Consider the following 53,215-nt stretch of genomic DNA (forward strand, 5'->3'; position numbering starts at 1 on the left):
GGCCAGCGAGTCGCGGTTGACCGTTACCACCAGCCAGTCCGTTCCAAAGCCGTGGGGAGTGTAGAGCAGCAATCCCAGCACCAATCCGACCCCGGTCATGGCCAGGAACCAGGGCCGGCGGTGGCTGTCCGGCGGCTCCAGCACCCAGACCGAAAAGGGGATCCAGAAGGGCCACATGAACCAGGTGAAGAAGATGAAGCTCATTGCGCCCCAGACCATCGTGGCATGGTCGCCTCCGTTGACGCCGACCCAGACGAACCCTTCGCTGAACTGCTGGATGCCGGCGAACAGCGGCATCAGGCCGATGGGGAGGTAGCGCCAGTTGCTGCGTGCGGCCTTGACGATGATTGCGGTTCCGCCCGCCGTCAGAAGCGCACTGGCAGCAAAGCTGACCGTTGCCGAGAGACACATTGCGCTGTCCTTTCCCCTAAGCCGAGATCACGGTTCCAGCCGCCCCGTTCAGTATGGCGGCAGCATTTTCCATCCGGCCGATGCCGGCCAGTCGCCCGCCCGAAGCGACAAAATTCGTCCCGGCCGTCACCTTCGGTCCCATCGACCCGGCAGGCAGCACAAGGTGCCCGGCCTCGACGGCGGACAGGCGCGCAATGCGGCGCGCGGCTGGGGTGCCGAACCCTTCCATCACCCCGTCCACATCCGTCAGCATGAGAAGCGCGTCGGCCTTGATCGAGGTTGCCAGCAGAGCGCTGGCGTAGTCCTTGTCGATCACCGCCTCGACGCCCGCCAGGCTGCCATCGGCGCGCCGCACCACCGGGATGCCGCCGCCGCCGGCACAGATCACCACCACGCCCTGCGCCAAAAGCAGGCGGATCACCCGCAGGTCGGGGATCTCGACCGGCTTCGGCGAGGGCACGACGCGGCGCCAGGACGGGCCATCCGGGGCGATCGTCCAGCCCCGCTGCGCGGCAAGCGTCCTTGCCTCGGCCTCGGCATAGACCGGACCCACCGGCTTTGTCGGGTGCCGGAAGGCGGGATCGGCAGGATCGACCACCACCTGCGTCAGCAGCGTCGCGACCGGGCGGTCGTGGCTCAGCGCATTCTCCAGCTCCTGCTCGATCAAATAGCCGATCATGCCTTCGGTGCCCGCCCCCAGCATGTCCAGCGGGTCGGGCGCCTCGGGTCGGAAGGCAGCACCCTGCAAGGCCAGCAATCCGACCTGCGGGCCGTTGCCGTGGGTGATGACCAGATCATGCCCCGCCCGCACCAGCCCGGCCAATGCCAGCGCCGCGCGCGCCGCATTGGCACGCTGCACCACGGCCGTCATCGGCTCGCCCCGCCGCAGCAGCGCGTTGCCGCCAAGGGCTGCGACCACCAGCACCCGGTCAGCCCCCCAGCGTGGCGACAAGCACCGCCTTGATCGTGTGCAGCCGGTTCTCGGCCTGGTCGAACACGATCGAGGCCGCGCTCTCGAACACCTCGTCGCTGACCTCCATCTCGGTCAGGCCGAACTTTTCCGCGATCTCGCGGCCCACCGCCGTTTCGGTGTTGTGGAAGGCGGGCAGGCAATGCATGAACCGCGCCCTGGGATTGCCGGTGCGCGCCATCATCGCAGCGTCAATCCGCCATGGCGTCAGAAGTTTTATCCGCTCGGCCCATTTCGCCTCGGCCTCGCCCATCGACACCCAGACATCGGTGTAAAGGAAATCCGCGCCCTTGACCGCTTCGTCGGGATCCTTGGTCACGGTGATCCGCGCGCTGGTCTCTTTCGCAATCGCAAGAGCCTCGTCGATCACCGGCTTTTTCGGCCAGCAGGCCTTAGGCCCGCCAAGCCGCACATCCATCCCCATCTTCGCCCCGCCGATCAGCAGGCTTTCGCCGACGTTGTTGCCCGCATCGCCAAGGAAGGCGAAAGCGATCTTGCGCAACGGCTTTTCGGCATGTTCCTGCATGGTCAGGAAATCGGCCAGCACCTGGGTCGGGTGAAACTGGTCGGTCAGCCCGTTGTAGACCGGCACACCGGCGTAGCGGGCCAGTTCCTCGACGATCTCCTGGCCGAAGCCGCGATACTCGATGGCGTCGTAGACCCTGCCCAGAACGCGCGCGGTGTCCTTCACGCTTTCCTTGTGGCCGATATGGCTGCCGGACGGCCCGAGGTAGGTGACATGCGCGCCCTGATCATGCGCGGCGACCTCGAAGCCGACGCGGGTGCGGGTGCTGTCCTTCTCGAAGATCAGGGCGATTTCGCGCCCCCGGAGCATCTGCTGTTCGGTCCCGGCATATTTCGCGGCCTTCAGGTCAGCCGAGAGTTTCAAAAGAAAGCCGATTTCCGCCGGGGTATAGTCCCGCAGCGTCAGGAAATGGCGGTTGCGCAGGTTGAAGCTCATGGTTCTTTCCTTTTCAGGTCACGCCGGGTCTCGGATCGTCGGGCAGGTCATGCAATGCCCGCCGCCGCGACCCCGGCCCAGTTCTGCTCCCGGCATTTCGCGCACGTCGATGCCTTCGGAGCGCAGCATGGCGTTGGTGTCGTCGTTGCGGTCGTAGCCGACAATCACGCCCGGCCGCAGCGCCACCACGTTGTTGCCGTCGTTCCATTGCTCGCGCGCACGCTCGGCCTGGTCACTGCCGCCGGTGGGCACGATCCTCAGTTTCTTGAAGCCGATGATTTCCGCGACAACCTCGAAGATCGGACGGCGGTCCTCGCTGACGCGGAACGGCTTGTCCGGCCCGCCTGGGCGCAGGTCGAAGCAGGTGATGCCGTCGGCGACTTCCTTGAAGGTCGTCACCACATCGCCGCCGCAGAAGGTAAACACGGTGTCGAGATGCATCGCCGAGCGGGTGCGCGGCAGTCGGCAGGCGACGACGCGCGACGCCACGCCCTGGTCGAACAGGGCTTGCGCGAACAGCCCGATGCCTTGCGCCGAGGACCGCTCGCCCATGCCGACCAGAACGGTATCCTTGCCCACCGGCATGATGTCGCCGCCTTCAAGGCTGGCCGAGCCGAAGTCGCGCGCCGGATCGCCGAAAAGTTCGCGCACCTTGCCGGCGAACTTCGGATGGTGGCGGTAGATCGCGGTGGTGAGCAGCGTCTCGGGTTTGCGCGCCGCCCAGAACATCGGGTTCAGCGATACCCCGCCGTGGACGAAGGCGCTGTTGTCGCGGGTGAAGATCATGTTCGGCAGCGGCGGCAGGATGAACCCGGACTTGCCGAGCCAGGCCCCGAACAGCCCTTCCGGCACGAAGGGCAGATCGCCCACCGTCAGCCCGCCGATCAGCCAGCGCGCCAGATCGGCACCGGGCAGCGTCTCCATCCACAGGCGCAGCGGCTCCACCATGCCCGCGCCTACAGTGGTCAGCGTGACGCGGTGGTCGAGCACGAAGGCCCGGCCCGCCGGGATGTCCAGCGCCTCGGCCAGAAGATCGTTGGCGTCCAGCACCTCGATCCCTTCCGCGCGCATCAGGTCGGTAAAGACGGCATGGTCCTTGATCGCCTGCTTGACCCAGAAAACGTCGTCGAACAGCAGCTCGTCGCAGTTTTCCGGCGTCAGGCGGCGATGCGCGAGGCCGGGGCGGCAGACGATCACCTGGCGCAGGCGGCCGGATTCGGAATGGACACCGATGGAGGGTTGGGACATGGGCTTTCTCCGTTCAGAGCAGGGTGGCGACGCCGAGGGCGGCCATGATGAAGATCGTCAGGATCAGCAGAAGCGGCCAGACGAAGGCCAGCCAGCGTTCGTAGGGCACCCGCGCGATGGCCAGCCCGCCGATCACCACGGCGAAGGTCGGGTTGATCAGGTTCACCAGCCCGTTGGCCGACTGGTAGGCGGTGACGGCCAGCGACCGGTCCACCCCGGCAAAGTCCGACAGCGGCGCAAGGATCGGCATCGACAGCACCGCAAGGCCCGACGAGGACGGGACGAAGAAGCTCATCCCGACCTGGATCCAGTAAAGAAGCGTGATGAAAGCCAGTTCCGACAGGCCCGCCACCGCGTTGGCGGCGGCGTTCAGGATGGTGTCGGCGATCAGCCCCTGTTCCATGACGACCACGATGCCGCGCGCCAGCCCGATCACTAGCGCTACGCCCAGAAGGTCGCGCGCGCCATCGATAAAGGCCCCGGTCAGCCGCTTCTCACCCAGCCGACCGACCAGCCCCGCGACGATGGCGGCGGCGATGAACAGCGAGCCCATCTGTGCCATCCACCAGCCCTGCGTGGACACACCCCAGATCAGCGCCGCAAAGGTCAGTGCGAAGACGATTAGGACAACCGACTGTGTGGCGGTCAACGTGGCGTCAACGCCATTCGCCGACCCGGCAAAGGCGGCCCGATGGTCTGCCGCAAGGTCCGCCACGCGCGACTGCGACGGGTCGCGGCGCACGCGGGCGGCATATCGCATGACATAGGTGATTGCGATTGCTAGGCCTCCCAACAGGATCACCAGCCGCAGCGGAAGCCCGTCGGTGAAGGCGACGCCCGCAGCATTCGAGGCGATGACCGTCGCGAAAGGGTTGATGGTCGAGCCGAGTGTGCCGATCCCCGCACCCAACAGAATGATCGCCGCTCCCGTCACCGCATCATAACCTGCCGCGATCATCACCGGCACCAGAAGCCCGTAGAAGGCCAACGTCTCTTCGGCCATGCCGTAGGTCGTGCCGCCGAGGGCAAAGAGGCTCATGAGGATCGGGATCATCCAAATCTCGCGCCCCTTCAGCTTGGCCATCGCACGGCGGATGCCGGTGTCGATGGCACCGGTGGCGTTGACGACCCCCAGAAAACCGCCGAGCAGAATCACGAACAGCGCCACGTCGATGGCATTCGCGGCATAGCTGTCGGGGTCATAAAACCCCGCAACCGGCGCCATCAGGACGTCTAGGATGCCCTGCGGGTTGGCTTCGACCGTCTTGTAGGTGCCTGCGACCGCGATCTCGCGGCCGACCGCCTCGTTCTCGACCCGGTCGAAACGACCGGCGGGTATGATCCAGGTCAGGCCCGCAACCAGCACAATCAACGCGAAGAGGATCGTGTAGGCGGTCGGGAAGCGGGGGGCAAAGCGAGCTGTTCCCGGATCGGTGTTGACGTCGCTCATGCGGTGTTCCTTTCTGACGGGTTGGGGTGCTGATCGATAACCACCACCCGAATGCGGGAAGTGGTGCCGATCAGGTCGTTGCGCTGTCGGTACGGCCCATGGGCAGATAGGCGGGCACCCGACGTGCCCAGGCGTCATATTCAGCGCCAAACCGCGCGCGGGCCTCGGCCTCCTCGCTGCGGGACAGGCGGAGGTACATCCAGATCAATACGGGATACATCGCCAGCGTCAGGATCGTAGGCCATTGCAACAGAAACCCGGTCAGGATTAGCACAAAGCCCACATACTGCGGATGCCGGATCCGCGCGTAAGGCCCGGTCGTCGCCAGCCGCCCGGCGCGCTGCGCTGCGTAAAGCACCGGCCATGCCACCGAGAGCAGCCAGAACCCCGCCCCGATCAACACGAAACTGAGCAAGTGAAATGGTCCGAAATGCGGATTGGCTTTCCAGCCGAACAGCATTTCGGGCAGATGCCCGGCATCATGCGAGAACCAATCGGTGCCCGGAAAGGAAGATTGCAGCCAGCCGGACAAAAGGTAGATGGTCAGGGGAAAGCCGTACATCTCAGCGAACAGCGCCACCAGGAAGGCGCTGAAGGCACTGAAACTGCGCCAGTCGCGCGGAGTCTGCGGCTTGGTAAAGCTTAGGGCGAAGATGATGAAAACCGCCGCGTTGACGAAAGCGAGCAACCAGAGACCATAAGCAGGCGCGGTTTCGGGTGTCATGACTGTTTTCCTCTCTCGTCCTCGACCCTGGTCGCCGCAGATGGCCCGGATGCAACGTTCTTGTCGGATCTGCCGTGGTTGCCGTGTCCTCCACCATGCCCATGGCCGCCGTGCATCAGCGAGTGCAGCCCGAGGCAGGCAAAGAGCGGCAAGATCACAAGAATGCTGCGGAACGGGATGTGAACCCGGTGCTCGTAGACGAGAAGAAGCGCGCTTATGAGGGCAAATCCGATCAGCGCCATTCCCCAGCGCGTCCTGAACCAGGCGCCAGAGGCTTGGTTTCCAAAAGAATGATGGTGCTCGTTCATGGTCGTCCTCCGATGACATGGGCCTCGGCCCCGCACTGAGAAATAGACGCTTGAGCGGTATCGCCATTACACCCAATCACCGCACTCATTGCAGCAGAACGCCGAAGAGCGCAGTGCGGTGCTGTCGGCAGTGGTGCCGACCCGGTCTCCATTGATCTAAGTCAACGTGTGTTTCGTCCAATTGCTACAGGTTGGCCGTATGGATGGAATTTGGCAGTCGGAAATGGGTTCATGGTCGCGCGCGCTCCGCGCCGTCCTGACGGCCTTTGTGATGGCGCTAACTGTCCTGTCTCTCCTGACCGCTTCCCTTGCCGCAGATGCCGTTCCCCGATCCGAACCGCCGATTGCCACCTCCACTCATTCAGCAGCGACACAACAGGATGACTGCAGTCTGCCGACTGAAAACTATCATTGCCAGCTCCCGACCGTGGTGGTCGCTGAGAACGTATTCGACGCGAAACACCCGATCTGGGTCATCAGCATCCAGTGGGTGTTCGAAGGACAATCGGACCGCACGCAGCACCGACCGAACGATCCGCTCCGACCGCCGAGCGCAGTTTCCGACTTCGCCTGACACCAGAACTTCCGTAGGCAATTGCCGTCCTCAGCCGTCGGCGCGTCTTTTCGGGGGTTCTCTTCCCCCGATTGACAGCGAACGGAAAACGCCATGCGCCACACTGACCTTTCCCGGAAGGGACCGCCGCCCTCAAGTGCGGTCGAACCTGATCCGCGCACAAGGCTCGCCACAGGGCAAAAGGCTTATCTGAGCTACTTGCGCCGAAGGATCGCTGACCCGAGTGCCGCGGAAGACGTGTTGCAGGATTTCAACCTGAAAGTCATCTGCGCCACGAACCGGACGAAACCCATCCGCGACACCGATGCTTGGCTGGCCCGCATCCTGCGCAACAGCTTGTTCGACCATTACCGTCGCCGTGACGCGCGTCGGAGGGCGGAAAGGGCCTATTGCGATCATGTCATACTTCTCTCGGCCCCGGTCGAGGACGCGGCAGAGGCTCCACCTTCCAGCGAAGACTTTGCCGCAGTGGAAACAGCACTAGAGAGCCTTCGCCCCGATTACGCCGAACTGATCCGTGCACTGTATCTTCGCGGCGTGCCGCGCGACGCGTTCGCACTGGAAATTGGTGTAGAGGTTGGCACACTGAATGTCCGCACCCTGCGGGCCAGACGGGCGCTGCGCGCCTGCCTGGACCATCAGGCCGAAGCGTCTGGGGAGTACAATCGCGCCTCGAACGGCACAGGAAACGCAATGGAGACCGTGAGATGAGCCGAAAAGCCGTCGAGGCTGTCCTTCTGGAAGACCAGCGCCGGTTTCTGGGCTTCCTGGTCAGCCGCTTGCGCAACGTCGATGACGCGATGGACGTGATGCAGGATTTCGCCGCCAGGGCGATCGCGCGGGCTGATGACCTGCGCGACATTGCCAGCCTGCGCGGCTGGCTCAGTCGGCTTCTGGCCACCACACTTGCCGATCACCAGCGAAAATCTTCGCGCCGACGGCAGCGGGAAATGTCCGCCGAAGTCGAGTCCGAGACGCTGGACATCTTGGCTGAACCCGATGCCGAAATCGACGCCGCGATCTGCGAATGCATCGCCGACATGATCCGCCACATGCCGCGGGGACAGGCCGAACTCATAAGGCGGATCGACCTTCAGGAAGAAGGGCGGACGGCGGTTGCCGTTTCGCTCGGCATTTCCTTGGGCACGCTCGCCGTGCGCCTGCATCGGGCCCGGGCCAGATTGCGGGACCTGCTGATGCAGATGTGCCTGACCTGCCCGGATCACGGGTTTCTTGATTGCGGCTGCGCCCGAGCCCGGAAGCGGGCCGTCGAAACTTCGCCGGCTCTCGCCAAGGTGTAATGTTTGCAGCCTTGATACGTCCATATCTTGGCAACGGCGACCACAGGTCGGCTTTGTCGGAACCTTGAGCAAATCGACAGGAGAAGACGATGAACACGCATGAAACCAACGTTCTGGCCGAGACCGAGGCAGGCGGCTGCTGTGGCGGCGGATCGCAGCAGGCGAAACACCACGAGCACGGGCACGGCCGTGCGCAACGCGACCAGGCAACCAGCGAAACTTCGCAAACGGTGGAAGCCTCGCCAACTGCCGCGGTTCAAAAGCCGGTCGGCAAGTCGGGCTGCTGTTGTTCCTGAATGAATTACCGTGCGGCGCGCCGGGTTGCCGGGACGCGCCGCACGAAACTGCTTGACCGGGAAAATTGACCATGACGACGACCGCATCACTCGATTTCAACGCCACGTTCGACCGCCTCGGACATCTCGGCATCGAAAAGCAACTTCGCGCCCAGCCGGGTGTCACCTCGGTGGCCGCCAATCCGGCAGGTCCGTCGGTGACCGTGACCTTCGACGAAGGCAAGACCAGCATCGAGACGTTGCGCAAGGTCGTCGAGGACTGCGGCTTTCACTGCGAGGGTGAGGCCCTGCCGCGGCACGTGTGTTCCGCCCACGACGGCCATGCCGCAGCCATGGCGGACCATTCAGGCCATGGCACGGGACATGGCAAGGGGGCTGACAGCCCCGCCCCGGCCACCCCCTCCGGCCACGATGCAATGGCCCACGAGATGGGTCATGGTTCAGGCGACATGCAGTCGATGGTGCGCGACATGCGCAACCGGTTCTGGGTCGCCCTGATCTTCACCATTCCGATCTTCGTCTGGTCGCCGATGGGCGGCATGTTCACGCCGCCGGCGCCGCCGTTCGGGTTGCGGCTTGACCAGTGGCTGTTCATTCTGGCGACAGCCGCCGTGATCTGGCCGGTCTGGCCTTTTGTCGTCGCAGCTGTGCGAGCGCTGCGCAACGGCGTGCTGAACATGGCGGTGCTGGTGATCCTGTCGGTTGGAACCGGCTACGCTTTCAGCGTCGGCTCGACCTTCTTTTTCCCCGGCGTGCAATTCTACGAGGCGGTCGCGGTCCTTCTGGTGTTCATCCTTCTTGGCCACTGGCTCGAGATGCGCGCCCGGGCCGGTGCTTCAGAGGCGATCCGCGCCCTGATGGACCTTGCGCCGCCGATGGCGACCGTCATCCGCGATGGGCGCGAGGTCGAGGTGCCCACCGCCGAGGTGCAGAAGGGCGAAACCGTGGTGATCCGTCCGGGGAACAAGATTCCTGTCGACGGCGAGGTTACCGAAGGCACGTCGCTGGTCGACGAATCCATGCTGACCGGTGAGTCCATGCCGGTGCAGAAGACCGTCGGTAGCACAGTGATCGGCGCCACGATCAACAAGTCGGGAACCTTCCGCTACACCGCCACCAAGGTCGGTGCCGACACGGCGCTCGCGCAGATCGTCAAGCTGGTCCAGGAGGCGCAGAACTCCAAGGCGCCGGCGCAGCTGCTGGCCGACCGGGCATCGCAATGGCTGGTGCTGGTCGCCATCGTCATCGGCGTCGCGACCTTTGCGGTCTGGTATGGCTGGATCGGGGCGGAGCTTCTGTTCGCGCTGACGCTGACGATCACCGTCTTCGTCATCGCTTGCCCTGACGCACTGGGGCTGGCAACCCCGATGGCCGTGATGGTGGGAACCGGGCTTGGCGCGATGAACGGCATCCTGTTCAAGAACGCGAGCGCGCTCGAGGATGCGACGAAACTCGATGTCATCGTCTTCGACAAGACCGGCACGCTCACCATGGGACAGCCGAAGGTGGTTGATGTCGTCGCCGCCGAGGGTGTCAGCCCCGACGAGGTGCTTGCCGCCGCCGCCGCCGTGGACAAGGGCTCGGATCACCCGCTGGCGGTCGCCATCGTCGAGCGCGCCGCCAACCTGACCCTGGGCAAGATGTCCGGGTTCGAGACGCTGGATGGCCGGGGGGCCAGCGCTACTGTCGCGGACAGTCGGGTTCTGGTCGGCAACCGCCGCCTGATGGATGAGGAAAAGGTGCCGCTCGGTGCCCTGTCCGAACGGGCGGAGGCGCTCAAGGGCGCGGGCCGGACCGTCGTGCACGTCGCCAGGGACGGTGCTGTCCTGGGGCTGATCGCGATCGCCGATGCGCTGCGTCCGACCGCGAAGGAAACCGTGACCCGGCTGCGCGAACGCGGCGTCCAGGTGGCGATGCTGACCGGCGACAACGCAGGGACCGCCGCGCGCATCGCCGGGGAACTCGGGATCGACATCGTGCTCGCCGACGTGCTGCCGGGTCAGAAGGCCGACAAGGTCAAGGAGCTTCAGGCCCAGGGCAAGAAGGTCGGCATGGTCGGCGACGGGGTGAACGACGCTCCGGCGCTGACCCAGGCCGACGTGGGCTTTGCCATCGGCGCGGGCACCGACGTGGCGATGGAAAGCGCCGACGTGGTGCTGATGAGAAGCGACCCGCATGATGTGCTGGGGGCGATAGTGCTGTCGAGGGCGACCCTGCGCAAGATGCACCAGAACCTGTTCTGGGCAGTGGCCTACAACGTGGTCGCCTTTCCGGTCGCGGCGGGGGTGTTCTTTCCCTACACGATCAGTCCCGAGGTCGCCGCCCTGGCGATGTCGGGAAGCTCTGCCCTGGTCGCCGTGAACGCCCTGCTTCTGAAACGGACGCGGCTAGAGGGCGTGACCCGCCGTTCTCCGGCCAAGGCTGCCGCGCCGCAGGCGCTGGAAGTGGCGTCATGAAACCCGACGGGACCGCCTTGTCGCGCCGGACGGCACTCGTCCTGCCGTTGGCGGCGGTCGCATCGGCGGCCTTCTCCGCGGTCGCGCGCGGGCAAGACGGTGTGAATGCCGACACGATGACCGTCGCCGGCGTCCTGGCCTATCTCGGCGTGATGCCTGCAGCCATCGTGCAAGGCCATCCAAAGTCCCACACCGAGGGCGCGATGCACGGCGGCGCGCCCGATGGGCAAGATCAGTATCATCTGGTGCTTGCCCTGTTCGACGCCGCGTCTGGCGCCCGGATCGAAACAGCGCAGGTTTCGGTTAATGTCATGGGTCTTGGTCATATCGGTGGAACCTTGCTTAACCTTGAACCGATGAAGATTGCAGATACGGTGACTTGGGGTGCTTTCGTAAAGCTTGCTGACCGCACTCCCTATCAGCTCTCTTTCAAAGTCGTTCTTCCAGGCCGGGCAAAGGCCGTTCCTTTTCCTTTCACCTACACGCATTCGTGAGGATAGCGCTTCGCGCCTGCAATCCTTTCGGCGCTCGCGCGTCTGTTGATTGCAACCTGACCATGATGGATCCACAGCAAATGCCGCAGCAGAGTTCATTCGAGAGTGAAGTTGAGATTGCGCCACGCGCGCAAAGGAGCCGGAGGGGATCGGTCGTCGGCGGCGCTTCGGCGCTGGTTGCCGCGATCCTGCGGCGGATCGTCCGGCGCGGATCGCTGGAATGGACCGAGGCGGGTGGCCGGACCTACCGCTTCGGCACCGGCGGCGCGCCCGATGTGGCGGTTCGGCTGCTTGACCGCGACCTGCCCTTGCGCCTGCTGACCCAGCCGAGCCTTGCGCTTGGCGAAGCCTGGATGGACGGCCGGCTGGTGCTGCAACGGGGGACGCTGCGCGAGCTTCTGGACCTGCTGACCTCGGGCGGGCCGGAGGCGCTCGACTCGCTGCCCGGAAATGGTCTGAGGGCGATGGCCGACCGGCTTCTGTCGCGGCGCCGGCACCGCAATCCGTGGGCGCGCGCGCGGTCCAACGTGGCGCATCACTATGACCTGTCCGACGATCTCTACGATCTCTTTCTCGACCGCGAGCGGCAGTATTCCTGCGCCTATTTCGAACGTGGTGACGAGACCCTGGACGAGGCACAGGCGGCAAAGATGCATCGCATCGCTGCCAAGCTGGTGCTGGACCGTCCCGGCCTCTCGGTTCTCGACATCGGTTCGGGCTGGGGCGGGCTGGCGCGGTCGGTGGCGCGCGATAGCACCGCGAATGTCACCGGCATCACCCTGTCGCGGGAACAGCTGGCCTACGCCACCGCGCGGACCGAAGCCGAGGGTCTGGCCGGACGTGTCCGCTTTCACCTGCGCGACTACCGCGACGAGCGTGACCGCTACGACCGGATCGTGTCGGTCGGTATGTTCGAACATGTGGGGCCATCGGACTACGACAACTACTTCTCGGCGATGGCCCACGCGCTGAAACCGGACGGCGTGGCGCTCCTGCACTCCATCGGCATCATGGGTCCTGAGGGCGGCAGCGATCCCTGGATCCGCAAGTACATCTTTCCCGGCGGCTATTGCCCCACGCTGTCGCAGGCCATCGCCGCGGCCGAGCGCGCGGGGCTCTGGGTGACGGATGTGGAAGTCCTGCGCCTCCATTGCGCGGAAACGCTGCGTCACTGGCACGAGCGGTTCGCCGCCCGCCGCGACGCAGCGCGCGCGCTTTATGACGAACGGTTCTGCCGGATGCGGGAGTTCTATCTCGCGGCCTGCGAGGCGGGATTCCGCAACGGTCGGACCATGGTGTTCCAGTTGCAGCTTGCCCACCGGCGCGATGCCGTGCCGCTGACACGGGCCTACATCGACGGCGCGAGCCCGGCTCAAGGCCGCGATACGAATTTTGCTTGAAACAAGAGGAATCGCATCATGACCACCACGCAGAAAATCCGCGTCGCGGTGAACGGCTACGGCGTCATCGGCAAGCGGGTGGCGGATGCCGTCGCCATGCAGCCCGACATGGTACTGGCCGGGGTGTGCGACGTTGCCGCCGACTGGCGCCCGCGCATGGCAGAGGCCAAGGGCTACGCGCTTTACGGTGCCGGCCCGGACCATGTCTCGGCCATGCGCGCGGCGGGGCTGGAGGTGGCCGGAACGCTGGAGGACATGCTGGCCCGCGCCGACATCGTGGTGGACTGCACGCCTAAGAAGGTGGCGGCGGCCAATGTCGAGGCCTATCGCCGGCGCGGCATCAGGTTTATCGTCCAGGGCGGCGAGAAACATGCCGTCACCGACCACTCCTTCGTGGCCGAGGCCAGCTTTGCCGGTGCCGTCGGGCGCGACAGCACCCGCGTGGTCTCGTGCAACACCACCTCCATCGTCCGCACGCTGACCGCGCTCAAGCGCGCGGGGCTGCTTGTACGGGCGCGCGGCACGCTGTTGCGGCGCGCGACCGACCCCTGGGAAAGCCATCTCGGCGGCATCATGAACACACTGGTGCCCGAGCGCGAGATCCCGAGCCACCAGGGCCCCGACGCGCAAAGCGTGGACCCAAGCCTGGACGTGGTGACAATGGCGGTCAAGGTGCCGCAGACGCTGGCCCATCTGCACTACTGGTCGGTCGAGATGACGCGCGCGGCCACCAGGGACGAGGTTCTTGCCGCCTTCGGCGCCTCGACGCGGATCGCGCTGATCCGCATGGACGACGGCCTCGACGCGCTGAACGCGGTCAAGGAGATGATGGCCGACCTTGGCCGCCCGCATGACAACCTCTACGAGGTCGCGCTGTGGCAGGACATGCTGTCCGTGCGGGGCAACGAGCTCTTCTATGCCTACATGGTCGACAACCAGGCCATCGTGATCCCGGAAACCATCGACGCCATCCGGGCAATGACCGGACTTGCTGCGGATGCCGCGGCGTCGATGGCGCTGACCGACACTGCCCTGGGGATCGGACACTTGGCCAAGCTCTGACCGCGCCGGACTCAGGCGATCCGGCTTCGGCCCGGACCTTGCGCGAAATGCGCCCGCGTGCCGACAGCAATCCGCGACGCGCACCAGCGCGCATAAAGTGGTGCCAATGCCCGACCGAGCAGGCGGCCCGGCAGTCGTTCCGGCAGCGTGTAGTCAATAAAGACGCGCAGTTCGGTCCCTGCCTCGACCTGCAGCGTCTCGAACCCCAGCCGATAGGTGTCGATCACGATCATCCGCTGCGGACCTGTCGTCTTCCAGATCTTGCGGACGGGCGGCACGCGTTCCGTGATCACTTCCGTCACCCGCAATGCCAGACCCAGCATCCTTCCTTCGACGCGGATGACAGAACCGACCCTGCGCCCAGCTTCGGCATCCAAATGATAGTGCATGCTGCCGCCCGCCATCATCAGCGATCCCCCGGACATGTGGGCGCCAATGCGCTCGGGGTCGTCGAGGTAGTCGAAAACCTCCCGCGGTGTTGCGCGAACCAGCACCGAGGTGGCAAAATGCATCACAGCCTCTCGCATCTCGTATCTGCTCTCGTTTCGTCTTGACGACGTTCAGTCGATCTGGCGGACAAAACCCGGATACCTGTTGAACGACAGTCTCTGTACTAGCGCCCCGTCGACAGTGCGGATCTCGGCGATGATGCTGCCATCCGCAGCCGTCTCGATCGTGCCGAGTGTCAGCCGTGGATTCTGCAGGCTGTCGAGTTGCGTCTGAAGCCAGCCGCGCACCACGTCGGGCGTCGTCTCCGGTGTCGCGGCAGGTGCAAGACCAAAGACCACTTCCGACCCCTGCCCGACCGCGCCGGTCATTCCGTCCTGGATGCCCGGCCCCGGGGTCGAACCGGCGACATGATGCTGGGCCATCATCTGCATCATCATCTGCATCATTTCAGCAGACATCATCATCCCCGGTCCCGCACCCTGCGAGTCCATCCCTGGACCCGCAGGGTCTGTTGGCTCGTCGGAGCCAGCCGCATTAGGGAGGGCGGGGTTCTCGGTGCCGGCCGTGTGATGTGGATCTTCCGCCTGAGGCGTGGTCTGACCGACCGCGCCGCCGGCCATCAGGACAACAGCAAGCATTGCTGCTGAGAAAGTTCGAACTGTCATCATCCTGTTCCTTTTCGGCTGAAGGCGGCCCGGTCGTGGCTTCGACCGACCGCCAGGCACCGACCGAGTCTGCCGCCACGGAGTTCCCGCAGAAGTCCCGATCATGCGAGAGCCAACCGACGCCTATCTTCATTGACGGATGTCGAGGCAAAAGATTACCGGGCAAATGCGTTTGCCCGGTCACGACAGATCTCGCAGAGCCCGGTTTGTAGAGTCCCGCGCAAGCTGTGTAATCCCCCGACCGCATGGACGTCTGTCATTTCGGTTCGTGCAGAAGTCAGCGGATATCGGTGGAACCACACAGAATGCCTTCGCGTTTTCAAGACCGATCCCGCTGGCACTGAACAGCCCGTCCGCGGGCGATAGGGGGTGGCTCAGGCTTCTTCGCTGCGCTCCGGTCCAAGGGCAATTTGGCAACCACAGAACAGGAGTACGAGAGATGAACATGAAGGAATGCATCGAAAACTGCAGCGACTGCCACAACATCTGCCTGGAAACGCTGGCCTACTGCCTCGGCAAGGGCGGTCAGCATGTCGCATCCGCACACATCCAGGCGCTTCTGGATTGCGCGGATACGTGCCGGATCAGCGCCGACTTCATGCTGCGAAACTCGGCGCTGCATGGCCGGGCTTGCGGTCTTTGTGCCGAAGCCTGCGAGCGGTGCGCCCAGTCCTGCGAAGCCTTCGGCAATGACGCGCAGATGAAGAAGTGCGCCGAGATCTGCCGGCGCTGCGCCAAGTCCTGCCGCGACATGGCTGCGTGACATGGCGGCCGGGCAGGCGCAGAGACGCCCGCCCGGTCAGTGTGCGTCATGACGTCCCCAAAAAAAACGCGGCAGAGCGGCTTTGCGGCCGCTCTGCCCCTTGCCGGATCAAGGCCGGATCAGTTCCCGGATCAGTTCGAGGCCGCCGGCGGCTCGACACCCATCGCCTTCAACAGTGCTGTCATTTCGGCAATCTCGGCTTCCTGCGCATCAATGACCTTCTGCGCCAAAGCGCGGGTGCCCTCGTCGTCGCCCTGCTCAAGTTCGACCTTGGCCATGTCGATCGCCGACTGGTGGTGCGGGATCATCATCAAGAGGAAATCGGCATCGGCGTCGCCCGTCAATTTCATTCCCTGCATCGACGACATCATCGTGTCCATCGCAGCCATGTAACCGCCCGTGGCGCCTTCCATGTTCATTGCAGAATGGTCCATCCCAGCCATGTTGTCGGACTGTGCAATGGCATAGCCGGAAGTTGTCATGACGAGAGCAGCCACTGCTGCCAGTGCGGATGTTTTCATGGTATTCTCCTGTTTTTTGGTGGTTTTTAGCGCTTGAAACGGGTAAACCCTTCAAACGGCATTTGGTTGCAGAATGGTCAGGCGGGCGCGTAGCCTACCTCGGTCAGCGCAGCGACCAACCGGTCGCGAGAAGCCGCTGATTTCACTTCGACCTTGTGCGACGCCGGGTCCGCGGTCACTTCGGCAGAGGGGTCCACCGACTGGATTGCCTTCGTGACGCTGCGCACGCAGCCGCCACAGGTCATGTTCTCGATATGGAACTGCATGAGTGTCTCCTTCGGACAATCGCCTCATGCAACTCGATATGGGCCTTCCCACCGTTGTAAGGTCAAGGGAACAAATCCGTGAACAGACAAATTGAAATCAGGGCTTGACCTTACCATCATGGGAAGCCCTATCTCAGTCAGCGGAGTACCTCGACACTGGAGTGCCGCTATGAACATACAAACCCTTCATCACGCCACGGCGGATCTCGGCAAGATCGTGATCGACGTCGAAGGCATGACCTGCGCATCCTGTGTCGGGCGCGTTGAGCGCGCACTTCAGGCGGTCCCCGGGGTCAAAACTGCAGCCGTCAACCTCGCGACGGAACGGGCAGAAGTCATCGGATCAGACGTGGACCGGTCGGCTCTGGTCAAGGCAATCGAGGACGCAGGCTATGATGTGCCAACGCGCCCCGTCGATCTCATCATCGAGGGGATGACCTGCGCCTCCTGTGTGGCACGGGTGGAGCGGGCCTTGAAGACGGTACCCGGTGTGACCGCAGCCAATGTCAATCTGGCCACGGAACGCGCCACGGTCACCGGAACGGCGGCCCTTGCCTCCCTGATCGGCGCAATCGCGGATGCGGGTTACGAGGCACGGGCAGCGACCGAAACCGCCATCATGTCAGAAGAGTCCGCCGCGAAGAAAACAGCCGAGGAAGCCGCATTGCGGCGCGATGTGCTTTTTGCTGCGGCTCTGACTCTGCCAGTGTTTGTCCTCGAGATGGGATCGCATCTGTTCATGTGGGTCCACATGGCGGTGATGAACAGCATTGGCATGCAGAACAGCTGGTACATACAGTTCGCCTTGACGACCGTGGTCCTCCTTGGTCCTGGCCTCAGGTTTTACCGCAAGGGGTTTCCGGCCCTGGCGCGTCTGGCGCCTGACATGAACAGCCTGGTCGCGGTCGGAACGTTGGCTGCCTTCGGCTATTCCCTGGTGGCAACCTTTGCCCCCGGAATCCTGCCCCCAGGCACCCAGAATGTCTACTACGAGGCGGCGGCAGTCATCGTCACATTGATCCTCCTTGGTCGTCTGCTTGAAGCTCGCGCAAAAGGCCGGACCTCAGAGGCGATCAAGCGGCTGGTCGGACTTCAGGCCAAGACTGCTCGTGTCCTTCGCAATGGCGGCCTGGTCGAAGTGCCAGTCGCCGAAGTCCGCCCGGGCGATGTCGTCGAGGTCCGCCCTGGCGAGCGGGTGCCGGTCGACGGCGAGGTCACGACGGGCGCAAGCTGGATCGACGAAAGCATGATCTCTGGCGAGCCCGTGCCGGTCGAGAAGGCACTGGGGAGCACCGTGACCGGCGGCACAGTAAACCAGACCGGCGCGTTCAGTTTCCGGGCGACGGCGGTGGGCGAGGCCACGATGCTGGCTCAGATCATCCGCATGGTCGAAGCCGCGCAAGGCGGTAAGCTGCCGATCCAGGCGCTGGTCGACCGCGTGACGATGTGGTTCGTTCCCGTGGTTATGGCGCTTGCCGTGCTGACCTTCGCCGTCTGGCTGATCTTCGGGCCTGATCCGGCCCTGACCTTTGGCCTGGTCAACGCCGTCGCCGTCCTCATCATTGCCTGCCCCTGCGCCATGGGTCTGGCCACGCCAACGTCGATCATGGTCGGCACCGGGCGTGGTGCCGAGATGGGCGTGCTCTTCCGCAAGGGTGAGGCCCTCCAAGCCTTGCAGAGCGTCAAGGTAGTCGCGTTCGACAAGACCGGTACCCTGACCGAGGGCAAACCGCGCCTGACCGACATGGCGCTGGCACCGGGCTTCGACCGCGCCGCAGTGCTGGCCGTGGTGGCGGCTGTCGAAGCGAAGTCCGAGCATCCGATCGCCCGCGCCATCGTCGCGGCGGCCGAAGCCGAGGGCCTGATCCTTCCTGAGATCACTGCTTTCGACTCCGTCACCGGTTTCGGTGTCACGGCGGCGGCGGGCGGACAGCGGGTCGACGTCGGCGCCGACCGCTACATGGTCAAGCTCGGCCTTGATGTCTCCGCCTTCGGCGACACCGCGACCCGGCTCGGCGACGAGGGCAAGTCACCGCTCTATGCCGCCATCGACGGCAAGCTTGCTGCAATCATCGCCGTTGCGGACCCGATCAAGGAAACCACGCCGCAGGCGATCCAGGCATTGCACCTGCTGGGGCTGAAGGTTGCCATGATCACTGGCGACAATAGCCGCACGGCGAACGCCATCGCCCGCCAGCTTGGCATCGACGAAGTTGTGGCCGAGGTGCTGCCCGACGGCAAGGTCGCTGCGGTGAAACGTCTGAAGGCACTGGGCGCGCTGGCCTATGTCGGCGACGGGATCAACGACGCGCCCGCCCTGGCCGAAGCGGATGTGGGCCTTGCCGTCGGCACCGGCACCGACATTGCCATCGAAGCGGCGGACGTCGTACTGATGTCGGGTAGGCTGACTGCCGTCTCGGATGCCATTGCGCTTTCCAAGGCCACGATGCGAAACATCCGCCAGAACCTGTTCTGGGCCTTCATCTACAATGCCCTGCTGATCCCGGTTGCCGCAGGCGCGCTCTGGCCCGCCTTCGGTATCCTGCTGTCGCCGATCATTGCCGCCGCCGCGATGGCGCTATCGTCGGTCTTCGTCCTTGGCAATGCGCTGCGACTGCGGCGCTTTGCACCTTCAATCGCCGCGTAAGGAGGCCCCGAGATGAACATCGGTGAAGCTTCAAAATCTTCGGGCGTTTCCGCCAAGATGATTCGCTACTATGAGTCGATCGGGCTCATCCCGGCAGCAGGAAGGACGGTTGCAGGATATCGCGTCTACTCGATGACCGATGTTCAGCTACTGCGCTTCATCCGAAGGGCGCGGGACTTGGGTTTTTCCGTCGAGAAGATCGAGGAGTTACTGGCGCTCTGGCAGGATCGTTCGCGGCAGAGTGCCGACGTGAAACAGATTGCGCTTGAGCAGATCGCCGGTCTTGAAGTTCGAATTCGTGAAATGCAGGCAATGATGGACACGCTTCGTCATCTGGCAGATGCGTGCTGCGGCGATCACCGCCCGGACTGTCCGATCCTTGCCGACCTCGTGAATGGCCCCGATCATGGCAGCGGAGCGCGCGAGGAAGATCAACAATCCGCGCCCCGCTCCGGCAAGGCTGCCGGACTTCAAGCGCATTGACATTCTGCGGCGTGCGCATGATCGTGATTTTGTTTGGTGTTCATGGGATGCAGAATCCCCGAACTCAATCGGGAATGAGGAAGGGCGGACCCAGTTGCGGCGCCCGATACCTCAGCCGCCCCCGCGACTGTATGCGGTAGTGGCCCTTCGATATGCCACTGGGCAACTGCCCGGGAAGGCGAAGGGTTGCAGTGACCGTGAGCCAGGAGACCGGCCAGACAGGAGACTTAACCCCAATCCCGTCGGGTGTGACGGGCGGAGAAACATCATGTCTGCCACCACTCTTTCCACCGCGTCCGTACAGCACGCAGGTCTGGTTCGGCCCATCCTGACCAGTGCTGTCCTTGGTGCGTTTCTCATCTTTGCGGCAGGTTTCGCCTCTTCAGATGCGCTGCATGCCGCAACACATGATACCCGCCACGCCACCGGCTTTCCCTGCCACTGACAGATCGAGTTCGCTGACATGACGAAGTCCCTGCTGTCCGGCGGGGTGATTGCTGGTGCCGTTACGGGCCTAGCGGTTGCCCTCTTGCAGTTTTTTCTGATCCAGCCACTTATCGTCGAAGCCGAGCGATACGAGACCGGCGAACTTGTCCTGATGGGGGTGGCGCAAGACGACCCCTCAGGATCGAGTGGCGATACGGTCCTGTCTGCGCACGATGCCCACGACGCGGATGATGAGTTTTCTGTCGTCGTGCGAAGCGGCTTGACGGTCCTGACTTTGGTTTTGACCTGGTCAGGCTTTGGCCTTGTTGCGGGAGCTTCTCTTGCGACACACCGTGCCCTGTGGGGTCCAAACAGCATCTCTGTGCCCGCGCTCGCTCTTTCCGGCTTCGCTACTTTCGCCCTGTCACCCAGCTTGGGACTGCCACCGGAGTTGCCAGGCATGCAGGCCGCTGAACTGTCGGACAGGCAAATGTGGTGGGTCATGACGGCGGCGGCGACGGTGGCGGGGCTTTTCCTCGCCAGTGGGGTGAAGTCCTGGCTCGGGCGTCTCGCAGGGCTTGCCCTGATGGTGGCCCCCCACCTTCTTGGGGCACCGCAGCCACCTGCGTCCGTCCCGGTCATTCCTCCGGATCTGGCCGCGCTCTACAGTGCGCGGGCACTCGGTCTGAGCCTGATCGGCTGGCTTGCTCTCGCTTCCCTTCTCTTCCGCTTGATGCCGGAAGACGGGCGGGAGCAACCTACTGCGGTCGCGGAAGCTGTCGACACCCGTTGAGTACAGCCGAGACGCGCGATCACAGACTTGTGTCAGGTGAACTCTGCGTCGGTTGACTTGCATCAAGGCGGTTGGTGGCTCCCAGCGTAGAACCTTCAACAGTTCAGACGCCAGGGATGCGTAATGCGGCGCACCATTCATGCTAAAGAAGTGAGCGGAGGCCGCAGACAGCGCCAATATAGTCTGCGGTTGATCTGCTGGATTGCAGTCGTCTTTCTGAGTCTTTTCGGACAGTTCTCTATGGCTGCGGCGCGCGACCATTCGTCGGGGTGCAGCAGCATGGTGTCGCTAGCCTCCACAGCTGCTGAAGCGAGTGTCAACATTCCTGTTGAAAGGCGGATGGTCAAGAAGCAGCAGATGCGCTGGATTGAACGCGGGGCAAACCTGCTCCTTCAAGTTCGCGTCGCCCTTGCCAACGACGATCTTTCGGAACATCTCGCTTGCCAGCCACCCCTTCAACGAAGGCAGACCATCATTTCGCCATTTGTGCCGCTACCGCTCTTTCAGCGTGCCGCATGACCTCAGGTCGTTGAACGGTCCCACGACCGACTGTTGATTTTGTTGAATTTCGTATCTCGAAACTAATAGCTACGCGACACGCACAGGCAGCGTTACAACCAGAGCCGCAATCAGCTCCAAGGCACCCGTCGCACCTCCAAACCCTCCCAATCCACGTGTCAGCGCAACGCCCAGCGTCAGCCCCAACAGAAACTCAGAAATTCCCGCCAGCGAGACAAACGTCAACCGACGACCCAGTTCCACCTTGGTCGCCAGCAGGTCCGAGACCGCCGCAAGGGCAACCGGGGTGACCGCGGCTGCGAAGAGCCCGCTCAACACCCGTTCCACATGGGCTGCGTTCAACATTTCGAACACTGCGAAGGCCACTGTAGCCGCGGCAAAGCCCACAAGCCCGATCAGCAGGACAGCCGCCGCACCTACTGATCCGACAGCCGCACCCAGAACGGTGCACAAAGAAACAAGGCGAAGATTTGAAGCGCCGTCAACAGCCCGGTAGCGCGCGACACCTGCTCCGCCTTGCTGGCCGCGCACAGCAGGCATTCGATCAGGTCGGGCAGCTGCGGCAGCAATATCCCGAAACCGACGGAAATGGTGAACAAGTCAGCATCAGGGCTGCAAGCATAGATGCCCGAGGTCAGGCTTTGACAAGATCACGAGGGGTGTCTGTCATGCGGCGCGGCTCAGATCGCTGCAACTGTGCCAGTCAGCATATCACGCACCCGCCCGGCCACCTTGTTAAGCGCCGGATTATCGATGGCCTGCATCGACGCCACCGGATCAATCGCACTTACCTCGACTCCGCCTTCGATCTCGCGAAGTATAACGTTGCAGGGCAACATCGCACCGACGCGCGGTTCCATCCCTATGGCTTCCAGTGCCATCTTCGGATTGCAGGCCCCTAGAATCCGGTAGGCTGGCATATCCACGTCCAGCTTCTTCTTCATCGTTGCCTTGACGTCGATCTCTGTCAGCACGCCAAAGCCGTTCTCCGCAAGCGCGGCACGGGTTCGGGCGTCGACCGCGTCAAAATCCGCGCCGGTGATCAGGCGGTTGATCGTATAGTTCATCGTGTTTCCTTTCGACTATTTGCGCAAATATTTGACCAGCGCCGCAATCGCGAGGCCGACCAGCACAAGGGTGACCATCATCCAGAGCCAGCCGAAGCCCATTCCAAATCCCATACCGTAGCCGTTCATTTTCATGGCCTCCTGATCTGTGTTGGGATTTCTCCCGCCAACCGGAGCTTTGCCCAGTTAGCGGGAGAAAAAAGGCGCGTCAGTCGTTGTCCATCATCCCATGACCCATGCCCGGCATGTTGCCCTGCTGCCCGCCCATGTGGCTTTGCATCATGTCTGCCATGGCGGACATTTCAGCCTCGGTCACCTGCGCGTCACCGTCGGCGTCGTGCATCTGGAAGGCTCGCACGGTCATCGGTCGGGTGTGAGCCGCGTGCATCACCGCGAATTCCTCCAGCGACAAAGTACCGTTGGCGTCGGTGTCATAGGTCTTGAGTTCAGCCTGAATCCCGGCTGTCATTTCCTCGGGGCTGAGCGTGCCGTCTTTGTTAGTATCGAACGTGGCCATGGCATAGCTCTGGCCGCCACCCATCATACCGCCATGCTGGCCCATCATCATGCCATCATGTTGCATCTGACCCTGCTGGGCGACGACCGGTACGGCGACAGCGGCCACGCCAAGGGCTGCAACGGCTGCGAGGGCGAATTTTGTTGAACGTTTCATTCTGTCTCTCCTGGATCAGATTGCGATGAATCCAATCTGGGGGCGAGGTGTCCCACAGGTTTGTCAGGGCGACGCCTGTTTTGTATCAAACTGTCGCAAGCCAAGGTCCTGAGAGAGGTTTGCGACAATCTTCTGTCCGCAGACCCACGGGGTTCAGCTAGGGTCGACAGCAGGAGACAAGAAGATGACCCAGCCGTCGCATATCCTGCCCCCCCATATCCTGATCGTTGATGACCACCGCGAGATCCGCGATGCGCTGGTGAAGTATCTGGAAAAGAACGGCCTGCGCGCAACTTCTGCCGCCAATGCCGTCGCAATGGATGCCGCAATGAAGGTGGGTCAATTCGACCTGATCGTGCTGGATGTGATGATGCCTGGCGAAGATGGCCTGTCGGTTTGCCGACGTTTGCGCGCTCAGGGGGACATTCCGATCTTGATGCTGACAGCCCTGGGTGACGAAACTGACCGTATCGTGGGGTTGGAGGTCGGCGCGGACGACTACCTGCCCAAACCGTTCAATCCGCGTGAGTTGCTGGCCCGGATCAAGGCGATCCTCCGCCGATCCGACCGGGCGGAAGTTGTTGGTGGCAGCCTTGCTGGGCACAGATTGGCCTTCGACCGATGGGTGCTTGATACCGACCGCCGGACCCTGACCGACGACAATGGCATCGAGGTCTCTCTGACAACCGCGGAATTCCGTCTGCTGACGGTGTTTCTGGAACGGCCGCGCTTCGTGCTCAGTCGCGAACAACTGCTCGATCTCACATCGGGTCGCGCCGCACAGGTGTTCGATCGCACCATCGACAACCAGATCAGCCGCTTGCGCCGCAAGATCGAGGCCGATCCGGCCAAGCCTGCGCTGATCGCAACCGTCTGGGGTGGTGGCTACAGCCTTGCCGCAGACGTCAGTGCAATGCCATGAGTGCGCGCTTCCCGAAGCTTCGCAAGCTGTTCCCGCAATCTCTTGGCGGGCAGTTGCTGATCATATTGCTTTTGGCGCTGGCCATCACACAAGGGCTTGGCCTGTTGTTGCTGACAGACGAGCGGAACCGTGCCGTTCGTGCAGCCCTCGGGCTGGAGGCGGCAGGGCGCGCTGCAAATGTTGTCTTGCTTCTGGATGGCGCCCCCACTGATCTGCGCTCGTCGATACTCCGCGCGGCGGATTCTCCGCTTGTCCGGTTTGAAGTCGGGCCCGAGCCTGCAGCGTCCCACGACAGCGCAGAGGCGGACATGGTTCTGCGGCAGATCCGCCAGATTCTCGGAGAGCCGGAACGGGAGGTTCGCGCCGATGTCCATGCGCTTCCCCTCGCGTCCATGCCTTTGCCAGACGGAGTGCCAGCCATCATGCGCCCCATGCATGAGGCGATGATGGCAGGGCGGACCGACCCCATTGAACTGACGCTGTCGATTCGACTTGCGGCGGGCGATTGGCTGAACGTGCGCACGATGTTTTACCGCCCTGCCCTGCAACTGACTCCACAGGCCCTTCTGCCAGTAGTGTTGATGGCGGTGGCGGTAGCTTTGGTGGCCTGGTGGACCGCGCGGCGCGTCGTCGGCCCGATGCGCGCTCTTGCAGTTGGCGCCGACCGCTTGGGCCGTGGGCTTGATGCCGATCCGTTGCCGATGACGGGGCCATCCGAGGTGCGCGAGACCACGCAGGCCTTCAACCGGATGAAAGCCCGACTCACCCGCTTCGTGAATGAGCGCACGCACATGCTCGCCGCCTTGAGTCATGACTTGCGCTCGCCCCTGACCGCGATGCGGCTCAGGATCGAAATGCTGGACGAAACCGAGGATAGTGTACGCCTGAAGGCACTGGTCGAGGAAATGCAGGCAATGGTCGAGGCGACCTTGGAATTCGCACGCGGGGTTGCACGGGCAGAACCCGCCGCTGAAGTCGATCTTGCCGTCCTGCTGACTGATCTGGTCAACGATGTAGGGCGAGATCAGGCCAATCTTGCCCCGTCGTCGCGTCTGCCCATCACCGTCCGCCCGCACGCCTTGAACCGCGCGCTAAGGAACCTGATCGATAATGCTGTCCGCTATGGCGGGGTGGCGATGGTAAAGTTGGACCGAACGCCTGGATTGGCCGTCATCACCATCGCGGACAAGGGCCAGGGATTGCACGAAGACCAACTTGAAGCAGTCTTTGAGCCGTTCGTACGCTTGGAAGGGTCTCGCAGCCGAGATACCGGCGGCGTCGGCCTCGGCCTGGCAATCGCCCGCACCATCATTCAGGCGCACGGCGGGACAGTCTTGCTCCGCAATGTGGCGGCAGGTGGACTCGAAGCAGTTGTGACCTTGCCACTCGGTGATGCTTGATCTCACCTCACAAAAGCGCCCACCATTTTCGGCCCTCCGAAGCCGAGCCTCAGAAAAAGCTGTGGTCACATCTGGCCGCTAAATTGCTGCACGCCAAATCCTGAAACGCCCTTGGCCAGTCACCTCGTGGATCAGCCCACTCGCCTCCATCCAAGCCAGGTTTCGCTGAACAGCCGCGCGGCTGGCGCCGATCAAAGTCTCGGCCATCGGTGCGGAGACCAAGGGCCATTCGGTCAATACAGAGCGCAAAGCCGGAGGCGTACGGCCAGACAACACCGACATGACAGTCTCCGCTTGGGTAGACCATATTTCGAGATCGTCGAGGTGCCGCATCGCTGCGAGGCATGCGTTGTTCATCCCGTCCAGCCATCGGGTCAACCGCTCTGCCGGAGGTCCGCCGGCACGAATCCCCCCTGCCCCACCCATTGCTACTGGTGCGAAAATCGCACCCTTCCCTTCGGCTGCAGCAATCCGGCCTGCCGTGACCGCGGCTTCCATCCGGTCACCATGCTGACCGAGACCTGCCAGGCTCCAAAGGTGGAAGCCCAGACAAGCCCGGGTGATAGGGTGCAGATGTCGAGCGGCTCCCGTCACGGCGAGCCAGCCATCGGCGCGATCGGTGAACCGCTCGGCGTCATCCGCTATGTTCTCAGGGTCCCGCCGGTCGAGAAAATCGGCTAGCCCAGCTTCAGGGCCAGGCCCCTCAGTAAGACGTCGAACAGCCCATCCAACGCGTGACAGCGCCCCAGAGTCTTCCTGAGGGCCAGACAGACGAAGCGCGATCCAGAGTGCAAGGCGGTCAGGGCTGACTCGATCGCCAACGAACCAGCTCAGCTCTGCAGCCTCGATCAGGGCCAATCTGTGCCGCCAACCCGATGGGCCGCGTCGCAGACGGTCGTCAAGCGCGCCCAATCTTCCGGCCACGCGTGCGAGGCGGGCCGCACAACCCGCTTCGGCCCGGGCCCATGCGGCAACGACTGAGGTTTCACTGGGCTCAGCCAATGGGCCGGGAAGCAGATAGTTCGGTTCCTCTTCCATCGGGCCGGGCAGGAACCACAGATCGTCCTCGGATGACTGCCCGCCCCCCTCAGGATCGCCGAGAGTTGCTTCAGCTTCATCAGGCAGAACAGAGACATAGGACTTCATATGTGCAAAATAGGTCTATTATGCAAACTACCCAAGGGTTTTCTGTGGAGCTGCATTTGCTCCTTATATAGTACGCGCGCGCCGTGTGCGTGGAGAACTCTCTGATCGCGTTCAGTACATGGAAACCAAGGGGTTTCTGGCGATCAGCGCCACACAGCATGCCCTTGCATTCGTTTACAAATGGTCGTTTATTAGTGGTATGTGCAACTGCAAACGACCTGTTTTGATGCCCCTGATCGGCTATGCGCGCGTCTCAACCGAGGATCAGACCCCCCTGCCCCAGTCGCAGGCCCTGAAATCTGCGGGCTGCGCCGAGATCCATGAGGAGCAAGCATCAGGCGGGAACCGCGCGCGGCCAGTGCTGGCCCGCGTGCTCGAGCGGATCGCCAAGGGCGACACGCTGGTGGTGGTGCGCATCGACCGTCTGGCGCGGTCGCTTTCGCATTTGCTGGAAGTGATCGAGCGGCTGGAGGCGAAAGGCGCCTTCTTCCGCTCGATCATGGACCCGATCGACACGTCCTCGCCGCAGGGCAAGTTCACCCTCCAGGTCCTGGGCGCCGCCGCTGAGTTCGAGCGCGCCCTGATCCGCGAACGCACCAAGGCCGGCCTGGCCAGCGCACGGACCGAAGGCCGGGTTGGCGGCAATCCGGGCCTGCGCGCCCGGGATCCGGCGGCGCTGCGCAAGGTGCGGCTGGCGCGACAGGACGGCTACATGGAGCGCCTGAACGAGACGGCGCAGGACTGGGTTCCCCATGTCCGCCGCCTGCGCCCCGACATGGCCTGGGAAGACGTAGTGCGCATCGTCAACGGCCCCCTACCCCGCGAGCGCCAGTGGACGCAGAGCCGACTGCTACGTGCCGTGAACGCCTATGTGCGCGACGGCTTTCTGCTCGAGACTGTGCTCGCCCGCGCCGGCCGCCGCGAGACCGACGACCGCCTGCCCGCCATCGTCGCCGCCATAAAGGGCGCGGACCCCGACATCACGCTTCAGGCGATCTGCACTCGACTGGAAGCGATGCGCGAGCGTACGCCCCGCGGGCGGACCAACTGGCAGCCGTCATCGGTGAAGATGCTCTTGGGGCGGGCCGAGAAACTGGGGCTGCTTTCAACACTCCGGTGATCTGGGCGACCTTTCGAACTGCCAATGCGAGCCGGCTTAAGACGCCATGGACTCCAAGGTCGCCGTTCTGACGCGGCGACCGAAGGTGAAGAGCTTGAACGCTCACTTGCAGTTTCGACTATGGATCACAGGACACGCGCACTCGGTTGAAGCTCGCTAGGGATGTGCATAACTTTCTCCACCATATGTAGATTCTTCTTGATGGACTCACGCGTTCATGTCATTTCGGTTCTGACGACAAAACGCGTCAGATCGGCTTAATGCCGTCAAAATCAGAAAGAGCCCTGGTAGGGGCCTGAGGGCAGTGAATGACTGATCGAGGCATGAAACTCAATCGCGGGGTTGGCACTGCCGACATCGGTGCATTTGCGGACAGCTTGGCCGAGTCTTTGAACCGGCAAATGCGGGCTGCCTTTCAACCGGAGGAACGCAAGTCGCTGCGGCGCTTCAGTTCAACGGAGGTGGCTGAACTGCTTCGTGTCAGCCCGTCGAATCTACGCAACCGCCATAAGGATGGGAGCTTTCCGGAGGTCTTCACTGACGGACGTGGGCATCGCTACTACTCAGCTGAAGAGATCGACACCCTGCGCGACATCCTTGCCCGGACCGGAAAGAATGCTGACGCGTATTTGCCGGGCCGCCGGGACGGCGATCGACTTCAAATCGTCTCGGTCGTCAATTTCAAGGGCGGCAGTTCAAAGACCACAGCCACGATCCATCTTGCCCAGAGGTTCGCCCTTCGAGGATATCGGGTGCTGGCGCTGGACTTTGATCCGCAGGCCAGCCTGACCACCTTTTTCGGCATCCGGCCCGAGCTGGAGTTTGCAGAAAGCGGCACTGTCTACGACGCCCTGCGCTATGAAAACAAAGTGCCGCTCTCATCGGTCATTCAGAAGACCTACTTCCACAACCTAGACATGGTACCCGCTGGATTGCTCCTGTCGGAGTACGAAACCGAGACGGCGAATGCCCTGGCGCGTCGCGTGCAGCCTATCTTTGCCGAAAGGCTGTCGCTGGCGCTCGACGAAGTCGCCGCAGTTTATGATCTGGTGCTGATCGACTGCCCGCCGCAGCTTGGGTTCCTGACCCTGACTGCTCTTGCAGCATCGACAGGACTTTTGGTCACGGTGGTGCCGGGGATGCTCGATATCGCCTCGATGAGCCAGTTCCTAAAACTTGCTTCAGAGACCGTGCAGACCGTCGAAGAGGCGATCGGGCGAAAGGTGGCCTGGGATTTTGTGAAGTTCCTGATCACACGCTACGAACCATCAGATGGTCCGCAGACGCAGATGGCAGGGTATCTGCGTTCGATCCTGGCTGGCCAAGTCATGACGGAACCTATGCTGAAGTCCACGGCGATTTCGGACGCCGGAATGACGCAGCAGACGATATATGAAGTCGATCCGAGCCAGTTGATCCGCAAGACGATCGACCGGGCCATGAGCAGCGTGAACAACGTCGCGGACGAGCTTGAGCAGACGATTCAAATGGCATGGGGTCGACGCTGATGGGCCGAAATATCTTCAACCAACCTCCTGTGGACGTGGCCTCGTCCCCTGCCCCAGCAAAACCGACAAAGCTTGGCGGATCCGTTGGCGGCCTGCGAGAGTCACTTCGAGAGATCACGGCCAACTCCATCCGAGATATTGACCCTGATCAGATCGAGGTCGATGGCTTGCGGGACCGGCTGGCTTTCGAAGACGACGGTATCGACTTGCTAGCCGAAAGCATCCGCAAGCATGGCCAGCAGGTCCCGATTATGGTTCGGCCCTCTGACCAGCCGGATCGCTACCGCGTCGTTTACGGGCGCAGGCGACTTGCCGCGATTAGAAAAGTTGGCGGACCGGTCAAGGCAATCGTCCGGACTTTGGATGACGACGCTTCGCTGATCGCCCAAGGACAAGAGAACAACCTCCGCCTAGATCCGTCATTTATTGAGAAAGCCTTGTTCATCAAGGAGATGCAAGAAGCCGGATATAAGCCCGGCGTCATCCAGGACGCACTTGGATTGACGAGGCAAGGCATCTCTAATCACCGAGTGGTAATCGAACAACTTCCCGACGAGTTGATCAGACTCATCGGCCCGGCGCATGGTACCGGGCGGCGTCAGTGGGGTGATCTTGCAGCTCTCGCCCCAAAGGTCCCCCTTACCGAGGTTGCGCGAGCAGCCCTCGCTGCCCTGCCCCAAGACGCTACCGGCATCGACAGGTTCCAGACTGTGTACAGTGCCTGTCAGCGGGCTGCGAAGAGTTCAACAAGCCTCTCAGCGCAGGGACGCAGTTCCACGGTGAAGGATGAGGGTGGCAAGGTTGTTGCGACCCTCTCCGTCGACGCCAAGTCCATCGGGATTAAAGTCAACCGCAAGGACAATCCAGATTTCGGCCTCTGGCTGGAGGAACGCGCCGAAGCCACGCTTCGTGACCTCTTCCAGAAATGGCTGGAAGAGCGAAGGCAGGAAGACTGATCCCTGCCCCTAAACATGTAACGCGAGCAGAAGGAGAGTAGCGAAGGCCAAAAAAGAAAGAGCCCCCCAAGGTTTCCCTCGGAGAGCCCATCATCGATTTGCACCTATGATGTAGCAATCTCCCACATACCGGTCAAGAGTCGCCGATTCGGTGGACATGATTTTTGTTGCCTTCTGCACGAGAAATCGTGCGAGAGGCCGGGAAAGCTATGGGCCGACGTGGCCGTCGTTCAACAAACATGGCATTCACTCAGGTTTCCACAAGTACCGCCGGCGCCAGACAGCGCGACCGGCATGAGAATTGTACGCCTCCCGACATCTGGGCGGTCTTTCGAGCCTTGCGCGATGCAAGGTGTGTCTTCGGACTGAAGCCGGGGCATATCCAGACCCTGCAGGCCCTCATCAGCTTCCTGCGGCCAGGGCAAGGGGACACTGTGTTCGCATCGAACTTCGAGATCTGCCGAAGAGTCGGCGGTATCGACGAGCGGACCCTTCGTCGTCACATCGACCGTTTCATCGATCTTGGGATGATCGAGCGCCACGACAGCCCAAACCGAAAGCGCTATCGCGTCAGCTCGCGTGATGGTCGGGTCGTCAGCTTTGGCCTTTCGCTTTCACCGCTATTGAAACGCGCCGGTGATTTCCTTGATGCTGCCGCAGAACTCGAAGAGACCCGCCGCGATCAGGTCTTCCTGCGGAAACAAATTCTCGTCGGTCTGGCTCATATCGACACTATCGAACCCGGAAGCGCCGTTTCAGAAAACGCTCGCAGAATGATGCGACGCAAGTTGGCAGTGGACGAATATCGTTGCCTGCTGGATCAGGTCACGAACCATCTTGGTCAAATGTCCACCGTGGTGGACGTTAAAATTACAACAAAACTGCCCGCCAATGACGGTCAAACTGTCCGGCACCTTTCTAAGTCCGAAAAAGAAAAAAAAGAATCTGAAAGAGTCGAGAGCGATCTGCTTCCCTCCGTCCCAACGCTGACCGCGATTTGCCGAGAAGCTACGGCATTCGCTCCAGCGGGGCTCCGAACATGGGACGACATCGAAAGACATGCACAGAACCTCGCGCCGATGATGGGTATTCAACCGGGCACCTTCAACGAAGCCAGCAAGCGAGTGGGTTCTAGGCGCACAGCAACTGCTATCTTCATCCTCCTGCAACTTGGAACTCGGGTTAGAAACTACGCAGCCTATTTCCACAGCATCACGCTTGGAAAGAGGGCCGATAGCTTCAGACCATCAGCCATTCTGGCAACACTTTCGGTTTCGACGTCTGTGCCTGTGTGATGTCCACCGCGGTGGACATTGCTACGAAGACCAGCTGCATCCTTCATTTTGACTACCGCGGCTCCCCCAGTGGCGACTTAATGCGCTGGTCAAAGACAACCATGTCTCACCCAAGTTTGCGCGACACGCGTCAAGACGAAGAAAAGTCAGAGAAGTGCAGGTGAAGGGTGACGGTGAATGAGATCGGGAGAGTGGCTTCCGGCGCCCGTCGTGGAGATGGTCTGATGGCAAAAGCTGCTCAGAATGTGACCCTGTCGCCCTCGCGCGATATCGCCTTCGACCGGCTGGTGTTGAGCCAGTCCAACGTCCGGCGCATCAAGTCCGGGATGTCGGTGGAGGAGCTGGCGGAAGATATCGCCCGCCGTGGGCTCCTGCAGAGCCTGAACGTCCGGCCCGTGCTGGATGAGGCAGGCGGTGAGACCGGCAAGTTCGAGATCCCGGCCGGTGGGCGCCGCTTCCAGGCGCTGTCCTTGCTGGTGAAGCAGAAGCGGTTGGCCAAGACCGCGCCGATCCCCTGCATCGTGCGGGACGCCGGGTCCGCGATCCTCGCCGAGGATGACTCGCTGGCCGAGAACATGCAGCGCGTCGCTTTGCACCCGCTCGACCAGTTCCGCGCCTTCGCTGCCTTGCGCGAAAAGGGCCTCGGCGATGAGGCGATCGCGGCTGCCTTCTTCGTGACGCCCCATGTCGTGCGCCAACGGCTGAAGCTGACCTCCGTCGCCCCTGCCCTCCTCGACGTCTATGCCGAAGACGGCATGACGCTGGAGCAGCTCATGGCCTTTACCGTGACGTCGGATACTGCGCGCCAGCTGCAAGTCTGGGAGGCGGTGAAGGGCTCGTGGAACAAGGAACCTTACGCCATCCGGCGCATGCTGACCGAGACCTCGGTCCGCGCGTCGGATCGCCGCGCGGTCTTCGTCGGCATCGAGGCCTATGAAGCGGCGGGCGGGACCGTGGCGCGGGATCTCTTCCAGGGCGACGATGGCGGCTGGCTGGAAGACGTCGCGCTTCTGGAGCGCCTCGTCGGCGAGAAGCTGCAGGCCGTGGCTCAGGCGCTCGTCGCCGAGGGCTGGAAATGGGTCGAGGTTGCGGCAGACTTGCCCTACGGCTTCGGCTATGGGCTGCGTCGTCTGTCCGGCGAAGCTGCGGCGATGTCGGAGGCCGAGGCAGCCGAGCATGCCAAGCTTCTCGCCGAATACCAGGCACTCGACGCCGAGTGGTCCGAAGCCGACGAAATCCCCGCGGACATTGACGCTCGTCTCAGCGAACTGGCCGATGCAATGGAAGCCTTGGAGACCCGGCCCGTGATCTTCGATCCGGTGGAGATCGGGCGGGCAGGGGTCTTCGTCACCTTCGACCGTGAGGGCAAGCTGGTCCTCCATCGTGGCTATGTGCGGCCCGAAGACGAGGCACCGATCGAGACCGGGGTCAACCCAGACGATGGCATCGACCATGGCGCGTCGGACGGGCAGGGCGCAGCAATCAGCGCCTATGGCACGGTGATTACCTCGGCAGGTCAGCCCCTCTCGGCCTTGCCCGACGAGGAAGACGACGGCGCGCTGAAGCCCTTGCCCGAGCGGCTGGTCATGGAACTCACAGCCCACCGCACCCTTGCGCTGCGCGAGGCCCTGGGGCGGTCGCCTGAGGTGGCCCTGACCCTTCTGCTTCTGAAGCTAGTGACCGACACCTTCCGCACGTCGTCGTCCTCGGGATCCTGCCTCGAGGCCTCGGTGCGCCCAGTCTACATGGCCGCGCAGGCGCCGGACCTGAAGGACAGCGCAGTGGCCCAGGCCATCGAGGAGCGTCATGCGGCATGGGAGACCGAGCTCCCTCTGGGCGATGATGCTGGGCTCTGGGACTATCTCACGGCGCTTGATGCCGCGAGCCGTCTCTCGCTCTTGGCCCATTGCCTCTCCCAAGGCGTCAACGCGCTCCATGAGCGGGTGAACCCCTATGGCGCGGGCATCTCGGCCTCCGGTCTCACCCGCCGCATGAAGCATGCCGACATGCTGGCAAAGGCCGTCGATCTCGACATGGTCGAAGCGGGCTGGGAACCCACGGCGGAAAATTATCTCTCCCGCGTGCCCAAGGTCCGGATTGTCGAGGCTGTGCGCGAGGCGAAGGGCGAAGGCGCGGCGCAATTGATCGACCATCTCAAGAAGACCGAGATGGCCACGGAGGCCGAGCGGCTCCTCAAGGGCAGCGGCTGGTTGCCGGAGGTCCTGCGCCGTGCCGATCTGGTTGCGCTGCAGGGTGAGGCAAGCACGGAGGGGCAGGGCGGTGACGTGGGGGATCGTGACGACTTGACCGCAGACCCTGTCGAAACCCTCGAGGACATCGACCTTCCGGCCTTCCTCGTCTCCGATCTGCCGCCCGAGACGGCGCAAATGATCGCCGCCGAGTGATCTGAAGCTTCGGGGGCGGGGAAACCCGCCCGCACTTCACATAAAACCAAACAATATCAATGCAATGAGTGCGTTTCTTCGCATTCAGAGTGAGGAATCATGTCTGCAAACTCCATCATCGACACCGCGCCATTGGGTGCTTTGGTCCGTTACTCCGACGGCAGCCCCAAACCGCCCGCGCGCTTCACCAAGAAGCTCGCTGCCTGGGAGCGGTCGAACGGCATCGGCCGCCTTGTGAAGAAGGAACCGCCGCGCCCCCATCAAACCTGGACCGCGCCCGCCTCCTTCACGCTGCACGAGGGCAACTTCTCTTCCGACGGCATTATCCTTGTCACCATCATGCGCAGCCATTCCGCCGACAGCACATTGGCCTTCGAAGTCGTCGAGGTGCCGCAACCCGGGCAGGTGAAGATCCTGCTCGACTTCGGCGGCACGAGCGAGCTGCTGCACCTCGCGGCCAATAGGGCCGCCGCCGAGCTTTGGATCGCCCGGGAGGGCTATCGCAACGCAAGGCTGGAAGTGGTCGGCGACAGTGACGACGGTGGCTGCAGGATCCCTGACGTGGTTCGCATCGAGCGGACTGCCGGCATCAGCGCCTTTGCAGATCGCGACGAGCGCCGTGATGTCGGCAGTCTCCAGCTTGGACTGACCGCACAGCCGCCTGAGCGCATCGCGCTGCCAGGCGGGCAGATCCGCCGACCATTTGAGAATGTCGGCAAGTGCTGCGGCTTCGTTCGAGAGGTCATTCTCCTGCGCGTCCATGTCTTCTGCCCCGATCCTGCCCGCATGGTCTGGCGGGCCGTTTTCCATGATGCTTGTCTTCCGCCGTCGTTGTCTCAGATGCCGCCTATGATGCGCCGCTCTTGGCCAAGCGGAATGATCCAGCCGCCGGCACGGTCCGGTCGTGCAAACTCGTCCGGACTCCCTTTTTCGGCGAGACGGCTGCGAATGGCTTGCGGCTCGGCATCGATAGCAGCGCGAATGAGCTCGTGCTCGACCCCGACAAAGACTGGCCGGAGATTAAGGCGGGAGAGTGCTTCTTGATCGGCAGGCTCAACGCCGGTGTCGGTAAGCGGTCCCGCGCGGGTGACGATGCCGCCGATCAGACCGTCCATGGCGGCGCTCGCCTTGTCCACATCCCGCACCGGGGATGTGTCGAGCAGCGATCGCGCCCGCTGGGTCTCACCTTCGAGCCTTCGCGGGAATGATTGCAGTGTGAGGCCGCGAAGCGCGTCCGCTAGTTCGGCATGCCCGAGCGGTTTGATGAGATTGGCGATATGGAGCCGAAGCATGCCGATGAAGAGCGCGTCCTTCTCCTCCTGGGTATGCGGCTCGCCTTCCTCGACCGGGTCCCGAACCGAAAGGCGGGCATCGGCTGGACCGGCCGTCGCCATTCCCCAGCGCGTGGCGATCGCGATACGCTTCACCGTGACCTTGCGGCCTCGGGCGGTGACGTCGATCCGCCGGGCCTGCGCCCATGCTCGGTCCAGCGCTTTGGCGGGACCGCCGACATCATGGCAACCCTTGGCTTCGGCGACAGTCAGCGACGACAGGTCGGATGCGCAGGCGATCCAGTCGGGCAGGTCGCCGCGGGATAGGCGCGTGATCTTGACCTGACGGCGGCGATCAAGGTCGATCGTGCGGCTGCCGAGATGGGCGAAGATCGAGAGGTTGAAGTAGCGCTCGAGGTAGGCACGCGCGACGAACCGTCCGAACAAGCCCGAGAGCGCGACCTTGACCTCCCGTGCTTGACCGAGCGGCTCCCTGAACACGAACGGCGTGCCTGCGCCGGTCGGGGTCAACAGCGCATCGAGGATCGACCAGGCGCCATAGGCTGCGCCTGGCGTCTGCAGCACCTCCCGGATACCGGCATCCTCGATCTCGGAGACTTCTAGATCAACGGTGGCCCCGGAGACCGGGCTTGCGGCTTGCGGATCGAAGCTATGAAAAAAGGTCCTGGTCATAGCGCCAGCGCCCGCGTGAGATCGTCATGCTCGAAGGCGCTGGCCATGCGGGTGATCTCAGCCGACCGGGCGCCGACGGCCTTCGCGGTCTCGCGCCATGTCGCGGTCACGGTCGCGACCTCTTTGATGATCGCTCGGGCTTGCGCCAGCGTGAGTGCGAAATATTCCGACGCCTGTTCGAGCAGATCGAGCGAGCAGGTTCCCTCGTCGAGGTCGATGTTCGTCGTCAGCACACGCGCCTTGAGATCGGTGGGCACCGGATTGAGGTCATAGGCGGGCGAGAGCGACCACCCGGCCTTGCCGAGCCAGAGAAAGCCGTGGTTGCGCAGATGATCGTCGACATTGGAGATCAGCACATTGAAGGCGACGCGCCGATAGAGCGCGTGGGCGTCCGTCTTTCCCTGCGCGCCATGCTGGGCCAGGGCATCGACGATCTCGGGGTAGCTGCCACGCTCGCCGTCCCTGGCGCCCATCATCGCCATTGCGGACAGGAACGGGATGCGGATCGCGCCATCGCGATCGAAGCGTCGCGATAGCATCACCGACTTGCCGGCCACTTCGACAAGTTCGTGTTGCGGGGTGGCGATGCCGGCTTGGCCGGCCAGCCGCAGCGCGATCTCCTCCCAGGTTTCCATGCTGTAGTCGTCGGTCTCCTTCGGGAACTTGGCGATGGAGAGATGGCCATGTTGGTCGATGACCGAGGCCTTCGGCCGTGCACCGCCGAGGGAGGAGCCGGGCGCGAAGATCAGTTGAAGGTCTTCGTCCGTTTCCTCGTCCCGGAGAATCCGCTCGGTGATCTGAAGCAGACGGCCCAGCTCGATCAGGGCCGGCACGCCGGCCCTGATCGGCGCTTGGAAGGCCTCTTCGCCGACCCAGCGAAATCGTAACGCGCCGAGCCGCGTCTCATCTGCGACCCCGAGCAGGTAGTCACTTTCCGCGAGCGTGCGGACTGCGCGGCCCTCGCGGTCGGCGAAGCGTCGCTCAGCGCGCTGCATGAGGCGGCGGCCCCACGTATCTGGCGCGGAGTCGCCGATGGATCCGAAGGTCACCAGTCCGGCCGGAGGAGCGAAGGCGCCACGCGTGAGAGCAAGCGCGGGCTCGAGTGAGAAGCGCTCGGCGTCCTCAAGCCAAGCGCCGTCATATTCGAAAAGGATGGTCTCTGTGCCGCGAACGCGGTTGCTTCTCGCCAGTCCGATCGGGCGAGTGCGACCGTGGAGATCGATATGGACTTCGAAGTCAGCCATCGCGGGACGACCTCGTTGGCCGCTTGAGATGAATGTGCTTTGGCAGATCGGCACTCGCCAGTGCCTGCCCGACGCTGTCGTTGCTTATGTCCGCAACTTGACCAAGACCTTCAAGCAGGCCAAGAGCCTGAAGTATGCCTGCATAGATGCCGATGCTAACATTTGTGTCGCCGGCTTCGACCTTTTGCAAGGTCGAACGGGACGTGAAGGCGCGCTCCGCGACGACCGCCATCGGTAGCTTTCGACGGCGTCTGGCATCGTGGATATCCGCGCCGAGCTTCCGAAGGGCGCGGCGCACGGCCGCAGGAGGAGTATGTGGAGTAGGCATTTGCCACCTTCGCACTACAGATTTTCAAAATATGTAGCACGAAGATTACAATTTTTCTAGCCCCACTCGGGATGACTTGCGCTTTCCGGCAGCGGGAAAAGCCCAGCCGCACTGTCACTGGCTACTCCCCACCCATTGCGTCGGGCGTACGAGGGTGGCGGCCGCCGCCGCCAGGGCCTTTCACCTTTAGGTCGGCCCGATCGACGGGAACACTGCGGCTACGCGGGGTCGGCTTCGCGATCCTCGCAAACAGCAAATGGGGCGAGGCGGTCCATTGGACAGCGATTCCCGCAAGTCAGCCGAGCAGCACGTCTGGGTCTTTGCCTGCATCGACATGGGCGGCAAACCAGCCCGGCTTGCGTCCCCGCCCGGACCAGGTGAGGGTCGGGTTCTCCGGATGTCGGAAGGTTTTCGTCGAGGGCGACCGCTTGCGTTTCGGCTCCCCCAGTCCTGCCAGTTCGGCAAGAGTGAAGCCAAGGTCCTTGGCGAGCATCTCGACCTTTTCGCGGGCTTCCGCCTTTTGCCGATTTTCGAAGGTGGAGATGGCCTTGGCCACGGACTTCTGCAAGTCGCGCAGGTCTGCGAGCGACATGGTGGCCAGGTTGAAATCAGGCATCGGGTGCTCCGGTTGATCCAATACAGCAGGCGTAGTCGTGCAAGGACCGCGCGGCAAGAGACGAGCGGGGCAGGGGGCTCGGGTGGACGTGGTGATCGTACTCTCTCCTCTTCCCGGGTTCTTTCCCCCTGGGGCCTGACATTGCCGGATGAGATCGGTCTGGGCGTGTCTGCTTGGGTTTCTCCCCCTGTGATCCGGCTGAGGCACCTCCCCTTCGACGGACAGTCCCCTAAGCCTGTTCGGTTTCCTGCACGCAACCCCAACTCCTGCCCGGGCCGTGTTGGCCGCAAAGCGTCCTGCCCGCGCCACCCCGGGCCCTCGGAGGTTTCCGGCTGGTCTAGGCCCAGCCGTGCGGACGTCTCCCGACAGGCTTCTGCCGGGTCTTGTTGAAGGGATGGTCCCTTCAGCGGAAACTCAGGAGAACCACCATGCAGAACATCGTCATCCTCGCCGGCAACATCGGTCAGGCCCCGGAAGCCCGCACCACCCAAGGCGGCACGAAGATCACCCACTTCACCCTGGCCACCTCGCGCCCCCGCCTCTCGGAAGGCCGCGCGGTCCGCGACGAGCACGGCTACCGCGTGATGGATACCGAATGGCACCGCATCACCTGCTTCAACGGGCTCGGCAAGTCGGTCGCCGAGAACTGCGAGAAGGGCATGAAGGTTCTGGTGCAGGGCCGGATCCACTACACGAAGTGGACCGACGCGGCGGGCGTCGACCGCTACGGCTGCGAGATCATCGCCGAGAAGATCGACTTCCTCAGCCGCCCGAAGGCGGCCGAGGGCGATGCGCCCGAACTGGTCGATCGCGACGACGAGGTCGGCTTCTGAAGCCGACCGACAAGCTGGCCCGGCGGGAAAACCCGCCGGGCTGGACCGTCGGCTTAGTCGGGAGGGGGCCGTTCGACGACGCTCAGCCCATATAGGGTGCAGGAGATTCTCTTCGAAGTGGCCATTCTTAAACGGCGCAGCACGAAGCCGACTGTGGAGTATGCAAGTCAAGGACCACTGCAAGGAAGTAGCCAGTGTGAACTGACGCCAGTGCTCAACGGCCAATGCTGCAGCGAAAGCGGTAGCGGGCTCAGCCGGTATCATCCTCCGTCACAACGCTCTTGAGGCAGCCGCAAGTTCTCTTTATGTTCGACTTTAGGCAAGCAGGCCGGCCTTAGGTGTGAGGGATTAGATTTGCACATTGTCCGCTTTTTCAACATTGGTAACGCCGACAGCTGCTTGATCGAGCTTGAGAACGGCCGTCTCGCGCTCTTCGACTTCGCAGACATGCGTAACAAGGACGATGCCTCAGACAAGCGCTGCGATCTTGAGAAAGAGTTGCGGGAGTGCCTGGGCGACGACAAGGAGATCGATGTCGTCGCCTTCACTCACCTCGACACCGATCATTGCAATCGCGCGAAGGACGTATTCCATCTGGAGCATGCGGCCAAGTACCAAGGCGGCGACCGCATCAAAATTAAGACGATGTGGGTGCCCGCCACTGCCATACTTGAGGAGGGTGTGGAGGGTCAGGCCCGGACACTTCGAGCGGAGGCGCGGCATAGGTTTATCGAGGGCAAGGGCATCCGGGTCTTCTCGAGGCCGGACGCGCTGGACCAGTTCCTCCGGGATCGTGACATCGAACCGTCAAAGCGTCGCAACCTAATTAGCGACGCAGGTACGCTTTGCCCGGAGTTCAACCTGGCCTCAGACAGTGTGGAGTTTTTCGCGCATTCGCCGTTCGCCGAGCACACTGATAACGGCGTCATCGTGCGCAACGCGTCAGCCTTGTTTGTGCAGGCGACCTTCGAAGTCCAAGGCCGTGCGACAAAGCTGATCCTTTCGGCAGATGTCGACCACGAGACGATCGACGGAATAGTACGGGTGACGAGGTATCACAAAAACGACACCCGGCTTGAATGGGATATCAATAACGTCCCCCACCATTCGAGTTACACGTCGCTCGCGGAGGAGAAGGGTGCCGAGGAGACAGACCCGGTCGACCGGCTACGCTGGCTCTACGAGACCCAAGGCCGAACGGCCGGCATCTTAGTCTCGACCAGCGACCCAATTCCGTCCGAGGACACGACTCAGCCGCCTCATCGCCAAGCCGTCAATTACTACAAGCGGGTTGCACGCGACCTCGGCGGTCAGTTTATAGTAACAATGGAGCATCCCTCGAAGACCAGCCCGAAGCCGCTGGTCATCGAGATTGGCGGCACGGGCGCTAAGGTACGCAAGGCAGCTGGTGGTACCCCCGCCGTCATAGCCGCTCCCGCGCCTCGTGCGGGGTCTTTGTGACAGCGGGCGTATCGGAGGCCTCCTCCAAGCTCGCTCAAGCGGTCGTCGGCTATCTGACTAGATCGGTTGACCATCCCTTCGCGACACTGATCAAGGCGGACGGATGTGAGCTTGACATTGAGATAGAGCCAGAATTGGCACAGGATCGGGTAGTCCCGATCCAGCCGGTAGAGCCGTTGCGCCTTGTGTTTTCACCTGGCGACGTTGCGAGCCCACTAGTGCTTTCATTACGTGCCGACTTCCCAGTGGGCCTCGTTCACACGGTCAGGGATCGCGGGGCTGATGGGTTAAGCCTTTGCGTCTGGGAGGAGGCGTGGCAGGACCTGTCGCGGACGCTAACTGCACAAGTTTTGATAGAACGGCTACGCGATTGGCTGTCGCGGACTGCAAGCGGCCTGCTTCATCAGGATGAACAGGGCCTTGAGCCGTTAATCCCAGGTACGGCCCATACGTTGATCGTTCCAGCAGGAGAGCCAGTCGGTCCTTGGCATCTCGTCGGTGCGGTTGAACACGAAGAGCGCTGGACAATTTGCTTAGACACGCATCAGAGGTCTGACAGCGAAGGCTTGCCACGCTTCGCGCTTTTCTCGACAGTTTTGCCCTCGCAGGTACATGGTGCGTTGCACGCGCGTCCGTATGACCTTGGCGGCCTGCTGAAACTATCCGACGAACTGGGCGGCAACCTCTTCACCGAAATGCGACAGTGGATCGTTGCGCCAGAGCAATTGGCTCATGCAGCCGACCACTACCCTCTGCTCCTTGTATCCGTGCCGAAGCGTAGGACCGCCGAGGGGCCGGACGAGGCCGTGGAGGTTTGGGCCTATCAACCCGTCGGCACTTTGGCGGATTTCGGCGAATGCCTTGGTCTGACGATCACGCACCGAGACAACGGGAAGGTATTTACTGGGCAAGCCATGCTGCCTCGGTTGGTCAAAGACTTGAGTACCATCGAGCTTCAAGGCTGGCGCGTTGTACAGCGCTTGGATAGGAGCACGGCTCGAGCACATTCAGCGGTGCCAGAACGTGCTGATGCGCAACTTGTGGCCATCGGGGCAGGGGCAATCGGCTCCAACGTCGTAATGAACACTGCGAGAACCGGGATCGGTGCCTGGGCCATCATCGACGATGATGTGGTGTTGCCCCACAACACAGTTCGCCAAAGCTATGGCGATGCGTGGGTTGGCGCGCCCAAAGCCCACGCGCTTGCAGATCAGGTCAACCATCTTTTTGTTGAGGCTGATGCAACCGCTACTCGTGCAGACGTTCTTCGTATGGAGCCGCACGCTGACAAACTCGCGCTGGCCGACCTTGTGGTCGATTTCAGCGCTTCTCCAGCGGTCGTCGCCCACTTGTCCGACCGGCAAGACATAAAGCGAGCCGCCAGCATCTTCTTCAGTCCCGATGGGGCTGACCTTGTGATCCTTGCCGAAGACGCTAGACGGACAACCCGTCTTGACGAGATCGAGGCCCAGTACTTTCTGGCGACTGCTACTGCGCCAGGACTTGCCGGGCATCTCGATGCCGCCAGAATCGACCGCATCCGATACGCCAATGCTTGCCAAGACCTCACACGGCCGCTGCCGCCTTGGCAGGTGCAGACCCTGTGTGGGATTGCCGCTGGCCAGTTGGTCTCTTTGGTCGGTTCTACGGCGCTCACCGCTGTGATTTGGCGGCTCGACCCTGACTCTGGGGGCATTGTGCCAATAGCGCTGCCGATTTCGCCAGTGCATCGACATACGTCGGTCGACCTTCGTATTGCAGTCAGCAAATCAGTGCTGACGATGATGGCAGACCTTAGGGCCGCAGCAGCCCCCAATGAGACAGGTGGTGTGTTGGTAGGCACGTTCGACATTATTCGGGGCACCGTCAACATTGTCGCCGCCTTACCTGCTCCGCCTGACAGCCGACAAGCGCCAACCTACTTTGTCCGCGGAGCTCGGAACCTCAGGCCAATCATAGAAGGAATGGCGGCTAAAACTGCGGGTCGACTGCACTATGTCGGCGAGTGGCATAGCCACCCTGTTCATGCGGCAGCTCGACCTAGCCGAGACGACGAGACGGTCTTTGCCTACTTGTCACGGCACTTAGATCCTACTGATGTGCCGTATGCCATGATGATCTGCGGGGAACGTGAAACCTGGCTCCGCGTTGCCTGGCAGGGCCGTGTAAGCCTCGAAGGCACCATGTCCCATACAAATGAACAGTGACACTAAATCAAAGGCGCCAGAGCGTGTTGCATTGGCACTATCTGGTGGCGGAAGCCGGGCCATGGCGTTCCATCTCGGCTGCCTCAGGGCGCTGAGGTCCGAAGGACTCCTCGACGAGGTATCGACGATCTCGGCGGTGTCCGGCGGCAGCGTTGTCGCGGCGCTCTATTGCAGCTACCCAGGTGAATTCGACAAGTTTGAGCGCGTAATCATTGAGGTCCTGACTCGTGGGTTCGTTCGTCCAGCAATCAAAGTGCTGTTCACCACCGCCGAGGGGCCGAAGGCGGTTGCAAGCTGCACGCTAACTTGGCTGAACCGCCTAACCCTGGGGAGCACAAGGCTTGCCTTGAAGGCGTTTCCTCGTGCGGTTCGGCCATCCCTAGGATTTTTGCTGGAAAGTCGCTCACGTCGTTGGGCGAGCAGGACAACCGTGCTGCGGCGCGTTCTTGACGACCTTTTTGAAGGGCGCACTCTATCCGACCTTCGCGAAGATCGTCCCAATCTGATCATCGTCGCATGTGACATCATGGCCAGCTCAGCCTTCTACTTCGCGAAGGACGGCGTTGGCTCGTGGCGCCGCGGGGTTGCGGACGCTGGGTCGGTGAGGATTTCCGACGCGGTAACCGCGTCTGCCGCTTACCCGGCCTTTCTGCCAACCCTCGAACTCTCGATGATCTTCAACAAGAATGGCCAAAGGTCTCGCCAGCAGGTCGTTTTGACCGATGGGGGCGTGTACGATAACTTGGGCCTTGCGCCGCTTTGGTCGGATCGTGACCCAGCGATTAGCCTTCACGTCGGTAAGTATGAGCGCCTTGTAGTCTCGCGGGCCGGCTACAGCATCGCGATGTCCTCAGCTCCAACCTTTTGGGGATCCCGCATGTATGCTGTGATGGACACCATGTTCTCACGATCTCAGAACGCAACTATGCAACGATTATACGACTTGCAGAAGGGCGGTGTTCTGAAGGGCTTCATCCTGCCTTACCTTGGCCAAGCCGACGACCGGATCCTGAATCCTCCGCCGGACCTGGTAAGTGCCGACGAAGTTGCCAACTATCCCACCAATTTTTCAGCCATGGCGCCTGACTGGATCGAAAAAATCTCAAAAAGGGGTGAGCAGCTCACTCGGGCTCACATTGCGCAACACTGGAAACGTGAGAGCCCTTAGTTTGTTGGACTGGGGTCAGTCCTGTATGATGGATGTTTACATTACATAATCAAAATTATGCGACACCTTCTTGTAGCCGCAAAGTAGAACTGTCGCACCTGAGCAAAGTTAGAATGTCTGCGGCTCAAGGCTGGTCCAGCCAGTTCTCGACATGCAGGCCCCTCACCCGGGAAAACTCGCCCATGTTGGCTGTGACCAGAACCGCCCCGAGCGCATAGGCATGGGCCGCGATCAGGAGATCGTTGGGACCGATCGGTTTGCCAGCGGCTTCAAGTTCGACCCGTATCTTACCATACTCAGCATCGGCCGGCACGTCGAAGGCCAAGACCTGGATGCTGCCGAGAATTGCTTCGACATTTTCGAGCAGCTTGGCTGATCCCTTCCGCGCGCAGCCGTATCGCAGTTCTGCGGCGGTGATGATGCTGATGCAGATGGCCTCGGACCCGACCTTGATGATGTGCTGCGTGACCGGACCCTGCGGGTTGCGCACCAGATCGGACACGATGTTGGTGTCCAGCATGTACAGTCGGCTCAAAAGTCGACCTCGCGCGGAGGCAAGAGTGTGTCGTCGATATCGGGAAACTGGTCTTCCGGACCGAGTGGCTCAAGATCGGCCAACACGGCCAGAAGGCTCCGACGCCGAACCGGCTCGAGGATAAGGCGGTCCCCGTCGCGATGGATCATCACACGATCACCTGGCAATTCGAAGTCGGCCGGGATGCGCACGGCCTGGCTCTTGTTGTTGCGGAAGAGCTTGGCTTCCCGGCCTGGCACGTGGTCGTGGGAGTAAGCTTGCGGCATGGTGGCCTCCATTGCATATGCACAAACATATACATGCGCGTGAACGTGATTTCAAGCCGGCGCTCGGCGACACCCGTTTCCGCACCCAATTACACCCAATTGGCAGAGCGACCACGGCCTTGAGGATCACCATGATTGATGACGCAGTCTATACAGCTCGTAAGGGAGGACCGGCGACGACCGTTGCCGGACGAGTTATGTGGTACCGAGGGCTCTGCGTCTCTTCGCCGATCACGGCGCCGCGTGTTGCCCTTTCGTTTCGCTTCTGGTCCAGTCATGCAGCACGACGTTGAGCTAAGGCGGCACCAAGATGAATACCCCAAATGGCGACCTCGACCGTTGGCCGGACCCGGCCGTCGCAAACGCTCGCCGCAGCGTCTTCGCGCAGGACCTTGTCGTCGAAGGTGATGCCACCTCCAATGGACCGATCGAGGTCCAAGGCAATGTCGTTGGCTCACTGCGGGCGCCGGAGATCACCGTGGCTGGTTCAGGTCGTGTTGAAGGTTCCGTGGTCGCCCACGACCTCGTCGTGCTCGGGGTGGTTTCCGGCAGGGTCTCAGCGCGAAACGTTCAGCTCGCGCCGAGTGCGGTCGTGCAGGCCGACGTCACCCATGAGCAGATCGCCATCGAGGCCGGTGCCGAGCTGGAGGGCAGGCTTCAGCGTAAGGCCTGACAGATCTCACACCACAAGGTCTGGCGGCAGCATTTGGCCAGCAGGCAGATAGCCCCGCCGCATCTTCTGTCGAAGAGTTTGAGATGCCGCCCTCTCCGCTTCTTCCACGGTGGCGCAAGTCTCGAGTCTTGTCCGTCCGTGCGTTCCGATCCGGCCCCAGGTCCGCAAGACGGAGACGTCTCCGAACAGCGTCGCCGCAACATCGATGCAGTAGAATCGCGCCATCTTGTGCTCAGGGTCGATGCGGTGCAGATGTGCCAGAGCCAAGGCGGTCCTCCTCTGCACAGACTCCGCCTTATTGCTCTCCAAGTCTAATTGCATTTCTGAATCGATCCGGGCGGTCCGATTCAGAAAGCTGATGGGTCATGGTGACGGATCGCCCGGTGTTCCCTCGACAACCTCGACCCAGAGGACGCCACGCAGGCTTTCTTCCGGGACCAGCCACACGGTCCTGAACCGGCCATTCACGGTGCGGTGCCGTTCTGCAACGAGTTCCCGGTCTCCGCGGTCGATCCGCCACAGGCGACGATCGATGGTCGGGCTTTTGGAGCTGCTTCTAGCGACCTCTTCCATACCGGCCTCCTGTCATCCGTTGACGGCTAGCGGTCATGGACATGAACTCTGTCAGAACATATCTAACGACATCAGAAGTGGTGCTTTGCTGTCGCCACGCGAACCACGAAAGGCTTTCCTGTCGATGCATGTTCTGTCCCCCGTTCTGGCTGTTTCCGCGCTTGCGGCGATGTCTGTTCCCGTCCACGCGCTCGACGCCTGGACGATAGGTGTCGAACGTGGCCTGCCGACCTACGCGCTCACCAGCGAAGCGGGTGAGGTGCGGCTTGTCTGCGATCCGGATCGCGTCTTTGGGCCAACGCCCAACGGCGCGTTCGTGGTTCGCTTTGTCAAAGACGCCGCACCGGACATGGTCGTCGTTCTCGCAAAGTCGGGCGAACAGGCCCGCCTGCCGGTCAACAACGGCATCGCCGCACAGGCATCGGTTGACGCAGCGGACTGGTCGAAAATGGTGGCTACCTTCCGCTCGGGCGGCGAGTTCGCGCTCGTTACAAGCGCCGACAGTCTGACCTTCGAGACAGCGCCGCTGCCCGATCTTGCCTGCGAGTAACCGGAGGCAGTTCATCGAATTCTGTTGCATTGTCCGGGTCTATCTGACGCGTCGCGCCTCGATCAGCAGCGACGCAATCGCGGCGAGGAAGGCACCAACGATCGTCGCCCGGGCCTCGATCAGCCAAGGGTCATCAAGTGCCGCATGCATAGCCCGGATAGCGGAGCTTTGGGCGTAGACGGTCATCGGTTCGCCGACCGCCATGTCCGATGCTGCCATGGCAAAGATGCGCCTCGCCTCATCGACATGCGGCGCAAGATCATCTTCCGCCAAGAGCCGCCGCAGTTCGGCCCGGGCTTCCTTGGCAAAGGCGCGCAGCATGTAGGCTGGGGTCATCGTCTTTGAAGATGGCGAAGCCGTGCAGCGTTCCGCGGCCCCCATCCTTGGTGCCCGCCTGTCGTCCGTCTTTGGCCGCCGGAACCATCCCGTGCTGGGCGGAGTTCGAATGCATACCGGGATCGATTACGCGGCCCCCGTGGGGACCGAGGTTTCGGCGACTGGTGCCGGTCGGGTGATCTTTGCGGGCTCGATCCGCGGTTATGGCATCACGATCGACATCGACCACGGCGGTGGGGTCGTCACGCGATATGCGCATCTCTCTGAGATTGCTGAAGACGTTCGCGTCGGAACGCGGGTCAAGGCGGGCGACGAGATTGGCGCGGTCGGCGCGACAGGGCTCGTGAGCGGCCCGAACCTCCATTACGAAGTGCGTGTCGATGGCCGACCGGTCGACCCGAAAGACCAGGACGCCCTGCCGGAGCAAGAGATTGCTACTGCTGCTGACCTTGATGCACTTGCCACTTGGCGCAGCGAAACCGGCTTCATGCCAACAACCGACGGGGAACGTGGATGAAAAGGTATTTTATCGGTCGCCGTGAACTCATGCTTGCATCAGCAGCCTTCGCCCTGGCCCCTGCCGCCAGGGCAGAGGAAGAACCACCGATCCATGTCGTCAAAGGGCGCGGTTGCGAGTGCTGCGAGGCATGGGTGGATTACTTGCGCGAAAAAGGGTTCACAGTAACGGATGAGGTGTCGATGGGAACCTTGCTGATCCGCTTCAAGATGGATCAGGGCATTCCGGCAAAGGCCTTTTCCTGCCACACAGGAACCGTTGACGGCTATGCGCTCGAAGGCCATGTCCCGGCTGCAGATATCCGCAGGCTGCTCGACGAGCGTCCTGACGCAGTCGGCCTCGCAGTACCCGGCATGCCCTACGGCTCCCCCGGCATGGGATCAGAAGACAGTCGAGACGCCTATGACGTTCTGCTGGTTCGCCGGGATGGAAGTCTCGAAATCTTCACCAGCTATCAGGCAGCCTGATCTGTCCATTTCCGAACTCAACGTGCTAGGCAGGGATTTAATCAAGGGAATGGCGACCGATCAAAGCAGATCCGATATCTGACGGACAGCCTCGTCGCTTCCCCAGTCGAAGGGGCCCTGAAGCCGCCCGATTTCACGCGTCTCGCGGTCGATCAGAAGCGTCGTCGGCAGTCCGATGAAGGCCAAAGCCAGTTGAACCCGCAACGGTTCCGCCCAGTAGAGCGGCAGGTTTACAAGCCCGATCTCATCATAGAAACCTCGGCCCCTTTCGATCCCGCCCTCGTCGATGCAAAGGGGTAGCACGGCAAAATCCGGGCCTCCAAGCAGCCCTTCCAAACGTTCGAGTGCCGGCATCTCTTCCCGGCAGGGCGGGCACCAAGTCGCCCAGATGTTCAGAAGGATCACACGCCCGGCAAAGTCCCCAAGAACCCTGGTGGTTCCTGCTTCATCCTGGATAGGCGGGGAAAGCAGAGGCTGCGGGTCCTTTCGCAGCCGGAAAGGCGGTCGCGCTTGGGCGGGCCCCGCAATGAAGCTCGCTGCAAGACCGGCAAGGAGAGGTCGACGACCCATCTGAACAGGCATTGGTTTTCCCATCGCGGAAGGCCGGACCCGCAGGCAATCTGCGGGTCCGGATCGTCGTCAGGCCGAAACCGCGAACTCAGTCATCATGCCTGTCGAGAGATGCGGCATGTGATGGCAATGCAGCATCCACCGCGCCGCTTCACCCGCATCCACCGCGACCGTCACCATCCCCATCGGCGGCACATGAACGGTGTCACGAACAGCACCCGCGATCCGGTTCTGGCCCACGCCGACCACCTGGAAAGCGTGGCCATGCAGGTGCATGGGATGTGCCATCATTGACATGTTGTGGAACATGATCTCGACACGCTCGCCGGTTTTCGCGGTCACCGGGGAATGTTTGCCCCAGGTCTGCCCGTTGATGGTCCATACGTAGGGCATCATCGAGCCGCCCAGCATCAACATCGGCTGCGACGATGCCGCGCGCTCCGGCAGCGGGGTGACGGCGCGCAGGGCCGCTTCCTGCGTCAGATCGGCGCTGAAGGCAGGATGGTCGGCGTCGGACATGTTGGCGACCTTCGTCACCGTGGCCCCCGGGGTGGCAAGGACGAGACCCGTCCGTTCTCTTGCACCCTCGCGCAGGGCGAGGACCGGGAAGGCCCCGCCTTCGGCTGGAACATTAAGCTCGATGTCAAGCCGTTGGCCCATCGCGATTCCGAAACGGTTGCCAGGAAGGGGCTGCACCGGCTCTCCGTCCACAGTAACCAGCCGCCCGGTCAGTGCGCCGGTGTCGATCCAGAACACCGTCGCGGCGGCCGCGTTGATCACCCGAACAAGGACCTTGCTGCCCTTGTCCACCTGCACGACTTCGGGGTCGTCCAGCGTCCGGTCATTGGCAAGGTAGGCGTCAAAGTTGTAGTCGTTCAGGTCCATCGCCATGCCGTCCATGCCCGGCATGGCCATCATGTCCCCCTGACCCATTGCGCCCATGTCCATGCCGGCCATGCCGTCCTGACCCATCTGGCTGTGGTCCATCCCGGCCATGGACGCGCCGCCGGTAATCTCTGCCAGCACCTCCGCAGGCGGCTTGAACGAAAAGTCGTGCAGGAACAGCGTCACGTCCTGCCGATCGGCCGCAACATCCTCGGGCCGCCGCACGACCAGGGGGGCGGCCAGCAGCAGCATCTCATGCGCGGGGATATGGGCATGCATCCAGTGCGTGCCCGGGCGCGCGGCAAAGTCATAGGCGCGGCTTTCGCCGGGTTGCAGCGTGGCCATGGGCATGTCCGGCACGCCGTCTTGAGCGTTTGGCGGGATCTGTCCGTGCCAGTGGATGATGGTCGGCTCGGTCAGGGTATTCGTCAGATCGACGGCGAATGCCTGACCCGGGTCGAGGACCAATCCAGACCGGCCGTTGCCGTCCATCAGCCCCCAGACGGTGGCGGCCCTGCCCCGGATATCGAGCGTCCGGGTCGTCGCCGTCAGCGACATGCGGGCTGATTGTGCTCTAGCACGAGCAGGCAGAATAAGTGAGGCGGCAGCAGCCGCAGAAGCGCCCAGAAAGCCGCGGCGAGAGAGAGCGATCATGCGAATTCTCCTGTATCGCAATGTGAAAAGACTGAAGGCCCCGGCGAACCGGAGCTATAGGGTCAGATCAGTGTGCGTTTCGGAGGTGGGCCAGGTGGCGGGAGCGCAAGCGATGCAGCCAGCAGGTCATTGTTCAGGTTGATTTCAACCGAACGCGCGATGGCGACGACGCCCGGGCTTGGGGCGGGAAGAGCCGCAGCCGCAAAAAGACAATGTTGCTGGCAAAGCAGCCGTTGTGCATCGTCAATCGGGCTGCCTGCGGATGACATATGCGCGCCATGGCCAGCCATCGCCATCATCTGCTCATGGTCGGCCTGAGACTGTTGCCGACCTTCGGAGAAGGCAAGCATTGGCAGGATCGCCGCCAGAAGATAGGCGGCGAGGATCAGTGCACGCATAGGAAACAACGAGCGGGTCATGACGTCATGTGTATCAGTGTGGTCTGGTGCCGTCATCTGACAGTTTGGTGTCTGGGCAATATGGCGATGACATCGACTGCAGCAGAATTGCCGCGTTTTCCCTCGTCTTGACTTGATAGCGCAGAGTTTACTGGCAACCGAACGCGGGTCGCGAAAACTTCAATGATCTGACGGTACACACCATGAAACGATTGGTCTTCGCCCTTTTCGCAACTCTGTTGCTGTCCGCCTGCGGCGCCGAACCGATCTGGGCGCCGGATGAAGCCGTGGCCGACGCGCGCTATGAACATGTCGGCCCGACCTCGGTCACGCTCTATACCGTCCTGTCGACCCGCAGCGGCGCCGGTGCGCACGCCGGGCTTTTGATCAATGGCTCAGAGCGTGTTCTCTTTGACCCGGCGGGAACCTGGCGACATCCGAAGCTTCCAGAGCGCAACGACGTCCATTTCGGGATCACGCCGAAGATGGTCGACTTCTACATCGACTACCATGCTCGCGAAACTTACGACGTTGTCGAGCAGACAATCATGGTTTCACCAGAAGTTGCGGACCTGATCATGGCGCGTGCCAAAGCGTACGGCGCGGTGCCCAAGGCGAACTGCACAATTGCAATATCGCGCGTACTGGAAGGCGTTCCCGGCTTCGAAAGCCTGCGAATGACCTGGTTCCCGAAACGGATGATGGAAGGTTTCGCAGATCTGCCGGGCGTTCAGACCCGTCGGATTACGGACGATGACGCAGATGAGAATCACGGCGTCCTTCTGGTGCAGGCCGGGGACGCGCGTCTTCGGTAGTTTCTTGGTGATCAGGCCTATTGGGAGCCATACTGCGCTCGCCACGCCCGGCCTTTGGCAGTATTTTGCGGTGACACATAAAATGGGGCTTTTGATGATCCTTGCGCGCCGTACTCTTCTTCTTGCCGGACCGGCCATCCTTGCCATGAGCACTGTGCCTTTGCTGGCCGAAGGGGACGAACGGATCCATGTGGTGAAGGACCCTGGCTGTCCGTGTTGTAACGCCTGGATCGGCCACCTACGCGAAAGCGGCTTCAACGTCAGCTTTGAAGAGCGCAGTGTCGAAGACCTCGCGACCTATAAGCGGGAGCGCGGTATCCCGGAGAACCTGTCGTCCTGCCACACGGCGACCATCGGCGACTACACCATCGAAGGGCACGTTCCAGCAGCGGATATCCGCAGGTTGATGGCCGAACGCCCCTTGGCAGTGGGACTTTCCGTTCCGGGCATGCCATTCGGCTCACCGGGAATGGGACCAGAGACAGAGCGTCAGGCTTATGATGTCGTTATGGTCGGTCTGGACGGAAGCAGTACGGTCTTCACCAGCTATCCGGCGGCGTGAGATCCCCACCCGGTGCGCGCCGCGCGAGAGACCATAGGCTCATCTTTGCAAGCCGACCTCGGATGCTTGCCAGGCTTCCAGAAGCACATCCCGCGGCCCCGCTCCGTCAAGCGGTCTGATCGCGACATCCAACCTGCGCGCCGCGTGGTAGGCTGAGGCGGCCAAAAGACCGGGCTCCTTGCCGTAGGCGAGCCGGTAGCGTGTGACGAAACCGTCCATGCGGTCATCACCATTCCAGCCCTCCGCAAGGAGTGCTTGCACCAGAACGGTGCTCGCACGGCTGTACTTGCTCGCCGCGTCGTCGGCGGCAGGCTTCGGTCCAAGGACGATGACGACATCAGCCGGCTCGTCTGGTGAGCCAGTCAACTTCTGGACAAGTCTGGTGGCTTCGGCCGGAAGCGGAAGAACATGCACGTCAACGCCGCCCAGATGCCCGTCGGAGGTTTCGTTTGGGTGCCCGTCCCGCTCGTCGGCAGCCAACACGAATCCTCGGACAGCCTCCGCAAGGTCTTGCTCAACATTCTCACTGACGACGAGAATTGCTGCAATGAACGAATGCGCTGCCGCAATTCCAGACAGAGCGATCCATAGTACCGCCGCGAGGGCCGGGACGGCCGGGATCGTCCTGCGAGCAGGGAAGGCGGTGCAACAGGAGCATTCCGAAGCGACTCGTTTCGAACCACTCATTCTGATGCCCGAACAGAAGCCACGATTTCGGAAAGCTGCGCCTTTTCAACAAAACCGGGGACCAGCTGATCGCCTACGACAAAGGATGGCGTCCCGTTGAAACCGAGCGCCTCGGCCAGACGCATCGAGGTTGCAATGTGCTCGTCGATCTCTGGCGCCTGCATGTCTGCCTTGAGTCTGTCCAAGTCCAAGCCGATTTCGCCGGCGACACGCAGCACCGTGTCGGCTTCTACCTTGCCGCGCATACCCATCAGAGCATTGTGGAGCTCAGCATATTTGCCCTGCTTCCGGGATGCGAGCGCGGCGCGTGCGGCAAAGGCAGATCCCTCGCTGAGGATTGGCCATTCGCGCATCACCAACCGGATGTTGCCGTCTTCGGCCAGAAGAGCGTCGACTTCCGGCATGGCGCGCTTGCAGTAGGGGCAGTTGTAGTCAAAGAACTCGACTACCGTGATATCGCCCTTCGGATTGCCTAGAACCGGTGCGTTAGGGTCACGTTCCAATGTGTCGCGTTCATTGGCCAATACTGCGGTTGCGGCGGCTGCCTGCGCTTCCGCCTGCCGCTCTTCGAGGGCCTGGAGCGCTTCGAGGATCAGTTCGGGGTTTTCGCGCAGGGCCTCGGCGACGAGAGCCTTGATGCGTTCATCCGAGACCTCCTGCGCGAAGGACGGCATAGCGACTTGGAAACAGAAGACACTGGCAAGCAGCAGGGATTTCATTCGCATCGGGCGGACCTTTCATTTCGTACATTTTTTGAGGGTTGATGCTTCCTCAAGTAACTCGAGAGGCAAGTCCAAACTTGGACCGACAGACTATCGTTCGGGTCAGGCATCATGGGGCGAGTGCCTCGACGGCGCTCCGCTCTGCTTGCGTGGCGCGGATGCCGTCGGGCCAAGTCGATTTGATGTAATCGAGAACAGCTTCGATATCCTCGTCCGTCAGACGGTCGCCGAAAGCCGGCATGCCGGAGGTGAAGGCAACGCCCATTTCGTCAAGGACGGCCTGCCCGCCGCGTTTGATGTAGTCGTGCAGCATGATGTCGCCGTGATGCCAGGTGTGGCCGCCCGCGTCATGCGGCGGGGCGGGATAGGTCCCGTCCTCATTGGCCGTTCGCCAGTCGGGATGTCCTTCCAGATCGGCGCCGTGGCACGACGCGCATTCCGCCTCATAGATGGCGCGACCTTGTTCGAGATCGGGGCTATTGTGGAAGAACGCGTCTGCTTGTG

Annotated in this window: 63 protein-coding genes and 1 riboswitch (1 of these 64 only partly in view); of the genes, 31 read left to right on the top strand and 32 right to left on the bottom strand. The window is 62.4% G+C overall.

The features are described 5' to 3' along the window. From DRF71_RS23555 to DRF71_RS23585, 7 genes are all read right to left on the bottom strand, one after another. Positions 1–411, bottom strand: a 411-nt coding sequence (locus DRF71_RS23555; RefSeq protein WP_332872077.1) for a DUF6629 family protein, incomplete at its 3' end; no start/stop codon positions are given. Positions 412–427: 16 nt separating this feature from the next. Continuing rightward, positions 428–1,363 (bottom strand): carbamate kinase, encoded by a 936-nt coding sequence (arcC, locus tag DRF71_RS23560; RefSeq protein ID WP_456300094.1) that lies wholly within the window; start codon positions 1,361–1,363, stop codon positions 428–430. After that, the gene (argF, locus tag DRF71_RS23565; RefSeq protein ID WP_112312793.1) at positions 1,341–2,342 is read right to left on the bottom strand and encodes an ornithine carbamoyltransferase; all 1,002 of its coding nucleotides are present in this window, start codon (positions 2,340–2,342) and stop codon (positions 1,341–1,343) included. The genes arcC and argF overlap by 23 nt, the downstream gene beginning before the upstream one ends. Before the next feature lie 18 nt (positions 2,343–2,360). After that, on the bottom strand, positions 2,361–3,590 hold the full coding sequence (locus tag DRF71_RS23570) for an arginine deiminase (RefSeq protein WP_112312794.1): 1,230 nt from the start codon (positions 3,588–3,590) through the stop codon (positions 2,361–2,363). Positions 3,591–3,603: 13 nt separating this feature from the next. Further along, complete coding sequence (locus DRF71_RS23575; RefSeq protein WP_112312796.1) at positions 3,604–5,040, bottom strand: YfcC family protein; 1,437 nt, start codon at positions 5,038–5,040, stop codon at positions 3,604–3,606. Between the two features lie 70 nt (positions 5,041–5,110). Further along, positions 5,111–5,764 carry a methyltransferase family protein gene (locus DRF71_RS23580; protein WP_112312797.1) on the bottom strand — a complete coding sequence of 218 codons (654 nt, stop codon included), beginning with the start codon at positions 5,762–5,764 and terminating at the stop codon, positions 5,111–5,113. Further along, a complete protein-coding gene (locus DRF71_RS23585) occupies positions 5,761–6,072 on the bottom strand; it encodes a DUF2933 domain-containing protein (protein ID WP_112312799.1) in 312 nt (103 codons plus the stop codon). The genes DRF71_RS23580 and DRF71_RS23585 overlap by 4 nt, the downstream gene beginning before the upstream one ends. 199 nt (positions 6,073–6,271) lie before the next feature. On the opposite strand from DRF71_RS23585, the gene DRF71_RS23590 reads away from it, so the two are divergent. From DRF71_RS23590 to DRF71_RS23620, 8 genes are all read left to right on the top strand, one after another. Continuing rightward, the gene (locus tag DRF71_RS23590) at positions 6,272–6,646 is read left to right on the top strand and encodes a hypothetical protein (RefSeq protein ID WP_112312801.1); all 375 of its coding nucleotides are present in this window, start codon (positions 6,272–6,274) and stop codon (positions 6,644–6,646) included. Positions 6,647–6,739: 93 nt separating this feature from the next. After that, a complete protein-coding gene (locus tag DRF71_RS23595) occupies positions 6,740–7,357 on the top strand; it encodes an RNA polymerase sigma factor (protein ID WP_112312803.1) in 618 nt (205 codons plus the stop codon). Further along, on the top strand, positions 7,354–7,947 hold the full coding sequence (locus DRF71_RS23600; protein ID WP_112312805.1) for a sigma-70 family RNA polymerase sigma factor: 594 nt from the start codon (positions 7,354–7,356) through the stop codon (positions 7,945–7,947). The genes DRF71_RS23595 and DRF71_RS23600 overlap by 4 nt, the downstream gene beginning before the upstream one ends. Before the next feature lie 89 nt (positions 7,948–8,036). After that, positions 8,037–8,243, top strand: coding sequence for a hypothetical protein (locus DRF71_RS27740; RefSeq protein ID WP_157971252.1), 207 nt, complete (start codon positions 8,037–8,039; stop codon positions 8,241–8,243). 71 nt (positions 8,244–8,314) lie between these two features. Next, positions 8,315–10,699 carry a heavy metal translocating P-type ATPase gene (locus DRF71_RS23605; RefSeq protein WP_112312806.1) on the top strand — a complete coding sequence of 795 codons (2,385 nt, stop codon included), beginning with the start codon at positions 8,315–8,317 and terminating at the stop codon, positions 10,697–10,699. After that, positions 10,696–11,193: a hypothetical protein gene (locus tag DRF71_RS23610; RefSeq protein WP_112312808.1), complete on the top strand. Its 498-nt coding sequence runs from the start codon at positions 10,696–10,698 to the stop codon at positions 11,191–11,193. Before DRF71_RS23605 ends, DRF71_RS23610 begins: the two co-directional genes overlap by 4 nt. Positions 11,194–11,273: 80 nt before the next feature. Next, positions 11,274–12,593 (top strand): SAM-dependent methyltransferase, encoded by a 1,320-nt coding sequence (locus tag DRF71_RS23615; protein ID WP_112312810.1) that lies wholly within the window; start codon positions 11,274–11,276, stop codon positions 12,591–12,593. 18 nt (positions 12,594–12,611) lie between these two features. Next, entirely contained in the window at positions 12,612–13,655 is a 1,044-nt protein-coding gene (locus DRF71_RS23620) for a type II glyceraldehyde-3-phosphate dehydrogenase (RefSeq protein ID WP_112312811.1), read from the top strand. A gap of 11 nt (positions 13,656–13,666) precedes the next feature. Here DRF71_RS23620 and DRF71_RS23625 read toward each other — a convergent pair whose 3' ends face one another. Together DRF71_RS23625 and DRF71_RS23630 are read right to left on the bottom strand one after the other, a co-directional pair. Further along, positions 13,667–14,167, bottom strand: coding sequence for an SRPBCC family protein (locus DRF71_RS23625; protein ID WP_112312813.1), 501 nt, complete (start codon positions 14,165–14,167; stop codon positions 13,667–13,669). Positions 14,168–14,215: 48 nt separating this feature from the next. Next, positions 14,216–14,563, bottom strand: coding sequence for a hypothetical protein (locus DRF71_RS23630; RefSeq protein WP_157971253.1), 348 nt, complete (start codon positions 14,561–14,563; stop codon positions 14,216–14,218). Between the two features lie 646 nt (positions 14,564–15,209). On the opposite strand from DRF71_RS23630, the gene DRF71_RS23635 reads away from it, so the two are divergent. Then, the gene (locus DRF71_RS23635) at positions 15,210–15,533 is read left to right on the top strand and encodes a four-helix bundle copper-binding protein (protein WP_198672324.1); all 324 of its coding nucleotides are present in this window, start codon (positions 15,210–15,212) and stop codon (positions 15,531–15,533) included. 131 nt (positions 15,534–15,664) lie between these two features. Here the strand turns inward: DRF71_RS23635 and DRF71_RS23640 are convergent, their stop codons facing one another. Together DRF71_RS23640 and DRF71_RS23645 are read right to left on the bottom strand one after the other, a co-directional pair. Beyond that, positions 15,665–16,054 (bottom strand): DUF305 domain-containing protein, encoded by a 390-nt coding sequence (locus DRF71_RS23640; protein ID WP_112312816.1) that lies wholly within the window; start codon positions 16,052–16,054, stop codon positions 15,665–15,667. A gap of 77 nt (positions 16,055–16,131) precedes the next feature. Then, on the bottom strand, positions 16,132–16,320 hold the full coding sequence (locus tag DRF71_RS23645; RefSeq protein ID WP_112312817.1) for a heavy-metal-associated domain-containing protein: 189 nt from the start codon (positions 16,318–16,320) through the stop codon (positions 16,132–16,134). Positions 16,321–16,489: 169 nt separating this feature from the next. Between DRF71_RS23645 and DRF71_RS23650 the strand changes: the two genes are divergently transcribed. The 5 genes from DRF71_RS23650 to DRF71_RS23670 all read left to right on the top strand — a co-directional run bounded on the left by DRF71_RS23650 (position 16,490) and on the right by DRF71_RS23670 (position 21,188). Continuing rightward, positions 16,490–18,967: a heavy metal translocating P-type ATPase gene (locus DRF71_RS23650; protein WP_112312819.1), complete on the top strand. Its 2,478-nt coding sequence runs from the start codon at positions 16,490–16,492 to the stop codon at positions 18,965–18,967. Positions 18,968–18,979: 12 nt separating this feature from the next. Further along, positions 18,980–19,450 (top strand): Cu(I)-responsive transcriptional regulator, encoded by a 471-nt coding sequence (gene cueR / locus DRF71_RS23655; protein ID WP_112312821.1) that lies wholly within the window; start codon positions 18,980–18,982, stop codon positions 19,448–19,450. 17 nt (positions 19,451–19,467) lie between these two features. Further along, positions 19,468–19,683: riboswitch (cobalamin riboswitch) on the top strand. Between the two features lie 35 nt (positions 19,684–19,718). Next, the gene (locus tag DRF71_RS23660) at positions 19,719–19,895 is read left to right on the top strand and encodes a CbtB domain-containing protein (RefSeq protein ID WP_112312823.1); all 177 of its coding nucleotides are present in this window, start codon (positions 19,719–19,721) and stop codon (positions 19,893–19,895) included. Between the two features lie 18 nt (positions 19,896–19,913). Next, positions 19,914–20,669: a CbtA family protein gene (locus tag DRF71_RS23665; RefSeq protein WP_112312825.1), complete on the top strand. Its 756-nt coding sequence runs from the start codon at positions 19,914–19,916 to the stop codon at positions 20,667–20,669. Positions 20,670–20,792: 123 nt separating this feature from the next. Next, on the top strand, positions 20,793–21,188 hold the full coding sequence (locus tag DRF71_RS23670; protein WP_112312827.1) for a hypothetical protein: 396 nt from the start codon (positions 20,793–20,795) through the stop codon (positions 21,186–21,188). A gap of 69 nt (positions 21,189–21,257) precedes the next feature. Here the strand turns inward: DRF71_RS23670 and DRF71_RS23675 are convergent, their stop codons facing one another. The 4 genes from DRF71_RS23675 to DRF71_RS23690 all read right to left on the bottom strand — a co-directional run bounded on the left by DRF71_RS23675 (position 21,258) and on the right by DRF71_RS23690 (position 22,928). Beyond that, on the bottom strand, positions 21,258–21,533 hold the full coding sequence (locus tag DRF71_RS23675; RefSeq protein WP_157971254.1) for a hypothetical protein: 276 nt from the start codon (positions 21,531–21,533) through the stop codon (positions 21,258–21,260). Positions 21,534–21,604: 71 nt separating this feature from the next. Further along, the gene (locus DRF71_RS23680) at positions 21,605–21,787 is read right to left on the bottom strand and encodes a hypothetical protein (protein ID WP_112312829.1); all 183 of its coding nucleotides are present in this window, start codon (positions 21,785–21,787) and stop codon (positions 21,605–21,607) included. A gap of 81 nt (positions 21,788–21,868) precedes the next feature. After that, positions 21,869–22,255 (bottom strand): DUF302 domain-containing protein, encoded by a 387-nt coding sequence (locus tag DRF71_RS23685; RefSeq protein WP_112312830.1) that lies wholly within the window; start codon positions 22,253–22,255, stop codon positions 21,869–21,871. 208 nt (positions 22,256–22,463) lie between these two features. Further along, the gene (locus DRF71_RS23690; RefSeq protein ID WP_112312831.1) at positions 22,464–22,928 is read right to left on the bottom strand and encodes an EF-hand domain-containing protein; all 465 of its coding nucleotides are present in this window, start codon (positions 22,926–22,928) and stop codon (positions 22,464–22,466) included. Positions 22,929–23,112: 184 nt separating this feature from the next. On the opposite strand from DRF71_RS23690, the gene DRF71_RS23695 reads away from it, so the two are divergent. Together DRF71_RS23695 and DRF71_RS23700 are read left to right on the top strand one after the other, a co-directional pair. Then, positions 23,113–23,850, top strand: a complete 738-nt coding sequence (locus tag DRF71_RS23695; protein WP_112312832.1) for a response regulator — start codon at positions 23,113–23,115, stop codon at positions 23,848–23,850. After that, complete coding sequence (locus DRF71_RS23700) at positions 23,847–25,250, top strand: ATP-binding protein (RefSeq protein ID WP_112312833.1); 1,404 nt, start codon at positions 23,847–23,849, stop codon at positions 25,248–25,250. The genes DRF71_RS23695 and DRF71_RS23700 overlap by 4 nt, the downstream gene beginning before the upstream one ends. 78 nt (positions 25,251–25,328) lie before the next feature. On the opposite strand, the gene DRF71_RS23705 is transcribed toward DRF71_RS23700, so the two are convergent. Beyond that, on the bottom strand, positions 25,329–26,396 hold the full coding sequence (locus DRF71_RS23705) for a hypothetical protein (protein ID WP_112312834.1): 1,068 nt from the start codon (positions 26,394–26,396) through the stop codon (positions 25,329–25,331). Between the two features lie 226 nt (positions 26,397–26,622). Between DRF71_RS23705 and DRF71_RS23710 the strand changes: the two genes are divergently transcribed. The 5 genes from DRF71_RS23710 to DRF71_RS23730 all read left to right on the top strand — a co-directional run bounded on the left by DRF71_RS23710 (position 26,623) and on the right by DRF71_RS23730 (position 33,680). Next, complete coding sequence (locus tag DRF71_RS23710) at positions 26,623–27,516, top strand: recombinase family protein (RefSeq protein WP_112312836.1); 894 nt, start codon at positions 26,623–26,625, stop codon at positions 27,514–27,516. A gap of 323 nt (positions 27,517–27,839) precedes the next feature. Beyond that, positions 27,840–29,024 carry a plasmid partitioning protein RepA gene (gene repA / locus DRF71_RS23715; protein WP_227754464.1) on the top strand — a complete coding sequence of 395 codons (1,185 nt, stop codon included), beginning with the start codon at positions 27,840–27,842 and terminating at the stop codon, positions 29,022–29,024. Continuing rightward, a complete protein-coding gene (gene repB, locus DRF71_RS23720) occupies positions 29,009–29,980 on the top strand; it encodes a plasmid partitioning protein RepB (protein WP_112312840.1) in 972 nt (323 codons plus the stop codon). Before repA ends, repB begins: the two co-directional genes overlap by 16 nt. Positions 29,981–30,219: 239 nt before the next feature. After that, positions 30,220–31,275 carry a plasmid replication protein RepC gene (gene repC / locus DRF71_RS23725; protein WP_112312841.1) on the top strand — a complete coding sequence of 352 codons (1,056 nt, stop codon included), beginning with the start codon at positions 30,220–30,222 and terminating at the stop codon, positions 31,273–31,275. A gap of 224 nt (positions 31,276–31,499) precedes the next feature. Further along, complete coding sequence (locus DRF71_RS23730) at positions 31,500–33,680, top strand: ParB/RepB/Spo0J family partition protein (RefSeq protein ID WP_112312842.1); 2,181 nt, start codon at positions 31,500–31,502, stop codon at positions 33,678–33,680. A gap of 84 nt (positions 33,681–33,764) precedes the next feature. Here DRF71_RS23730 and DRF71_RS29645 read toward each other — a convergent pair whose 3' ends face one another. From DRF71_RS29645 to DRF71_RS23760, 5 genes are all read right to left on the bottom strand, one after another. Then, positions 33,765–34,490 (bottom strand): hypothetical protein, encoded by a 726-nt coding sequence (locus DRF71_RS29645; RefSeq protein WP_198672325.1) that lies wholly within the window; start codon positions 34,488–34,490, stop codon positions 33,765–33,767. Positions 34,491–34,516: 26 nt separating this feature from the next. Beyond that, entirely contained in the window at positions 34,517–35,644 is a 1,128-nt protein-coding gene (locus DRF71_RS23745) for a hypothetical protein (protein ID WP_198672326.1), read from the bottom strand. After that, the gene (locus tag DRF71_RS28870; protein WP_112312845.1) at positions 35,641–36,888 is read right to left on the bottom strand and encodes a type II toxin-antitoxin system HipA family toxin; all 1,248 of its coding nucleotides are present in this window, start codon (positions 36,886–36,888) and stop codon (positions 35,641–35,643) included. The genes DRF71_RS23745 and DRF71_RS28870 overlap by 4 nt, the downstream gene beginning before the upstream one ends. After that, the gene (locus tag DRF71_RS23755) at positions 36,881–37,216 is read right to left on the bottom strand and encodes a helix-turn-helix domain-containing protein (RefSeq protein WP_112312847.1); all 336 of its coding nucleotides are present in this window, start codon (positions 37,214–37,216) and stop codon (positions 36,881–36,883) included. The genes DRF71_RS28870 and DRF71_RS23755 overlap by 8 nt, the downstream gene beginning before the upstream one ends. A 295-nt stretch (positions 37,217–37,511) precedes the next feature. Further along, a complete protein-coding gene (locus DRF71_RS23760) occupies positions 37,512–37,832 on the bottom strand; it encodes an H-NS histone family protein (protein ID WP_112312848.1) in 321 nt (106 codons plus the stop codon). Positions 37,833–38,260: 428 nt separating this feature from the next. Here DRF71_RS23760 and DRF71_RS23765 point away from each other — a divergent pair, with 428 nt between their 5' ends. From DRF71_RS23765 to DRF71_RS23780, 4 genes are all read left to right on the top strand, one after another. After that, positions 38,261–38,665 (top strand): single-stranded DNA-binding protein, encoded by a 405-nt coding sequence (locus DRF71_RS23765; RefSeq protein WP_112312850.1) that lies wholly within the window; start codon positions 38,261–38,263, stop codon positions 38,663–38,665. Positions 38,666–39,064: 399 nt separating this feature from the next. Further along, positions 39,065–40,126, top strand: coding sequence for a hypothetical protein (locus DRF71_RS23770; RefSeq protein ID WP_198672327.1), 1,062 nt, complete (start codon positions 39,065–39,067; stop codon positions 40,124–40,126). After that, the gene (locus DRF71_RS23775) at positions 40,123–42,333 is read left to right on the top strand and encodes a Mov34/MPN/PAD-1 family protein (RefSeq protein ID WP_112312854.1); all 2,211 of its coding nucleotides are present in this window, start codon (positions 40,123–40,125) and stop codon (positions 42,331–42,333) included. The genes DRF71_RS23770 and DRF71_RS23775 overlap by 4 nt, the downstream gene beginning before the upstream one ends. After that, positions 42,323–43,501 carry a patatin-like phospholipase family protein gene (locus tag DRF71_RS23780; protein ID WP_112312855.1) on the top strand — a complete coding sequence of 393 codons (1,179 nt, stop codon included), beginning with the start codon at positions 42,323–42,325 and terminating at the stop codon, positions 43,499–43,501. Before DRF71_RS23775 ends, DRF71_RS23780 begins: the two co-directional genes overlap by 11 nt. Positions 43,502–43,625: 124 nt before the next feature. Here the strand turns inward: DRF71_RS23780 and DRF71_RS23785 are convergent, their stop codons facing one another. After that, a complete protein-coding gene (locus DRF71_RS23785) occupies positions 43,626–44,021 on the bottom strand; it encodes a type II toxin-antitoxin system VapC family toxin (RefSeq protein WP_198672328.1) in 396 nt (131 codons plus the stop codon). 11 nt (positions 44,022–44,032) lie between these two features. Continuing rightward, positions 44,033–44,302 (bottom strand): antitoxin, encoded by a 270-nt coding sequence (locus DRF71_RS23790; RefSeq protein WP_112312978.1) that lies wholly within the window; start codon positions 44,300–44,302, stop codon positions 44,033–44,035. Between the two features lie 310 nt (positions 44,303–44,612). On the opposite strand from DRF71_RS23790, the gene DRF71_RS23795 reads away from it, so the two are divergent. Further along, entirely contained in the window at positions 44,613–44,975 is a 363-nt protein-coding gene (locus DRF71_RS23795; protein ID WP_112312858.1) for a bactofilin family protein, read from the top strand. A 6-nt stretch (positions 44,976–44,981) separates the two neighbouring features. On the opposite strand, the gene DRF71_RS23800 is transcribed toward DRF71_RS23795, so the two are convergent. Both DRF71_RS23800 and DRF71_RS27745 read right to left on the bottom strand, forming a co-directional pair. After that, positions 44,982–45,296: a WGR domain-containing protein gene (locus DRF71_RS23800; protein WP_112312860.1), complete on the bottom strand. Its 315-nt coding sequence runs from the start codon at positions 45,294–45,296 to the stop codon at positions 44,982–44,984. Positions 45,297–45,338: 42 nt separating this feature from the next. Next, positions 45,339–45,548, bottom strand: coding sequence for a hypothetical protein (locus tag DRF71_RS27745; protein WP_126976287.1), 210 nt, complete (start codon positions 45,546–45,548; stop codon positions 45,339–45,341). Between the two features lie 85 nt (positions 45,549–45,633). On the opposite strand from DRF71_RS27745, the gene DRF71_RS23805 reads away from it, so the two are divergent. Then, entirely contained in the window at positions 45,634–46,098 is a 465-nt protein-coding gene (locus tag DRF71_RS23805; protein ID WP_126976286.1) for a hypothetical protein, read from the top strand. A 39-nt stretch (positions 46,099–46,137) separates the two neighbouring features. Here the strand turns inward: DRF71_RS23805 and DRF71_RS23810 are convergent, their stop codons facing one another. Further along, entirely contained in the window at positions 46,138–46,434 is a 297-nt protein-coding gene (locus DRF71_RS23810) for a hypothetical protein (RefSeq protein WP_157971256.1), read from the bottom strand. Positions 46,435–46,543: 109 nt separating this feature from the next. On the opposite strand from DRF71_RS23810, the gene DRF71_RS23815 reads away from it, so the two are divergent. Then, positions 46,544–46,951 carry a M23 family metallopeptidase gene (locus DRF71_RS23815; RefSeq protein ID WP_408634565.1) on the top strand — a complete coding sequence of 136 codons (408 nt, stop codon included), beginning with the start codon at positions 46,544–46,546 and terminating at the stop codon, positions 46,949–46,951. Next, on the top strand, positions 46,948–47,418 hold the full coding sequence (locus DRF71_RS23820; RefSeq protein ID WP_112312868.1) for a DUF411 domain-containing protein: 471 nt from the start codon (positions 46,948–46,950) through the stop codon (positions 47,416–47,418). Before DRF71_RS23815 ends, DRF71_RS23820 begins: the two co-directional genes overlap by 4 nt. A 60-nt stretch (positions 47,419–47,478) precedes the next feature. Here DRF71_RS23820 and DRF71_RS23825 read toward each other — a convergent pair whose 3' ends face one another. The 3 genes from DRF71_RS23825 to DRF71_RS23835 all read right to left on the bottom strand — a co-directional run bounded on the left by DRF71_RS23825 (position 47,479) and on the right by DRF71_RS23835 (position 49,946). Then, positions 47,479–48,012 carry a TlpA family protein disulfide reductase gene (locus DRF71_RS23825; RefSeq protein WP_332872078.1) on the bottom strand — a complete coding sequence of 178 codons (534 nt, stop codon included), beginning with the start codon at positions 48,010–48,012 and terminating at the stop codon, positions 47,479–47,481. 45 nt (positions 48,013–48,057) lie between these two features. Further along, positions 48,058–49,527, bottom strand: coding sequence for a multicopper oxidase family protein (locus tag DRF71_RS23830; protein ID WP_112312870.1), 1,470 nt, complete (start codon positions 49,525–49,527; stop codon positions 48,058–48,060). 62 nt (positions 49,528–49,589) lie between these two features. Then, complete coding sequence (locus DRF71_RS23835; protein WP_157971257.1) at positions 49,590–49,946, bottom strand: hypothetical protein; 357 nt, start codon at positions 49,944–49,946, stop codon at positions 49,590–49,592. Between the two features lie 182 nt (positions 49,947–50,128). On the opposite strand from DRF71_RS23835, the gene DRF71_RS23840 reads away from it, so the two are divergent. Next, a complete protein-coding gene (locus DRF71_RS23840; protein WP_112312873.1) occupies positions 50,129–50,740 on the top strand; it encodes a membrane lipoprotein lipid attachment site-containing protein in 612 nt (203 codons plus the stop codon). A gap of 70 nt (positions 50,741–50,810) precedes the next feature. Continuing rightward, entirely contained in the window at positions 50,811–51,302 is a 492-nt protein-coding gene (locus tag DRF71_RS23845) for a DUF411 domain-containing protein (RefSeq protein ID WP_232831647.1), read from the top strand. A 39-nt stretch (positions 51,303–51,341) separates the two neighbouring features. On the opposite strand, the gene DRF71_RS23850 is transcribed toward DRF71_RS23845, so the two are convergent. The 3 genes from DRF71_RS23850 to DRF71_RS23860 form a co-directional block, all read right to left on the bottom strand. After that, positions 51,342–51,782, bottom strand: a complete 441-nt coding sequence (locus DRF71_RS23850) for a hypothetical protein (RefSeq protein WP_126976248.1) — start codon at positions 51,780–51,782, stop codon at positions 51,342–51,344. 203 nt (positions 51,783–51,985) lie between these two features. Further along, positions 51,986–52,708 carry a DsbA family protein gene (locus DRF71_RS23855; protein WP_232831648.1) on the bottom strand — a complete coding sequence of 241 codons (723 nt, stop codon included), beginning with the start codon at positions 52,706–52,708 and terminating at the stop codon, positions 51,986–51,988. 112 nt (positions 52,709–52,820) lie between these two features. Further along, positions 52,821–53,215 carry the 3' portion of a c-type cytochrome gene (locus DRF71_RS23860; RefSeq protein WP_112312878.1) on the bottom strand. Its footprint extends 82 nt past the window's final position, so only the last 395 of its 477 coding nucleotides appear in the window; its start codon lies beyond the right edge, outside the window — the gene reads right to left on this strand; its stop codon occupies positions 52,821–52,823.

Source organism: Pseudogemmobacter bohemicus (assembly GCF_003290025.1).
GTDB lineage: Bacteria > Pseudomonadota > Alphaproteobacteria > Rhodobacterales > Rhodobacteraceae > Pseudogemmobacter > Pseudogemmobacter bohemicus.

What these genes read in the sequence shown, in the direction of transcription:
- argF (WP_112312793.1), bottom strand. Translation starts at nt 2,342, where the DNA reads ATGAGCTTCAACCTGCGCAACCGCCATTTCCTGACGCTGCGGGACTAT.
- DRF71_RS23570 (WP_112312794.1), bottom strand. Translation starts at nt 3,590, where the DNA reads ATGTCCCAACCCTCCATCGGTGTCCATTCCGAATCCGGCCGCCTGCGC.
- DRF71_RS23575 (WP_112312796.1), bottom strand. Translation starts at nt 5,040, where the DNA reads ATGAGCGACGTCAACACCGATCCGGGAACAGCTCGCTTTGCCCCCCGC.
- DRF71_RS23580 (WP_112312797.1), bottom strand. Translation starts at nt 5,764, where the DNA reads ATGACACCCGAAACCGCGCCTGCTTATGGTCTCTGGTTGCTCGCTTTC.
- DRF71_RS23585 (WP_112312799.1), bottom strand. Translation starts at nt 6,072, where the DNA reads ATGAACGAGCACCATCATTCTTTTGGAAACCAAGCCTCTGGCGCCTGG.
- DRF71_RS23590 (WP_112312801.1), top strand. Translation starts at nt 6,272, where the DNA reads ATGGATGGAATTTGGCAGTCGGAAATGGGTTCATGGTCGCGCGCGCTC.
- DRF71_RS23595 (WP_112312803.1), top strand. Translation starts at nt 6,740, where the DNA reads ATGCGCCACACTGACCTTTCCCGGAAGGGACCGCCGCCCTCAAGTGCG.
- DRF71_RS23600 (WP_112312805.1), top strand. Translation starts at nt 7,354, where the DNA reads ATGAGCCGAAAAGCCGTCGAGGCTGTCCTTCTGGAAGACCAGCGCCGG.
- DRF71_RS27740 (WP_157971252.1), top strand. Translation starts at nt 8,037, where the DNA reads ATGAACACGCATGAAACCAACGTTCTGGCCGAGACCGAGGCAGGCGGC.
- DRF71_RS23605 (WP_112312806.1), top strand. Translation starts at nt 8,315, where the DNA reads ATGACGACGACCGCATCACTCGATTTCAACGCCACGTTCGACCGCCTC.
- DRF71_RS23610 (WP_112312808.1), top strand. Translation starts at nt 10,696, where the DNA reads ATGAAACCCGACGGGACCGCCTTGTCGCGCCGGACGGCACTCGTCCTG.
- DRF71_RS23615 (WP_112312810.1), top strand. Translation starts at nt 11,274, where the DNA reads ATGCCGCAGCAGAGTTCATTCGAGAGTGAAGTTGAGATTGCGCCACGC.
- DRF71_RS23620 (WP_112312811.1), top strand. Translation starts at nt 12,612, where the DNA reads ATGACCACCACGCAGAAAATCCGCGTCGCGGTGAACGGCTACGGCGTC.
- DRF71_RS23625 (WP_112312813.1), bottom strand. Translation starts at nt 14,167, where the DNA reads ATGCATTTTGCCACCTCGGTGCTGGTTCGCGCAACACCGCGGGAGGTT.
- DRF71_RS23630 (WP_157971253.1), bottom strand. Translation starts at nt 14,563, where the DNA reads ATGTCTGCTGAAATGATGCAGATGATGATGCAGATGATGGCCCAGCAT.
- DRF71_RS23635 (WP_198672324.1), top strand. Translation starts at nt 15,210, where the DNA reads ATGAACATGAAGGAATGCATCGAAAACTGCAGCGACTGCCACAACATC.
- DRF71_RS23640 (WP_112312816.1), bottom strand. Translation starts at nt 16,054, where the DNA reads ATGAAAACATCCGCACTGGCAGCAGTGGCTGCTCTCGTCATGACAACT.
- DRF71_RS23645 (WP_112312817.1), bottom strand. Translation starts at nt 16,320, where the DNA reads ATGCAGTTCCATATCGAGAACATGACCTGTGGCGGCTGCGTGCGCAGC.
- DRF71_RS23650 (WP_112312819.1), top strand. Translation starts at nt 16,490, where the DNA reads ATGAACATACAAACCCTTCATCACGCCACGGCGGATCTCGGCAAGATC.
- cueR (WP_112312821.1), top strand. Translation starts at nt 18,980, where the DNA reads ATGAACATCGGTGAAGCTTCAAAATCTTCGGGCGTTTCCGCCAAGATG.
- DRF71_RS23660 (WP_112312823.1), top strand. Translation starts at nt 19,719, where the DNA reads ATGTCTGCCACCACTCTTTCCACCGCGTCCGTACAGCACGCAGGTCTG.
- DRF71_RS23665 (WP_112312825.1), top strand. Translation starts at nt 19,914, where the DNA reads ATGACGAAGTCCCTGCTGTCCGGCGGGGTGATTGCTGGTGCCGTTACG.
- DRF71_RS23670 (WP_112312827.1), top strand. Translation starts at nt 20,793, where the DNA reads ATGCGGCGCACCATTCATGCTAAAGAAGTGAGCGGAGGCCGCAGACAG.
- DRF71_RS23675 (WP_157971254.1), bottom strand. Translation starts at nt 21,533, where the DNA reads ATGTTGAACGCAGCCCATGTGGAACGGGTGTTGAGCGGGCTCTTCGCA.
- DRF71_RS23685 (WP_112312830.1), bottom strand. Translation starts at nt 22,255, where the DNA reads ATGAACTATACGATCAACCGCCTGATCACCGGCGCGGATTTTGACGCG.
- DRF71_RS23690 (WP_112312831.1), bottom strand. Translation starts at nt 22,928, where the DNA reads ATGAAACGTTCAACAAAATTCGCCCTCGCAGCCGTTGCAGCCCTTGGC.
- DRF71_RS23695 (WP_112312832.1), top strand. Translation starts at nt 23,113, where the DNA reads ATGACCCAGCCGTCGCATATCCTGCCCCCCCATATCCTGATCGTTGAT.
- DRF71_RS23700 (WP_112312833.1), top strand. Translation starts at nt 23,847, where the DNA reads ATGAGTGCGCGCTTCCCGAAGCTTCGCAAGCTGTTCCCGCAATCTCTT.
- DRF71_RS23705 (WP_112312834.1), bottom strand. Translation starts at nt 26,396, where the DNA reads ATGAAGTCCTATGTCTCTGTTCTGCCTGATGAAGCTGAAGCAACTCTC.
- DRF71_RS23710 (WP_112312836.1), top strand. Translation starts at nt 26,623, where the DNA reads ATGCCCCTGATCGGCTATGCGCGCGTCTCAACCGAGGATCAGACCCCC.
- repA (WP_227754464.1), top strand. Translation starts at nt 27,840, where the DNA reads ATGAAACTCAATCGCGGGGTTGGCACTGCCGACATCGGTGCATTTGCG.
- repB (WP_112312840.1), top strand. Translation starts at nt 29,009, where the DNA reads ATGGGGTCGACGCTGATGGGCCGAAATATCTTCAACCAACCTCCTGTG.
- repC (WP_112312841.1), top strand. Translation starts at nt 30,220, where the DNA reads ATGGCATTCACTCAGGTTTCCACAAGTACCGCCGGCGCCAGACAGCGC.
- DRF71_RS23730 (WP_112312842.1), top strand. Translation starts at nt 31,500, where the DNA reads ATGGCAAAAGCTGCTCAGAATGTGACCCTGTCGCCCTCGCGCGATATC.
- DRF71_RS29645 (WP_198672325.1), bottom strand. Translation starts at nt 34,490, where the DNA reads ATGGAAAACGGCCCGCCAGACCATGCGGGCAGGATCGGGGCAGAAGAC.
- DRF71_RS23745 (WP_198672326.1), bottom strand. Translation starts at nt 35,644, where the DNA reads ATGACCAGGACCTTTTTTCATAGCTTCGATCCGCAAGCCGCAAGCCCG.
- DRF71_RS28870 (WP_112312845.1), bottom strand. Translation starts at nt 36,888, where the DNA reads ATGGCTGACTTCGAAGTCCATATCGATCTCCACGGTCGCACTCGCCCG.
- DRF71_RS23755 (WP_112312847.1), bottom strand. Translation starts at nt 37,216, where the DNA reads ATGCCTACTCCACATACTCCTCCTGCGGCCGTGCGCCGCGCCCTTCGG.
- DRF71_RS23760 (WP_112312848.1), bottom strand. Translation starts at nt 37,832, where the DNA reads ATGCCTGATTTCAACCTGGCCACCATGTCGCTCGCAGACCTGCGCGAC.
- DRF71_RS23765 (WP_112312850.1), top strand. Translation starts at nt 38,261, where the DNA reads ATGCAGAACATCGTCATCCTCGCCGGCAACATCGGTCAGGCCCCGGAA.
- DRF71_RS23780 (WP_112312855.1), top strand. Translation starts at nt 42,323, where the DNA reads ATGAACAGTGACACTAAATCAAAGGCGCCAGAGCGTGTTGCATTGGCA.
- DRF71_RS23785 (WP_198672328.1), bottom strand. Translation starts at nt 44,021, where the DNA reads ATGCTGGACACCAACATCGTGTCCGATCTGGTGCGCAACCCGCAGGGT.
- DRF71_RS23790 (WP_112312978.1), bottom strand. Translation starts at nt 44,302, where the DNA reads ATGCCGCAAGCTTACTCCCACGACCACGTGCCAGGCCGGGAAGCCAAG.
- DRF71_RS23795 (WP_112312858.1), top strand. Translation starts at nt 44,613, where the DNA reads ATGAATACCCCAAATGGCGACCTCGACCGTTGGCCGGACCCGGCCGTC.
- DRF71_RS23800 (WP_112312860.1), bottom strand. Translation starts at nt 45,296, where the DNA reads ATGCAATTAGACTTGGAGAGCAATAAGGCGGAGTCTGTGCAGAGGAGG.
- DRF71_RS27745 (WP_126976287.1), bottom strand. Translation starts at nt 45,548, where the DNA reads ATGGAAGAGGTCGCTAGAAGCAGCTCCAAAAGCCCGACCATCGATCGT.
- DRF71_RS23810 (WP_157971256.1), bottom strand. Translation starts at nt 46,434, where the DNA reads ATGACCCCAGCCTACATGCTGCGCGCCTTTGCCAAGGAAGCCCGGGCC.
- DRF71_RS23815 (WP_408634565.1), top strand. Translation starts at nt 46,544, where the DNA reads ATGCATACCGGGATCGATTACGCGGCCCCCGTGGGGACCGAGGTTTCG.
- DRF71_RS23820 (WP_112312868.1), top strand. Translation starts at nt 46,948, where the DNA reads ATGAAAAGGTATTTTATCGGTCGCCGTGAACTCATGCTTGCATCAGCA.
- DRF71_RS23825 (WP_332872078.1), bottom strand. Translation starts at nt 48,012, where the DNA reads ATGGGAAAACCAATGCCTGTTCAGATGGGTCGTCGACCTCTCCTTGCC.
- DRF71_RS23830 (WP_112312870.1), bottom strand. Translation starts at nt 49,527, where the DNA reads ATGATCGCTCTCTCTCGCCGCGGCTTTCTGGGCGCTTCTGCGGCTGCT.
- DRF71_RS23835 (WP_157971257.1), bottom strand. Translation starts at nt 49,946, where the DNA reads ATGACCCGCTCGTTGTTTCCTATGCGTGCACTGATCCTCGCCGCCTAT.
- DRF71_RS23840 (WP_112312873.1), top strand. Translation starts at nt 50,129, where the DNA reads ATGAAACGATTGGTCTTCGCCCTTTTCGCAACTCTGTTGCTGTCCGCC.
- DRF71_RS23855 (WP_232831648.1), bottom strand. Translation starts at nt 52,708, where the DNA reads ATGAAATCCCTGCTGCTTGCCAGTGTCTTCTGTTTCCAAGTCGCTATG.